The organism is Paraciimarium castrense LEGE 11436, assembly GCF_056633055.1.
In genome coordinates this window covers 55,480-109,966 of record NZ_JBSJOW010000002.1, presented here as the reverse complement: position 1 = coordinate 109,966, position 54,487 = coordinate 55,480, and the positions used below count along the sequence as shown (strand labels likewise).

The following is a 54,487-nucleotide window of genomic DNA, read 5'->3' as shown; positions in this document are numbered from 1 at the left end:
TCTCAGTGGGGGAGCGCGACGTGACGGGGCTGCGGCCGGCCCAGCGCGATGTGGCCATGGTGTTCCAGAGCTATGCCCTCTATCCCCATCTGACGGTGGCCGGGAACCTGAGCTTCGGGCTGCGGCGCAGCCGGCCCCGCACCGCCATCCAGCAGCTGCAGGACAGGCTGCACCTGGCCAGCCAGCATCTGCCCCGCCCCCTGCGCGTCCGCTCGCCCCGGGAGGAACGGATCGCCGCCCGGGTGCGCCAGGTGGCCGGCAGCCTCGAACTCGATCCGCTGCTGCAGCGCCTGCCCAAGGAACTCTCCGGGGGGCAGAAGCAACGGGTGGCCCTGGGCCGGGCGATCGCCCGCCAGCCGGCCGTGTTCCTGATGGATGAACCGCTCAGCAACCTCGATGCCAAGTTGCGCGCCGGCACCCGCGCCCAGATCGTGGAGCTGCAGCGCTCCCTGGGCACCACCACCCTCTACGTGACCCACGACCAGGTGGAGGCGATGACGATGGGCCACCGCATCGCCGTGCTCAATGGCGGCAGGCTGCAGCAGCTGGGCACGCCGCTGGAGCTCTACCAGTGGCCCGCCAACCTGTTCGTGGCCCAGTTCATCGGCAGCCCGCCGATGAATCTGCTGCCGGTCGCCGCCGTGGCGGCGGGGCAGCTGCAGCTGGGGGGCCGCAAGCTGCCGGTGGAGGGGCCCATGGCCGAGGTGCTGGCTGCCAAGGCTGGCCAGGAGCTCACCGCCGGGCTGCGGCCGGAGCACCTGCGGCTGGCCCCGGCCACGAACCGCAACCTGGCGGCGGAGGTGCAGCACGTGGAGGCCCTGGGCAATGAGCAACTGCTGAGCTGCCGGCTGGAGGCCGGCGACCATCTGGTGCAGGTGCGGGTGGCGCCGGAGGAGCGCCTGGCCGCGGGGCACACCATCCATCTCGATCCAGAGCCGGCAGGCTGGCGCCTGTTCGACGCCGCCGGCAACGCCCTGGCGCCGGAGAGCCAGCCGGCCCTGAGCCTGCCGGATCTCTAGCCCCGGCGGCTCTCTAGCGCAGATGGATCACGCTGCAGCCGGGGCCGCCATCACCCTGGGCCGCATCGTCCACCCGCTCCACGTAGGCCACGCCCCGCAGCCACTCGCGCAGGCCGCGCTTGAGTTTGCCGGTGCCGATGCCGTGGATCACCCACACCGGCCCGTTGGCCCGACGCAGCTGCTCCTCCACGGCGGCTTCCGCCTCATGCACCCGCAGCCCGCGCACGTCCACGGTGTTGCGCTCGGTGCGCACGTCGGCGCCCCGGCCGCCGAGGCCCGAGCGGGCCCGCACCTGCACCTCGGGGGGCGGCGGTGGCGAGGGCTTCTCGCCATTCAGGCCTTCGATGCCCTCCAGGGGCACGTTGAGGCGCATCACGCCACAGCGCACGCTGAGCTCGCGGCCAGCCTCGCTCAGGGCCAGCACCTCGCCGGCCTTGCCCAGCGAAAGCACCCGCACCCGCTCCCCCACCCCCGGCATCCAGCCGCCATGGTTGCGGCGCTCAGGCTCCGGCCGGTGCTCCAGCTCCAGCTGCCGCAGCCGCTGGCCGGCCTGGCGGGCCGTCTCTCCGAGCGGGCGGCTGGCCTCCCCCCCCTGGCGCAGCCGGCGGATGATGCGGCGCACTTCCTGCTGTCCCTGGCGAATCGAGCGCTCCAGGCCGCGGCGGCGCTGTTCCTGCAGCTCGGCGCTCTGCTGCTGCTGCTGCTGCCAGCGCAGCAGCAGTTCCTCGTGCAGCAGCTCGGTGCGGGCCAGCAGGGCGGCCGCCTCCTCAGCCGCCTCCTGCTGCCGCTGGCGCTGGCTCTCCAGGCCCACGATCACCTGGTTCACCTCCCCCTCGCCCAGGGAGCCGAGCTGGCTCTGGGCCTCCTCCAGCACGGCCTCGCTGAGGCCGAGGCGGCGGGCAATGGCGAGGGCATTGCTGCGGCCGGGAATGCCCCACTGCAGGCGGTAGGTGGGCGAGAGGGTCTCCACGTCGAAGGCCACCGAGGCGTTCTCGAAGCGGGCATCGGCGTACTTGAGCGCCTTGAGCTCACCGAAGTGGGTGGTGGCCAGGGTGAGCCGGGCCCGCTCGGCCAGGTGGCGCAGCAGGGCGGCGGCCAGGGCTGAGCCCTCCACCGGATCGGTGCCGGCGCCCACCTCGTCGAGCAGCACCAGGGAGGCGCCCGGGGCGGAGCTGCTGAGGGCGGTCAGGATCCTGGCGATGCGCCGGATGTGGCCGCTGAAGGTGGAGAGGTTCTGCTGCAGCGACTGCTCATCGCCGATGTCGGCCAGCACCTGGCCGCACCAGGGCAGCCGCGGCGTGCCAGAGCAGGGCAGGAACAGACCGGCGCGGGCCATCAGCACGGCCAGCCCCAGGCTCTTGAGGGTCACGGTCTTGCCGCCGGTGTTGGGGCCGGTGATCGCCACCACCCGCAGCTCCGGCGCCACGACGAGGGTCACGGGCACCACCGGGTGGCCTCCCTGGCGCCGCTGTTGCCAGAGCAGCAGCGGGTGGCGCAGGTCCACCAGGGAGAAGGGCGCCAGGGGGTCGGCCTCCAGTTCGGGCCGCACGGCCCCGAGCCAGGCGCCGTAACGGGCCCTGGCCAGGCCGGCATCGAGGCGGCGCAGCACCTGCTGCAGCTGTGCCAGCGCCTCGGCCTCCTGGCCCACCAGGCCACTGAGCTCCCTGAGCACGGCCTGCTCCAGCTCCCGCTCCTGCCCCTCCAGCTCCCTGAGCCTGTTGCCCAGACCAATCACCGCCTGGGGTTCCACAAACACCGTGCTGCCGGAGGCGGAGCTGTCGTGCACCAGCCCCGGCACCCGGGCCGCGGCCCCGGCCTTCACGGCCAGCACGGGCCGGCCGGCCCGCTCGGCCGCCACCGTGTCCTGCAGCAGGGGCGCGTAGCGGCGCAGCAGCTCAGAGAGGCGATCGCGGCGATCGCTGCGCACCGCCTGGAGCTGGCGGCGCAGCCCCGCCAGCTCGGGGCTGGCGCGATCGGCCACCCGGCCACCCTCATCGAGGCAGAACCTCAGCCGCTGCTCCAGCTCCGGCAGGGTGCGCAGCTCGGCCACCAGCGCCGCACACACCGGCCGCAGCTGGGGGTCATCGAGCTGGCGGCGCAGGCGACGGGCCGCCGCCAGGGTGCCCGCCAGCTGCAACAACGGCTCGCCCGCCGCGCAGCCGCCCTTGGCGCAGAGCAGCACCGGGGCGGCGATGTCGGCGACGCCCTCAAAGCTGAGGCCCCCCTCCAGCAGGCCGTCGAGGCCCAGCAACTCCGTGGTTTCGGCCAGCAGGGCGCGGCTTTCCGGCAGGCTGGCCGGCAGGGGCAACTCCAGGCAGTGGTTGCGGCCGGCCACGGTGCTGGCGAACCCCGCCAGCTGCTCGGCCAGCCGCGGCCACTCCAACAGCTCAAGCGCCTCCTGCTCAATGCCGCTCAGCAGCTCAGGCCCTCTGCCGTTCACGGCAACGGGGGCGGAATGGGCGCCTGGCCGGCCACATTGCTGGGGATGCCGCCGGGGGGTTCGTAGAGCATCTCGAGCCAGTTGCCCTCGGGATCGCGCAGGTAGAAGCTGGCCGTGCCGTCGCGGTGGTCATGCACCGGACCGCAGGCGTGGCCGGCGGCGCTGAGGGCGCCATGCAGGGCATCCACCTCAGCGCGATCGCGGAAGTGGAGCGCCATGTGGGGACCGGCAGCCGTGTAGGTGGGGCTGAGCAGGGCGATGCCCTCGCCGCTGCCGGGCCATTGCAGGTAGGCCCAGTCCTCGGCCTGCCAGGTGAGCCGCAGGCCGAGGCCCACATAGAAGGCCGTGGCCCGCTCCATGTCCTGCACCCTCAGGGCCACATGGCCGAGGCGGTGGGAAGCGGCAGCGCCGCCTGGATCCCTCCGGGCAGCCGTCGGGGAACGCTCGGAGGGGAGGGGCGCTCGATCGGAGCCGGCCATGGCAACACATTCCGTGGGATGCGGAGTGGGAACGGAGAACGTGGACGCCATTCTCTCGAGAGCGGATGGCCCGCCGTGGCGGCCTCAGGCCTGCCGCAGCCAGGCCGCGGCGTCGCAGGCGTGGTAGGTGAGGATCAGATCGGCTCCGGCCCGCTTGAAGCAGAGCAGGGTTTCGAGCACCACGGCCCGCTCGTCGATCCAGCCCCGCTCGGCGGCGGCCTTCACCATGGCGTATTCGCCGCTCACGTTGTAGGCGGCGATCGGCTGCTCACTCTCGGCGCGCAGCCGGTGGATGATGTCGAGATAGGCCAGCCCAGGCTTCACCATCAGGATGTCGGCCCCCTCACCCTCATCGAGCTGGGCCTCCAGGATCGCCTCGCGGCCATTGGCCGGATCCATCTGGTAGGTGCTCTTGTCCTTGGGAATCGGCTTGCCCGGGGCCGCCCTTGGAGCGGAATCGAGGGCTTCGCGGAAGGGGCCGTAGTAGGCGGAGGCGTACTTGGCCGTGTAGCTGATGATGCCCACATGCTCGAAGCCCTCCTCATCGAGGGCCTCGCGGATGGCGCCGACACGACCGTCCATCATGTCGCTGGGGCCGATCAGGTCGGCACCGGCGCGGGCCTGGGCCACGGCCTGGCGGCAGAGGATCTCCACGGTCTCGTCGTTGAGCACCACGCCCTCGGGGCTGACGATGCCGTCATGGCCGTCGCAGGAGTAGGGATCGAGGGCCACGTCGGTCATGATCGCCATCTCCGGGTGCACCTCCTTGAGACGGCGGATGGCGCGGGGGATGAGGCCGTGCTCGTTGAAGCACTCGGCGCCGTCTTCCGTCTTGAGGCCATCGGCCACCTTGGGGAAGAGCACCACGCAGCGGATGCCCAGCTGCCAGGCGCGGCCCACCTCCTCCACCAGCCCCTCCAGGCTCCAGCGCTGGCAGCCGGGCATGGCGCCGATCGGCTCGTTCGTGGCTCCCTCATGCACGAACAGCGGGTAGATGAAGTCAGCGGCGCTGAGCTGGTGCTCCCGCACCATCGCCCGCAGGGCCGGGGTGCGGCGCAGTCGGCGGGGGCGGTAGCTGAGCTCCATGGAACCAGATGTGCTGGGGCGGATCCTAGGGAGGGGCAGGCCGGCACCCAGGCGCCGGCAGGATGGAGGCCGACCTCAGAGCCTGGCCGCCTCCATCCAGCCGGCCCGGGGGTCGGCACTGCGGGCGCTGCGCAGCTGCTGCAGCAGCTGCCGCTCCTCCTCGCTGAGGGTCTCGGGCAGGCGCAGCACGGGGGTGAGCAACAGGTCGCCGCGGCCGTCCTTGAGGGGCCAGCCCTTGCCCTTGAGCCGCAGGCTGCGGCCGAGGGTCATGCCCGGCGGCACCTGCACGGAGGCCTCGCCATCGGGGGTGGCCACCCTCACCTCACCGCCGAGGGCCAGTTCATCGAGGCTGAGGGGCAGCTCGGAGCGCAACTGGTCGCCATCGAGCTTCCACACCGGGTGGCTCTGGATCTGGAGGTTGAGGTAGAGGTCGCCGCGACGGCCGGTGCCGGGCTGCAGGTTGCCCTTGCCCTTGAGCCGCAGGCGGCTGCCCTGGCGGACGCCGGCCGGGATGCGCACCTGCACCCGCTCATCGTTCACCGCCAGGGTGCGCTCACAGCCCCGGAAGGCATCAGACAAGCCCAGCGAGAGATTGGCCTCGGCATCGAGGTTCACCGCCGCAGCGCGGCCGCCGGGGCCGGCGAAGCCACCGGAACCGAAGCCACTGCCCCCGAAACCGGCTGGGAAACCACTGCCGAAACCAAAGCCCCCCGGGGCGCCGGCAGCCCCGCCGCTGGCCCCGAAGCGGCCGAGCAGGTCATTGATGAAATCGTCGAAGTTGCCGTAGCGGCCGAAGTCCACATCCATGCCACCCACGCCAGCCCCGGCGCCGGCCTGGCTCCAGTACTGGCCGAACTGCTCGTAGCGGCGACGCTTGTCCGGGTCAGAGAGCACCTCGTAGGCCTCGCTGATCTCCTTGAAACGCGCCTCGGCGCTCTTGTCGCCGGGATTCACGTCCGGGTGGTACTGGCGAGCCAGCTTGCGGAAGGAACGCTTGATCGCGTCGGCATCGGCGCCCCGCTCCACACCCAGCACCTTGAAGTAGTCGCGGTAGCCGTTGGCGGTCATCAACTGGGGCTCGAAGGCAGGCTGGAAGGCGGAGTGGATGGACGGAATCCGGGCCATCTGTGGCTTCAGTCTCTCAGCCGCAGCGGCGATTCGGCGCCAAAGACCTGGGCGGAAGCCCGAACGGGGCCGAGCCAGCAGCAGGGCAGCACACCTACGCTGCAGAGGCATTGGTTGCGCCCCAGGTGATCGCTCCCCCTCGACGCTCGGCCCTGCTCGCCAGCCTGGCCCTGGGATTGCTGGGGCTTGCGGGGACCGCCTGCGCCGATGCCCGTGGCAACTCGGTGGCGCGCTCAGAGTCCACCTCCCCCCACGTGGGCGAAGCTCTGAACAACTCCACGGCGGAGCAGCGTTCGCTGAGCACCCACCTGGCGGCCCAGGGAGCGATCTTCTACGGCGCCTGGTGGTGCCCGGCCTGCTTCCAGCAGAAAAATCTGTTCGGCAAGGAGGCCGGCAACAGCCTTCCTTACGTGGAGTGCGACAAGAGCGACGAGGGGCGCCAGCGCTGCCAGGCAGCAGAGGTGCGTGCCTTCCCCACCTGGGATCTGAAGGGCAAACCACGGCTGGAGGGGGTGCAGAGCCTCGATGCGCTCAAGGCCTGGAGCAACTACAGCGGTAGCAGTCGTACCGCTCAGCCCTGATCTGGTTCAGGATGGGGGAAGAGCACTGAGGCGCCCTGCCGTTCGGTGGCTGCGCCGGTTTCCTTCCAACTGATGGTCTTCTGTTCTCGTCATGTCTGGCCGCGTCTGCTGCTGACGGCGGCGTTGTGCGCTCCCACCGCAGCCCTCTCCCAGGGTCTCGCCGGCAGCGCCGGTGCCGCCGCGATCCAGGGCAGCCTCAACACCGTGCCAGTGCCAGGCGCCCAGACCACCGTCAATCGGGTGCAGCAAAACATGGCGGCATTCAATGCCCTGAATGGAGCCGCCTCCGGTGACATGGTGCCCCCGCCCGAGCCCGCGCCCGCGCCCGCACCAGCCGCCAATGCCCAGGCACCGGCTGCGGCGCCCGTCCCCAGTGGCGCTCGCATCAACGGCCGCCTGGTGCCCTACTGCTCCCATGGCGCGCTGTGCCATGGCGCCATGCTCAGGGCGCTGGGTCTGCGCTGAACTGCCAACCTGAACACTTCTCTCTGCAACGCCGAATTAGGATCGGGGTCCTGTACCAAGGCCCGATGATCGTCATCAAGGTGAGCAATCCTTCCGACGTCGTGGCTTCTCGGATCGGCCGATTTCTGGCTGATCTCACCCCCAGCGGATTCGACCAGAGCAAGGTGGAAATCGAGCTGATCAAACAACTCGCGGAACAGATGGCCGCCCAGGGCCTCCAGGGCGAGGTGGCCTCAGTGCGAGGGCTGGATCTCCACAACAAAAAACTCCAGGTGGGCACTGAACTCCAGGTGAGGCACCACAAGGTGATCTGAACCACCGGAGCGGGTGCGCTCCGCGCCGCGCCAACTCTGACCACATCACGCCAGATCACAGTGCTGACCAGCCCGTTGCCAATGCAGCGCCTGCGGTGCATGCTCTGAGGATCCCTGCCACCCCCCGATGCTTGGTTCTGGCCCCATGGGCAGGCTGAAGCGCCCCCTGGAGAGGCTGCTGGCCGCGGCAGCCGCACTCAGCTTGGTGGCCGTGCCCTCGGCCGTGCTGGCTGAAACCTCGATCGAACGGGCGGCCCGCACCGGTGAGCTTGCCCTAGGTGTGATCGGCAAGGCGCCCCCGTTCATGAGCAGCGGCGCCAATGGCCAGCTGGAGGGCTACGTGATCGACGTGGCGGGGCTGATCGCCGCCGAGGTGTCGAGCTATCTCGGCAAACCGGTGCTGGTGGTGAGTGAAACCAGTGCCGACCAGGCCGCCTTGTTCCGCCAGGTACACAACGGCGACATCGATCTGATGTGCGGCGCCCAGTTCACCTGGGAGCGGGAGATGTTCGTGGACTTCTCGATTCCCTTCGCCCTCTCGGGCATCCGCCTGCTCACCAAGGGCAGCGCCCTCGACGGCACGCCGGCCTCCCTGGCGGGCAAGCGGATCGGCGTGATCAGCGGCAGCCTGGGTGAGGCCACGATCAAGGCGATGCAGCCGGGTGCCCGGCTGGTGAGCCAGCCCGACCTCAGCGGCGCCGTGGCGGCCCTGGGCCGGGGCCAGCTCGATGCCGTTGCCGGCGACTCCCTGCTGCTGGCCGCAGCGGCAGGCTCTGACGGGGTCCCAGGGGTCGCCCTGGTGCCCACCCAGCCGCTGAACCGCTACGCGGTGGGTTGTGCCATGCCGGAGAACAACTCCACCCTGCGCAATCTGGTGAACCTGGCGATCGCCAAGATGCTGCAGGGCTATGTGAACGGAGATCAGGCCACCCGGGCGCGGGTGAACCGCTGGCTGGGGCCGGACAGTGACCTGGGCCTGCCGGAAGAGATGATCGCCCTCTATTTCGAGAGCGTGCTGCTCAACCACGAGCGCCTGGCCATCACGGCCCAGCCCTGAGCACTCCTGAGGGCGAGCCGCCTTCCACCGCCGTCGTCCCTGCAGCCCCCGTCCTTCCCCTCCTCACCATGCCCCGCTCCTCCCTGCTCCTGCTGCTGCTGGCCTTCGCGGCCCTGGCGCAACCGGCGATGGCCCGCAGCTCACGGCCCAGCAGCGCTGGGGTGGAGGTGGAAGCGAGGCTGGAGCGCATCAGCCTGGCGTTGATGGAGCGCTTCAGCCGCGGCAGCGCGCCGGAGCCTGATTCCAGGCTGGCCCGCGGCTTCGTGAACGGCGGACCAGGCCGGGGATTCGCCAATGGCGTCAACCGGGGCTTCGTCAACAACCATGGCTATTACGGCGGCAGCCGCAGTTTTGTGAATGGCGGCGGGGGTTACCGGGGCGGGGGCTTCGTGAATGCGGCCCGTCCTGGCGTGGGATTCGTGAACTGGTGAGCCCGTGCCCGTGACTCCGTTCGGGCCGATCCGGTTGCTGGTGATCCAGCCCACATCCCTCTGCAATCTCGACTGCTCCTATTGCTATCTGCCGGAGCGCCAGCGCCGGCTGCTGCTGGAGGAAGACCTGCTGCGGCCGATCCTGCAGCGGGTGCTGGAAAGTCCCTTTCTGGGCGAGGGCTTCACGCTGCTGTGGCATGCGGGCGAGCCACTGACGCGGCCGCCCTCCTTCTACGAACGAGCCAGTGAGGTTCTGGCCGAGATGCTGGCCCCCTACCCAGAGCTGGCGGTGGTGCAGGCCCTGCAGACCAATGGCACCCTGATCAACAGCGCCTGGTGCGACCTGTTTGATCGCCATGGCATCGAGGTGGGCGTGAGCCTGGATGGGCCGGCCTTCCTGCACGATCGTCACCGCCGCAACCGGCTGGGCCTTGGCAGCCATGCCGAGAGCCTGCGGGGCATTCGGGGCCTGCAGGAGGCCCGGATTCCCTTCTCGGTGATCAGTGTGCTCACCGAGGCCTCACTCCACCACGCCGATGCCCTGGTGGATTTCTATCTGGACCATGGCATCCAGGAGGTGGGCTTCAACATGGAGGAAACGGAGGGCGTGCATGAGCGCTCCAGCCTCAGCGGGGAGCCCTGTGAGCAGCTCTACCGCCGCTTTCTGGAACGGGTGTGGGAACGGGTGGCGGAGGCGAATGGGGCCTTGCGGATCCGTGAATTTGAAGAGCTCTATGCCTTCATTGCCAGCCGCTCGCGGGTGGATCACTCCGATCTCAACCGGCCGATGGCCATTGTGAGTGTGGATCACGCCGGCAACTTCTCCACCTTCGATCCAGAGCTGCTGTCCGTGGACACCAGCTACGGCCGCTTCAACCTCGGCAATGTGCGCACGGATTCCCTCGCTTCGGCCTGCAGCAATCCGCGCTTTGTGCAGATGTGGGACGACATGCAGGCGGGCCTTGAGGCCTGCCGCAGCAGCTGCGGTTACTTCGGCCTGTGCGGGGGCGGAGCCGGCAGCAACAAGTACTGGGAAACCGGCAGCTTCCGCGCCAGCGAAACCCAGGCCTGCCGCTACCGGATCAAGCACGTGGCCGATGTGGTGATGGCCAAGCTGGAGCAGGAGCTGCAGCTGAACTGAGCTCAGAAGAAGCTGGCCACCCCGGCCCCATTCACATCCAGGGTGCCGGTGCGCAGCGCGAAGGAGCGGCCGCGGGTGCCGCCGATGCGCTCGAAACGCTGGATGTTCATGGTGTCCCCGCCGCTGGTGATCGTGCCGGCCGCCCGGTCGATGCTGTAGGTGCCGGTGCCCAGCTCGATCTTGTCCTTGTTGCCGCCACCGCCATCAAAGTTGCCGGTGCCGAATCCCGTCAGGGTGTCCTTGCCCTTGCCCATCACGGTGGAGCCCGAACCACTGAAGCCACCGATCAGGCCGTTCACCCGGTCATTGCCCTTGCCGGTGTCGATCAAGCCGTTGTTGCGGATGCCGTGGTTGTCACTTCCGGGCCCAGTGGCCTGGCCTGTGATCCTATCGTTGCCGGCGCCGGTAATGATCCTCGCACCGGAATCGTTATCGATGCCCCTGGCAACTGCTGAGCCGCCAGCCATCGCCTGTCCGGTGACTCGATCATTGCCGTTGCCAGTATCGATGCGTGAGCCTACATCGTTTTGAATGCCAAAGGCAGTGCCCGATGACGTGCTGGTGGCGCTCCCGATGACACGATCATTGCCAGAACCTGTTGAAACTGTGGAAGCATCTTCCAGCTCTATTCCATTGCAGGTTGAGCTGCTTTGTGCCGTTCCAATAACTCGATCGTTACCGGAGCCTGTGCTGATGACGGATCCGTCATCACATTCAATCCCATCATTTCTGCCGCTACCGATGACGCGGTCATTACCTGAACCCGTTTCAATCGCAGATCCGTCATCAACGATGATGCCCTGATCACTTGTCGTGAAACCGCTCACTCGGTCGTTTCCAGCCCCCATAAGAATCCTGGAGCCGTCATCACAGAAGATGCCATCAGAGCCACCCGTACCGACGACGCGGTCATTGCCCGCGCCCAGGCTAATCACAGCGCCGTTGTCGTTGGAGATGCCATCTGCACTAGAAGTAGCAACACCCTCAATCCTGTCTTTTCCCTGGCTGGCAAGAATCCGCCCAAAGTTCTCAATGCCAATACCCGTGGCCGACGTTCCGCGAATGAGGTCGTTCCCCCGCTTCGCATTCGCTGTACGGAGGGCAGCCAGCGTCCAGCCGTCATTGGAGATGGCCAGATCTCTCCTGTTCGTAAAAGGAAAGCCGAAAAGATCAGCCATGGTCGCGATGGTAGCTATTGAGAGAGTCTAGCCATGGGCCCCTGATGGACAGGAAGCGGTTATTGTTTCGTGATCCATGAGCTCGGCTAGGCGGAACTATCGGGCCACGGCATCACACCTCCCGTAGCAATACCCCTGTACCAGGTCTTTCTTTCACGGCCATCCATCCCGTGCTCACGATGCATCCAGCGGCCCCCTGCAGGAAATCCCATCGCTCCAGACCATGAGCTGAGCAGCGGGGCCTCAGCCGGCTGGAGTTCCTGCTCCGAGCCCAGGCAGGGACATCGCCGGCCGTGAGTCGCCAAGCTGGTAACCCCTCCTGGAGGCTGCCCTGGCCACTCCTCTGCTGCGCTGGCTGGGCTGGGCTGGCTGGTTGGCCCTGGGCTACGGCGGGATCTGCCTGCTGATGGCCGTGGCTCAGCGCTCCTTCATCTACGTTCCCCGGCCCGCCGCCGACCCCACCGCTCAACTGGAGCTGCCGGTGCAGGGGAAACGGGTGCTGGTGGCCCATCGGCCCCACCCCGGCCCAGAGGCGCTGATCTACTTCGGCGGCAATGCCGAAGACGTGTCGCTCACCCGCGCCGAGCTGGCCGCCCTGCTGCCGGACACCGCGCTCTACCTGCTCCACTACCGCGGCTACGGCGGCAGTGAGGGCAGCCCCAGCGAAGCGGCCCTGCGCGCTGATGCCCAGGCTCTCTACGCCGAGGTGGCCCGGCGCCACAGCGCCGTGACCGTGGTGGGCCGGAGCCTGGGCACCGGACCCGCCGTGCACCTGGCCGCCACCCAGCCGGTGCAGCGGCTGGTGCTGCTGGTGCCGTTCGACAGCCTGCTGGCGGTGGCCCGCGGCGCCATGCCCTGGCTGCCGGTGGACCTGCTGCTGCGCGACCGCTGGGAGGCGGCGGCCGAAGCCCCCCTGGTGCAGGCCCCCACCACGATCGTGGCGGCCCAGTTCGATGCGGTGGTGCCGGTGACCCGGGCCCGGGCCCTGCACCGCGCCTTCCGGCCGGGCGTGGCGGAGCTGGTGGTGGTGGGCGACCTGAACCACAACACACCGATCCTCAATGCCGCCGCCTTCCGCACGGCGCTGATCGCGGGCCCCGCACCTAGCCTCCCCAGGTGACCCTGCGCTGGCGTTCAGGCCTGGAATGATGTCCGAGATCAATCTGCGGCAGGTCATCCTCGGCGTGCTCACCATCGCCATCTCGCTGGTGCTGATGGTGGTGGCGGTGAGCAAGCTGTACCCCACCCAGAACGCGGACGCCCCCCCTGCTGATGAGGCCAGCCAGCTGCTGGCCCTGGAGATGGGAGTGTCCTCTGAAGTGGATCCGTGAGGTGATCGACACCTTCACTGAGCTGGTGGGGCACACCCTGCGCCTCCAGCCCGACGCCTTCCGGCTACTCGGCGCTGGCGAGCTGTCGGCCTGGTGGGGGGTGCTGATCGCCCTGCTGGCCGGGTTGTCTCAGGCGATCGGCCACGGCTTCATCCTGTTTGTGAATCGGGTGTCGCCGCTGCGCTTCGGCCTCAGCCTGGTGGTGGAGGCGGTGCTGGTGGTGGTGGGCTTTCTGTTCTGGGCCCTGAGCACCTGGCTGGTGGCGCGCCTGGGCTTCGGCGTGGCGATCAGCCCCACCACGGTGGTGCTGGCGCTGGGGGTGGCCCATGCGCCGGAGCTGCTGGCCTTCCTCGGCGCCCTGCCCTATCTCGGCGTGCCCTGGCTCACGCTGCTCTCCCTCTGGACGGCGGTCGCCTTCGTGGTGGCGATGGTGGAGGTGGCCGGCCTGGGGGCCTGGCAGGCCTTCATCGCCCTGCTAGGCGGCTGGCTGGTGATGCTGCTGCTGCAGCGCCGCGCCGGTCAGCCGCTGATGCGTCTGGGGCGCGGCCTGCTGAACCGCACCGCCGGGGTGCAGCTGGTGCAGGACCGCCGCGCCCTGAGCGTGTTGCTGGATGCCGACCCCCGCGCCCGGCAGCGGCGATGAGGCTGTGGGTGCGTCGCCATCGCCGCTGGCTGCTGGGCGGCCTGCTGCTGGCCCTGGCCGTGCTGCTGCCGGGCGCGGGCCTGCTGCTGGCCCTGGCCCGCCACACCCTGGTGCGCAGCTTCGGGGTGGTGGTGGACCTGATCGGCATCGGCCTGGTGCTGTTTCTGGTGGCCGCTCTGCTGGCACCGCTCCAGGCTCTCGGCTGGTGGGCCGGCTGGTTCGGCGACACCGAGGAGGGCCCCTCCAGCCTGGGGCAGCTGGCGGTGCCCGTGGCGGAGGGCCGCAGCATGCGGCGCTGGGTGGTGTATCTCGACGGCATCGGCCAGGCCTCCCAGCAGGCCCTGCCGGAGGGGGAAGACTTCCTGCGCCGGCTGGCGGCCGCCCTGCCGGGCGACATCGCCATCCTGCGCGGGATCATGCCCTACTCGATCACCAACCAGCCGCTCACCGAGGGGCGCTGGCTGGCCCGGTTCTGGCGCTGGGTCGACGCCTGGCGGGTGCGCCGTCCCCTGGCCTGGCTGGGGCTGCTGGTGAACCTGCGCAACCTCACCGTGGTGGCGGTGTCGGCCGATGGCCGCTATGGCCCGCTCTACAACGCCGGCATGGCGGAACTGATCGTGGGCTCCCTGCTGGCCAACGGCTATGCCCCAGGCAGCGGCACGCCGGTGACGCTGCTGGGCTTCAGCGGCGGCGGCCAGATCTCCCTCGGCGCCCTGCCCCATGTGCGCCAGATGCTCGCCGCGCCGGTGCAGGTGATCTCCCTGGCCGGCGTGTTCGCGGGCAACAACCGGGTGCTGCAGGCCGAGCACCTCTTCCATCTGGTGGGCGCGCGCGACCGGGTGGCACCCCTGGGCTCGATCCTGTTTCCGCGTCGCTGGCCGATCTATCTGTTCTCCCCCTGGAACCGGGCCTTGCAACGCGGCCGGGTGAGCCTGGTGCCGCTGGGGCCGGTGGGCCATGAGCTGCCGGGCGGGGTGATGGAAACCCGGCTCACCCTCCCCGATGGACGCACGCCCATGCAACAGACCGTGGACCTGGTGAGCGCCATCCTCGCCACCCCGGACGGCGGCCCTTCGGCCCTGGCGGCGGCCGGCGGCAACTACAGCCGCTTCATCACCAACCCCTGGCACCGGCCTGATGCCCGCCGCGACCTGGCCCCCCTGCCGGATCCGCGTCTACAGAGGCGGCCCCACTGGATCGGCCGGCTGATCCTGCCGGAGGCGGCCAGGCGCGATGGCTCCGTGGGCTTCGAGGTGCTGCAGACGCCGCCGGGCTGGGGCCACTGCTGCGGCCGCATCGCCGCCCTGCGCTGGCGGGATCCAGCCATGGCCCAGGTGACCATGGACGTGTGCTTCAGCGATGAGGCCCGCGACAGCGCCCGCTCCGGCAACCTGCATCCGCTGCGGCTGGATGGCTGGGTCCAGGTGACGCCGCTGGAGTCGCTGGCCGGGGCCCATCCCCACGACGACATCCTGGTGCGGCTGCCTGAACCGGTGGCCGTGCTGCACGACAGGACGCCAGCGGCGGAGGGCGAGCCGCTACAGCTGGAGGTGAGCGCCGAACCGCTGCAGACCGCCGGCCTGGCCAGGGCCCTGGTGCGTTTCGTGAGACCCCTGGAGGGCGACGCCTGGGAGGCGCTGGTGTTCGATCCGGCCTGCGGCGCCTTCACGGGGCCGCCACTGCGGCTGAGGCTTCCCCAGCCGGTGGCCAATGCGGAGGGCATCCTGCCCGCCTGCGCCACTGGGCTGGCGGAGGGGGAGCTCAACCAGGAGGGCTGGGAGGTGAGCGGGGTGCCAGACGGCAGTGGCGCCTTTGTGGTGCAGGCGCTGCTGCCGCGACGGTTGCGGCGGCTGGCCCCCCAGCGGCTGATCCCCCAGCGCCGCGCTGCCTGGCGCTACCTGCGTCACCAGGCCTGGGGCGACACCACCGCCGGCGCCGCCAGCTCGGTGCTGATCGCGGGGCGCCGTGGGGAGACGACCGATGGACAGGCGCTGCTAGCCGAGTGGCAGGAGGGCGACCGGCTGCTGGTGCTGCACGTGTTCGGCGGTATCGGCGGCGAGCAACGGGAGCAGGCCCTGCGCGGCGGCCTCTGCACGGGCCACTTCGCCTACGGCTTCGGCAGGGTGCTGCGCAATCCCCTGGCCGGCGGCGAGCTCTCCGTGGCGGTGGACTACCGCCAGGTGTATGCCCACAACCCCGATGGCGTCGTGGCCGGCGCCCAGGACCGCTGGCGCTATCTCGGCGAGCGGCAGTGGGGCTGGCTGGGCTACCGGCCCGTGGCCGACATTCTGGTGCGCTTTCCGCCCTTCACGGGCAGCTACAGCCTCGGGCCAGCGGGCGCCGAGCGGCAGCGCTCTCCGCTGGAGGCCTTCGGCCGCCAGCTCACGGCGATGATGGCCCGCTACCGCATCGGCGACGGCAGCGGCGGCAGCTTCGTGGGGCCGGCCCACAACTGCGCCCAGGACTCCAACCTGGCCCTGTTCGCCGCCATCCGCGATCTGAACCGCGACATCCGCGGCGCTGAGCCGCAGCGCCTGCAGGATTGGGAGCAGCGCCATCCCGAGCAGGCCACACGCCTGGCCAGCCTGCTGGAGCTGGAGCGCATCCTGCGGGGCCGGCTGCTGCCGGTGCCGCCCATGCGCGGCGACTGGCAGCGGGGGTCGTTTCAGCTCGGCAGCAGCCTCGACGACCAGCCCCTGCACGATCTGCTCCAGGGCCTCGGCAGCTGGCGTTCGCTGCTGCCACGCCTGGCCTGCGAGTCGGTGCTGAAGGTGTTCCTCGATCAGGGGGCCACGGCCCTGGTGCTGCGGGCCAATCAAGTGGGCGGGCATAACCCTCGCATTGCTCCGGTGGCGCCGTTCAGCCCCGGGTGCTGACCGGCCAGTCCACCAGCCATCGGTAGCGAAAGGAACATTGCGTTAACGGGTCCGCATAAGCTGCCAGGGCAATAAAGCTTCTGCCTCAAAAGCCTGCTTTGGCAAGGAATCGACTTTGCCGGCAGAACATGGCGAGGAGCTTATGCTGGCAAGAGGGCTCACCTGCAGGTGGATAACGGACCCATCCATTGAGCGTTAGGCCTGCGCTGAACTCCCATTGGAAACCAGCTACTCTCATACGTGCGACAGCTTTCTCGGCATGGTCATCAATAGGTCTTTGCGGTTGCGAATGAAAGTGCTCTTTGCAGCCCTATTGCTGGCGGTGTTATCGGCATGCTCCAGCCAAGATTCTTCATACACAATGGTCGGCGCCCCGGAGGATTCCAGCATTCCTGCTGCCAAGCGGGTATCTGCGAAGATTGTTATTCCAGAAGGCCGAGCTCGAAAGGAAGTAATCGCAACGCTAGAGAGAGCGGCCCGCGAGGTTTCAGATAAGACAAATGCCAACGCAACAATGATCTTCGCATACAGGCCTGGCGACCCAACGGAAGGAATGTTCACTGTTGGCAGGGCTGTGTATGCACCTGGGGGTAAATGGGAAAGCGCCACCAGCAACGAGAGCAAGTCGATAACAACTGAGCTAGGGGAGCTTTACTTTTCTCCCAAGAAGCAACAGCCAGCCAACTCAGAGATCGTAACCCTGAAGAATGCTTACTCAGATTACGTCGCAGTCTCAAATGAATATGGAAGCTGGAATGATGGCAATATTATCGCAAGAGTGAATAACGGGACAAAGGCTGAAGTACTTGAGATCCGAAAGCAGCCCATAGGGAACCAAGAGTTTGTACGTTTTCGGGTTCGGGTTCAATCAAGCACGCCTACAGAAGGATGGGTGCACTCCTTCGACGCTGGCTATAAGTAGCCCAGAACTCACTAAGCACAAGCCAGACGCGAGGCCTAACATCACCATGCACCTGGGCCGCCACCGCAAGAAAGTGCCTGTTGGTCGATACTATTTGCGGCCAGGTGATGGTGAGCGTTAGGCGTTCGGAGTATGAACATGCGTAGACCTTATCGAGAACTCGGCAAGCCGTTTGCAGTTCGGACTCTGGAACTGATCCAGGGCTTGCAACTAATAGCTGACTCAATTCAGAGACTTCAAGAAGGAGAAGCACGTTACCTTGCGGTTCTTTCCGGACAATTAAGAGCCCTCGTCGCGGAACGTCGTAGGGGTGAGGTTCCTCTCCTAATTGATGTAGCAGAGAAACTAGGCAAGACACTCTCGATTCATTGCATGCCCGGTGTTGATGATCCTGCGTTCCCAGAGGCTCTCCGCAAGGATCTTGAACTTCATGTCGCCGGGTTTCCTGTAACACTGGAACGTCAGTTCCCAGCACAGCGAGAGATGCCCCTGCCCGAGTTTCTTGATGAGTCTCTCATCCTCTTTCGAAATACTAAATACTCTTCGCGAAAGGTCATTGAGTGGTACGCAAATAAGGCCGGCGGGGCTCACTACTCTAGTGCCATTCCAGAAGACTTTGCTGCTTTGATGACTCTGAATTTAATGAGTATGCGTCCACTCGCCACCTTGTTGGTGCAGATTGGGGAAGCCACTCTTGCTGCTGGTCGTCAGTTACTGAAGTCAGTTGTGGACTTTGAAATCTATGCGTTGATAGTAATTCCTGCTCAAGAGCCCGGATCTATTCGGGACGTTAACTACCTGTTTGACTCTCAGTACGCGGGAAGTGACATGCGAATCAGCTTGGCGTTAAACTCTCGATTGATGCCCAGCTTTTTTGTGTGCGGCCTACAGGGCGCATGGGCGCGTGTTGATTGCGATCGACTGATTGATTGGTCTGAGGCCAGGCTTCTACATGCCACACTTTTCATTGAAGATGATCTGACTACGACCATGGAACTCGCTGTCGATGGCGTTCGGGTTGGTCGTTGCAATGCGAAATTCCCTCTGTTTGTACTCGCTGATCCGATGGAATATGATTCGTATCACAACAGGGCCTTCGATGGTCAGCCGCAGAGATTCTCTTTTGCAGTCAGCCAGGTGTTAATGATCGGGCGTGAACTAGGACCAGAGGACAGCGCCAACATGCTGCTTTACATGAGTCGCAAGCGATTAGAGCCGGACCTAAGGGTATGCTGCTATGGACCTGAGGCTTTTGCTCGTGCCGAACGGGGGACAAAGAACCTCAAAATGACCGGACACGTGACGCATGTATTAGCTGGTGATCTTCCGAAGGTCTAGCCTACCAAGGAATCTAAAATGGTATTTGCGTATTGCGCCGACCCCTAACACAGCCATTCACTAGAGCCGCCACCCAAAGGTTAATTCAAGTGGCGTGATCACTTTGCGGCCTAGTGATGGCCAGCGTTATGCCCACGGAAACCCTTGCCGCAAATTCAAAAGTAGAAATCCTAATCCTTATTCTCAGACACTTCGATTCTGAACAGCCTTTCTATTAGGTCTCCACGTCTAAATGTAGCAGAAAGCTGCTGGAGAGACACTTCTTGGCCACCATATAGATCAGACAACGCTTGCTGGATATCGCCAAGGGAGGATGAATAGTACCTATCGCCATTGGCCAAAATAAGATCATTGGCATCCTTGAAGTTGAGGTGACTGATGCCGTTCACGTCCATAAGACCTAAATCGTAGATAAGACGACGGCCCATTTGCATGGCAATAAAACACGATGCGTAACGCACAACAACTGGATCTGCATCTTCTGGTCGTTTGCGTCTGTTCTCGGCAATACGGTACAATTGAACAGCAAGAATGACCTGAGAGCCATTCAAGGAAGCCGAAAAGATCTCGCCATAGAGTCTGCCAAAGTGCTCACGTGTAAAGAATTTGGCTTGGTGTGGACGGTGTCGCCAAACCGACAAGATCGCCTCCGCAGCGACACCTGAAGTGATGTCTAAAGGCCTTAGTCCAGAATCAGACCTCTTCCGTCGATAGCTAAATCCGAGTTGTGAGATATCCATTTCCAGTCTTTTCTGAACCTCATCATTTGCACGAAGATCCCTAAGATCGACTGGATTCTGACTATTGGTGGCGAAAGTGATTTTTCGCACTAAGTCATCATTGTCAGATGGGAGTTGATAAAGCCTTAGCAAGACATATGCTTCATTCGGCTCGGGGAAAAGGGTTGCCTGCCTCATTGTCTGAAAGATAGTCATGCAAGTCTGCCCACCATTGATAATCTGAAGGTTCTCAACCTTGACCTGATAGTCACCTTCTTGTAATGCATTATAAGAGAACTTGTCGCAGGTCAGCGTGATGCCATTATTGTAAAAATAAAAATTGCTTCTTTCGGGGGTTTCCAGTGTTAGACGTATTGCTTCATTGACCCTATTTCCCTGCATGCCAAGATATCTACGAATGTTCCGCTCTAGCAGCCGATCGCCATGGCGAGAAATCAGCCCTGCAATCTCCGTGACCGAGATACGTCCAACTAATACTCGGCTAAAGTCCATGTCTTCGACAATCGCCTTGCCGTTTAGACGTAGTGAGTCCGTGACAGGCTTTGAGGCCTGTAGGATTCTCACTAGAGAAGTGTGGTTAACGTGCTCCCAAGTGACTTGATCACCAAAAGAAGCGCATTTAATAACCTCATCGGTCGCAGAGTTCCATGTGAGTCCATTATTGCAGGCGATGGATCTGACCTGCGGGATAAACCCATCCCGGATTAAGCTTCTCGCTTCTTCGACTTTGGCTAAGAGGCGTGGGTTGATATGCTGAAGCTCGGCAGCAGGATTGAACAAAAGGCGTATGGCTCGGACCAGGCTATTGATTCCTGACTCAGGAAAGTTAGAGTTGCCAGAGAAGTCGGTGTGCTTGTATTTCGCTTGAAAAAGGCTGACCGTGAATTCTCCGTCATACTCTTCAGAGATGTGTATTGCGTCGACGCCAAAGTCGCCACCTCCCTCTGTCAAGCAGTCAAATGTCTCGTCACCATCTAAATCCAGAACAGTCTTAACACAGAGATAAACAAATGCAAGTGATTTTAACTTTGTGGGATCTGATATCTTTAGCTGCTCAGCTGCGGGCTGTCTTATGTCATCGATGATGGCGGTCAGACGCTGATCTACAATGGATGCTTCAATGTTCATTGGCCCGAGAAAGAGAAGCCCTGGTTTGTAGATCTTAGCATTGCGCGATCATTATCGCCTCTTTATGGCTTGATGAGATAAGCAGCCATCACCTTTGTCTACGGGCCTAACACACCCCTCGAGTGGACGGGCCACCATTTGCTCTCTGCTACTCCAACTAAAGCCCCCTGCCTGCCACTCAGTGGCAGCGTTGGCCGGTCCCAATGATGGGCCGCATGCACGGGGAAGTTTTGAGCTAGCGTGAAGCCAGACAGGTGGGTTTCATGGGAAGACAGTTCGATGTCTTGGTCGAGAAAGATTCAGAGGGCTTTTTCGTAGCGACCGTGCCTTCTTTATCTGGTTGTCACACACAGGCCCGTTCTCTTGATGAGCTGATGGCCCGAATCAAGGAAGCTATTGAGTTGTGCCTAGAAGTTCAAGAGGATGATGTAGAGCAACTTGATTTTGTGGGTGTTCAGCGAGTAACGGTTTAGAGGTGTCAAAGTACTCGGCCGTTACTGGTAAAGCACTAATTGATGCTCTCAAGAAAATCGGCTTCTTTGTTCAGAGAGTGAAGGGGAGCCATCATTTTCTCCGGCATGCTGATGGGCGGACAACTGTTGTCCCAGTTCATTCGGGTGAATCACTGGGGCCTGGGTTGCTGGCCAAGATTCTGCGTGATGTCGAGCAGACAAGAGATGAACTTGAAGAGTTGCTTTCTTAAGCGAAGAGGGCCGGCCAACAAGCCCCTCGAGTGGACAGGCCACCTCCATTCATCTGCTGCGCCACCTCTGGCTCTCTGCCTGCCACTCAGGGTCAGCGTTAAAACAGGAAAATCATGAAGAAATTTCACATCGCCATTTCTACAAACAGAATAGAAGAAACAATTGCTGACTATTCTTCTCGCCTGGGGATTCAGCCATGCTCAACCATTCCTGGCGAATACGCACTGTGGCGAACGGAATCTTTAAACATTTCTGTACGAAAAGACCCTGATCACGAGGCAGGAACTTTAAGGCATTTGGGCTGGGAAGACTCTACGGCACTCGAATTCTCGAAGGATACCGACGTGAACGGTATTACCTGGGAACGCTTTAGTGCACAAGATCAGGCCCATGAAATCAATGATCTATGGCCAGGTGCAAACTATCAGCCCTGAACTCTACACCAACAGATCCACAGCACCTGATTGCTTTGCTGTTCCAAAGCTCAATAACGGCATGTGAACCGGCCCGGGCGTCAGAAAGACTCTTCAGGTGATCAACGATGGCATGGTCAGCAATGCTGTTCTGCACATCCTTTTACCAGCGCCACAAGCGATGGGAACGTGTGGCAAAATGTAGGAAGTCAAAGGCGCCCACTCTCCTCGATCCCCTTGAATGCTGCCCTGGTGGTGATGAAGGCGGCAAGACGGGGAAGGCCTGATGCCACCCAGTCCCACCGCTCAGGAGCCTTCTGCCGTGCTGTTCCACGCGAGCAGCCTGTGGGCAGCTGGCACATAAAACAGTGCCAACACGGTGGCGCCCACCAGGCCGCCCGACACCGCGATCGCCAGCGGCGGCCAGAAGCCGGTGGGATCAAGCATCAGCGGCAGAAAACCGATGACGGTGGTGAGGGTGGTGGCGACCACGTGGCGGGTGGCATGCAGCACCACGGCGGTGGTGGCGTCGGGGTCACCGCTGGCGGCGAGCGGATCGGTACGGATGGCGTTGAGCACCACGATCGAATCGTTGATCGCCAGGCCGATCAGGGCGAGGGTGCCCAGGATGGCGGTGAATCCGAACAGGGAGCCGCTGAGCTTCAGGGCCAGGGCCGCCAGTCCCACCGAGAGCAGTGCCACCGAGCCGATCAGAGCCGCCAGCCGGAAGGAGCGGAATGACAGCACCAGAGTGGCGGTGATCAGGATCAACAGCACCCCCACGGCGGAGAGCAGGTTGGTGATCGCATCGCCGCGGGCGTCGGCTTCACCGCCGTAGGCCAGGCTCATCCCGGCCGGCAGCTGCCAGCCCTCCTGTTCCAGCTGCCTGCGGAACCCGCCCAGCGTCGCTTCGGGCAGGGAACCGGCGGACAGGTAGGCCTGCACCGTGTTGATGCGCTGTCCGTCACGCCGATCGATGGCCGCCAGCTCGGGCTCCAGCCGCAGGCGGGCCAGGGCCGAAAGCGGCACGGTGTCGCCGCTGCTGGGCGACACCACATCGAGGGAGGCCACCTGCTGGAGATTCCCCCGCTGGGCCTCGGCCACCTGCACCCTCACCGGCAGGCTGGTGACGCCTTCCAGAATCGAACCGCCCACGGCGCCATCGAGGCCGGCCTGCAGCTGCCGGGCGATGGCCAAGTTGTCGAGGCCGCTGCGCTGGGCCTGCTGTTCATCCACTGCCACAGCAAGCCGGGGCAGGGCTTCGCTGAGGCTGGCGCTGGTGTGGGTCACGGCCGGCAGCTGCGCCAGGCGGCGCCGCAGGTCGTCGCCGATCTGCCGCAGCTGGGTGAGGTCTGGGCCCTGCAGGCGCAGCTCGATCGGCGCCTCAAACGGTGGACCCTGCTCCAGCTGCTTCACCAGCAGCTGCGCTTCCGGGAAGGCCCCATCCAGGCTCTCCTGCATGGAGCGGATCGTGTCGCGCAGGCGCTCGGTGCCGCGCAGCTGCACCAGCCCCTGGGCGTAATGGGGGGCGTTCTCCTGGGAGGCCACCACGTTGTAGAAGAACGCCGGCGCGCTCTCACCCAGGAACCAGTGCACATCAGCAACGCCGGGATGCTCGCGCAGGCGCTGGCGGGCGGCCAGGGCCAGAGTTTCGCTGCGCTCCAGGGAGCTCTGCCTCGGCAGGCGCATCTCGATCTGAAACTGGTCGCGGTTGGTCGGCGGAAAGAACTGCTGCTCGAGGCTGCCGAAGACCACAAAGCCGATCACCGGCAACACCAGTGACAACGCCACCCCCTGCCAGGGACGCCGCAGCACCTGCTGCAGGGTGTGGCTGTAGCGCTGCGTCAGCCCCGGCAGCGACACCCCCTGCTCCCACCAGCGCGCCTCGATCCCCAACGGCCGCCAATGCTGCAGCCGGGCGCAGAAGGCGGGGATCACCGTGAGCGACAGGGCCAGGGAACTGGCCAGCGCCAGGATCACCACCAGGCCGATCGCACCGATGAATTCGCCCGTGGCTCCCGGCGCCGAGGCGATCGGCACGAAGGCCAGCACCGTGGTGAGCGTGGCGGCCAGCATCGGCACCAGCAGGTAGCCCACCGACTGCCGCACCGCCGCGCCGCTGGAGGCGCCGCCGCGCAGACGTTGCTGCACCTCATCGACCACCACGATGGCGTTGTCGATCAGCAGCCCCAGGGCGATCACCAGGCCAGTGGCCGACATCTGGTGCAGGGGAATCGCCAGCACCCGCATCCAGCCGAACACCATCAGGGCGCTGAGGGGCAGGGCCGCTCCCACCACCAGCGCCGCCCGGCCGCCGAGCATCAGCACCGACACCGCCACCACCAGCAGCGCGGCGGTGATCAGGTTGCCGATCACGCCGTCGAGGCGTTCCTCCACATACCGGCTCTGATCCAGCAACGGGTGCAGGCCGAGGCCGGCGGGCAGGGTGGCGTTCACATCAGCCAGCTGCTGCCGCGCCAGCTGCGCCCAGCGGTCGACCCGCTCACCGGAGGCCACTGTGGCTGACACCACCACCGCCGAATGGCCATGCACCAGCGCCAGCCGGCTGGCCGGGTCGCGCACACCGCGGCTCACCGCCGCCACCTGCCCGAGGCGGGCGCTGGCACCATCGGCGCCGGTCTGCAGGGGGATGGCGCGGATGCGCTCCAGGGAGTCGAGGGCGCCATCCAGCTGAAGCGGCAGCGCGCTGCGTCCACCTTGCACCTGCCCGGCGGCCTGCTTGGCGTCGCTGGCGGCGACCAGTTCGGAGAGGCCTTGAGCCGTGAGCCCGAGCCGGGCCAGCTCCCGGGCGCCGATCTCCACCCGGATCTCCTCTGTGGGCTCGCCGCTGAGCTCCACCTTGTCGGTGCCGGGCAGGGCGCGCAGGCGGGTTTGCAGATCCTCCGCCAGCCGGGCCAGCAGCCCCAGGTTGGCGGGCCCGGGCAGCTCCCAGGTGAGGCCCACGATCAGGGCGCTGGCGCCGATGTTGCCGTCGCGGAAGTCGGGCCTGGAGGCTTCCGGCGGCAGCAGCGGGGTGGCATCGTCGAGCTTGCCGCGCACCTGGCTCCACACCGGCGCCACCTCGCGGATCGAATCCTTCAGGGCCACGGCGATCACCGAGGTGCCGGAAGAGGAGGTGGAGTCGAGATGGTCCACCGCCTCCAGCTCCAGCAGGGCCTCCTCCAGCGGTTCCGTGAGCAGCGATTCGACCCGCTCCGGCGTGGCGCCCGGCAGTGCGGTGATCACCAGAGCATTGCGCTGGGTGAGCAGCGGATCCTCCAGCCGCGGCAGCGTCAGCAGCGACGACACCCCCCAGACCACCACCAGCAGCAGGGTGAGCAGCAGCAGCTGGCGGTTGCGATGAAAGAGATCGAGCCTCACAGCGCCGCCTGCACCCATTGGCCCGGCACCACGCGGTGGGTGCCGCTGGCGATCACCTGCTCACCGGGGCGCAGGGTGCCGCGCACCAGCGAGCGTTCGCCCTCGGTGTGGACCATCTCCACCACACGGCGAGCCACCTGCCGTGCCTGCGGTGGCGTGTTGGCGTCCGGCGGCGGTGCGGGCGAGAGCACATAGACCGACCACAGGCCCCGCTCCGCCGCCACCAGCGCATCGGTGGGAAGCCAGAAGCCCTCCCCCGCTTCGCTGCGCTCCAGGCTGAGGCGCGCCGTCGCACCCACCGGCAGATCCTCGGCCGGCAACCGCAGCACCACCGTGACCGTGCGGCTGGCGGCATCGAGCTCGGGCAGCACGGCGCTGATCGTGGCGCTGAGGCGGCGATCGCCCACGCTCACGGGGTGGGTTTCACCCAGCCGCAGGCCCTGCGCAACGGCGGGCGGCACCCCCACCCGCACCTCGCGGGGGGCGGCTTCCACCAGGTTGAGCAGGGCCTGGCCGCTGCTCACCACCATCCCCTCATCCAGCAGCCGCCGGCTCACCGTGGCGGCGAAGGGGGCCACCAGCTCGCTGCGGGCCAGGTCGACATCGATCTGACGCAGGCGGGCGCCGAACTCATCGACCTGGCTGTCGGCCTGGGCCAGGCGGCTCACCAGCGCCCCGGCGCCATAGATCTGCTGGTCGAGGTCCTCGCGGGAGATCGCTCCCTGGGCATGGAGCCTGCGGCGCCGTTCCCGCTGCAGCTCCGCCAGGGTGAGCTCCTGGCGCACTTCCTGCACGGCGGCGCGGGCGGTGCGCTGCTGGGCCTGCAGCTGCTGGCGCTGGGCCTGCAGGCGGCGGCGATCGAGGCGGGCCAGGGGCTGGCCGGCCACCACCGGATCCCCCTCCTCCACCAGCACCTGCTCCAGGGTGCCGGCGAGCTCAAAGCCGAGGCTGCTGCTGCGGCCAGCCACCACCTCGCCGGTGTACTCCCGGCTGGTGAGATAGCGGCTCACCGGCTGCGCCATAACCACAGCCACGGGCAGGGCCTTGGGCAGAGGCGGGCGGGGACGGGGAGCGAGGGCCAGGGCCAGACCAACGGCGGTGGCGGTGGCGGCGGCGGTGAGGGGAAGCTGCCAGCGGCGCAGGCCGAAGCCAAGGCGCCTCAGGCCCTGCGTCGGCGCGGGGGACCCGGGGGGAGGCAGGGCGCCGGGTGCAGTGGCCATGGAAGTGCGGCAGGGAGAGGACCAACCCGTTGCTAATCAACAAGTTGGGCATTCGTGAAAGTGTATGCCCAATAAGTTGACTAGGTCAACAGTGCCTTCCTGGGCCACCCCCACCCCCGAGCCTGGCCCAGGGACAATTCGAAGCAAGATCAGAGGGCCCAGCACCGCTGCCGCTCGTACCCCCATGGCTCTGGCCCATACGATCCTCACCGTGCTCTGCGAGCAGCCCGCCAGCGGCTACGCCATCAGCAAGCAGTTTGAGGAAACCATCGCCTGCTACTGGAAAGCCAGCCAGCAGCAGATCTACCGGGAACTGGCCGCGATGGAAGCCAAGGGTTGGCTGAGTCATCAACTGGTGCCCCAGGCCGGTAAGCCAGACAAGAAGGTGTACGCCCTCACCGCCAGCGGCCGCGAGGAACTCGACCGCTGGAACCGATCACCCACTGAACCCACCCCGATCCGGGAGGACCTGGGGGTGCGGGTGCTCGGTGGCGCCAACATGCCCCGGTCGGTGCTGATCAAGGAACTGGAGCGGCGCCGGGGCATCCATCAACAGAACCTGGACACCTACCTGCAGCGGGAGAGGGAATTCCAGGCCCTGGACGCCCCGAGCCCCGCTTGCCAGTTCCGCTACCTCACCCTGCGCCGCGGCATCCTCTATGAGCAGGAATGGGTCCACTGGTGCGATGAGGTAATCGCCTTTCTGAAGCCGCAATCGGCCGGGGCTCTGATCACTCCTGCCCCCCCTGCGTCAGAAAAGAAGTCCCCAGAGTCAACAGTCCAGCTGTGAGTCTGTGACCATCCCAACAGCGCCATGTCCTGTAGGCGGGCTGCCCTGGCAAGCCCTGGGGGCATGGCATGATGCCTGTCATGCGCTATGCCGAAGGCCACAAGCAAGCGGTGCGTGAGCGCATCCTTGATGCGGCGGCAAAAGAGTTGCGACGCCATGGGCTCTCGGGAATCGGCATCCCGGCACTGATGAAAGGTGCTGGCCTCACCCATGGCGCCTTTTATTCCCATTTCGCCAACCGCGACGACCTGGTGGCCGAGGCCATCCGTACGGCAGCTGCCGCCAGTGCCGACGAGGCCCTAGGGGAGGCGTTCTCACTGGAGCAGAGCCTGGCCCAATACCTCTCGCCTGAGCATCTCAACCACCCCGAGCTGGGCTGCGTGATTGCGGCCCTGGGAAGCGAGGGGGCTCGTCAGTCGCCTGCTGTTCGTTCTGCTTTCGCGGTGGCCGCCCGGGGTTTGCTGGCGGCGATCGAGCGCAAGCTGAAGCCACGCCAACCGTCCCCGGCGCCGAGCGATGCGGCGCTGCAGCTCGCAGCGGCGATGGTGGGATCGGTGGTTCTCGCTCGCCTGGTGGATGACCCAGCCCTGGCCCAGCGCCTGCTCACCGCCGCACGGGCCCTTGGCCCAGCTGCTGAAGGGGCCTGAGGAGGAGGCTCCTGGGGGACTCAAACCCCTTTTTTGGTCTATTGCATGATGATCATCATGGCTTACATTGCAAGCCGCCATCCCTCCCACCCGCGCGCTCTCGCCGATGACACCCGCCCACTCACGGCGCCAGCAGCGTTTTCTCACCCGCTACGGCCCCTGGGCCGTCGTCACCGGAGCCTCTTCCGGCATCGGCCGCGGCCTGGCCTGCCGCCTGGCGGAAGCGGGGCTGAACCTGGTGCTGGTGGCCCGTCGTCGGGCGCCACTTGATGCCTTTGCGACTTATCTGAGCGCCCACCACGGCGTCCAGCTGCGCGTGATCGACCTGGATCTGGCGCGGGAGGACCATCTGGGCGTGCTCGCGGGCGCCACCGAGGCGCTGGAGGTGGGCCTGCTGGTGGCCGCCGCCGGTTTCGGCAGCTCCGGCGCTTTCCTCGATGCCGACATCACCGAAGAAACCGAGATGCTGATGGTGAACAGCCGGGCGGTGCTGCAGATGTGCCACCACTACGGGGGCCGCTTCCGGGCGCAGGGCCGTGGCGGCCTGGTGCTGCTCAGCTCGATCGTGGGATTTCAGGGCATGCCCTACGCCGCCCATTACGCGGCCACCAAGGCCTATGTGCAGGGCCTGGCCGAGGCCCTGCAAGTGGAGCTCAGCCGCTGCGGCGTGGATGTCCTGGCTGCCGCGCCGGGACCCACCCACAGTGCCTTTGCGTCACGGGCCGGGATGCGGATGGGGAAGGCCCTGGATCCCGATGCCATTGCCCAGCCGATCCTCGATGCCCTTGGCCGCCAGACCACCGTGCTGCCGGGCACGCTCTCGAAGCTGTTGGTCTACGGCCTGGTTCCCCTGCCGCGCTGGGCACGGGTGCGGATCATGGGGCAGGTGATGCGTGGCATGAGCACCCACGTCTGAGCCTCCACAAGCAGCACATCGCTTCGGAGGAGGCCGGCCGGAGCATCACCTTGGCATGAATCCAGGCCTCATGGTGGCCAGTGGATACGCGAGCCTGCCGCCCTTCTTGCTGGCCTTAGGGTAGTTGGGCTCGATCAATCTAATGAGGGAATCCTTGAGCACAACGGCCTCCATCTCAGCTAGGAACTTCTCACAATTGGTCTGCTTCTTGGCGTTCGTCTGGTCCTAGTGAGAAAAGCCGAGCTGCTTGCCACCCATCAATCCAATCATGGCCTGCGATCAGAGAACCATTGCCCCGCAGACAGGCCAGGTTTTCCTGGATCTCCCCAGGCCATGCGCTGAAGTTGTCGCCCATGGCCTGGGATGCAACACAGACTGGACGCAAGCTCTTTATAGATCAGACTCCGGGGAGTTCCCCGATTTTCTATAACACACCTATCACCGTTTCTCCTGCTGCGGATTCCAATTAGTTCCTGGCTGTTTCTCGAGTGCCGTGGCAAGAGTGCCGGGTAGACCATTCCATCGCTCAGGGCTAAGGTTCGCCATGAACGATTTTCGATCCCATGCGCTCCTCCCTCCTTGCTGCGGCCTGCCTGCTTGCCCTTGCCACCACCGCATGCCAACAGCAGGACATGGCCGCCCGCAAGGAGAAGACCGAAGCCAAGATCTGCGCTCAGCTCACTGAGGTCAGCCAAGCCCTCAGCACCGTGGCCCAGCTGACCCCCGCCTCCACGGTGGGAGAGGCCAAGGAGGCTGAAATGGCCCTGGGCGCAGCCATCACCAACCTTGAAGCCTCGGAGCAGAAGCTTGAGGAGCTGCGCACCAAAGCCTTTCAAGAGCAGCTGAAAACCTTCCGCTCCGAGGTGGCCCAGCTGGCCAGCAGCAAGGACACCAGCCTCGAGGAGGCGGCCGCCGAGCTCAAGGTCAAGGTCCAGCCGGTGATGGAGGCGCGGGCTGAACTCTCCCGCGCCGTGGAATGCGAGGAACCCGCCCAACCCTGAAGGGACGGCATTCTCTGGGATGAAACGCTCCAGCCAGGGGCAGGACAGCTATCACTGGATCCTGGTAAAATTGGCTCCTGGCATTCCTGCCTCCTTGTCCACGAAAGAACCAGTCAGCATGAAACGGATCTCGATCGGCGCCTTCATGACCGCCAGCATCAGCACCGCTGCCGCCCTGATGCTGGCGCTACCCGCCCAGGCTGATCAGCCCAACATGAGGGCGGCACTGGCCAGCCTGAACGAGGCCAAGCAGAGTCTGGAGAAGGCCAGCTCTGGTAAAGACGGCCACCGCAAGAAGGCCATGGGGTTGATCGACGAGGCGATCGCAGAAGTGAAAAAAGGCATCAAAGCCGGCCGCGAGTAAACCTCTCCAGCTTGTTGAGGTTTAGCCCTCAATGAAAAGGGGGGCTTTCCCTGCTTGAAACTCCATGATCTGTTCGGAACACAGCGTCCGAACTGATCATGGATCTTCCGCAGAAACTTTCCTGCTGAGCGCTGTGCCATGACCATCATGAACCAGCGGCTCGTCTGTCCCAGGGAGCAAAGTGAAGCCCATGAACAGCTCACCCCGCCCAAACCCCCGCGAGAGCACCGAGGTGATGGTGCGTCACATCAAGCGAGAGCTGGACCCCTGATGGTGGTCACGTCAGGGGCCCAGCCGGGGCGATCATCCGGGTTGGGGACGATCGCCGCGCTTCAGCCGCGCCAGGTTGGCAGTCCGCCACGTACCAGGGTGCCGCGGTTGCGCCAGAGAGCTTCTGGGGTCACGGCAACGCCGCGTTCGGCGGCCAGTTGCGCCGCCGCCTCGGTGGAGTCGGTGGCGCCGAGGGCCTTGGCAAAGGCGGGGTCGTGTTGCAGCAGATCCCTTAGCTGGTGCAGGGCCTCCGCAGAGGGCACCGCCGCAGAAGGGCTCAGGACATCGCAGGTGGCCATGGGGCCTCCTTCTCAGAGTGATACCAGCCTAGACACGGTGAGCCATGGTGGTCACCGTCGCTGAGTGACGGGGGAGAGTCCTGGAGCTGCGGGCCGTTTCAGTTGTATTCGCCGGGGATGTCCTGCTTGGTCACCGTCACCCGGCCCACCTTCTGGCCGGAGATGCGCAACAACTCATCACCGGAGAATTCGTAGCCCAGGGCGGCGGCGATCTGGGCCACGTCGTCGGCGGTGGACGCCGCCATCACGCTCTGGCGCAGGGAAGCGTCATCCTGCACCCTGCCTAGAAAGGCCTTCAGCTGATCAAGGGACATGGTTCGCGATCCAGGCTGCCCTGGCGCAGGACAGTCCCATCCTGGTCCACCTGAGGCAGCCGCTCGCCTGGATGCCCAAGGGCCTCGCCGCCCTGGCCATGCTGCTGGAGTCCTGGCTGGTTTGGCGCGCGACCCGGCAGGCCGTCGGTGTGGCCATCGAGCAGGCCGGTCTGGATTCGACCGCCAGTCACGTCCTGCTGATGATCCTGAAAGATGTGATTCCTTCGATCGGGGGGCTCACCGCTCTCGGCCGGATGGGCGTGAACATCACCTCGATTCTCACCAGCCTCGGAGTTGTCGGACTCAGCTTTGGCATTGCGGCCAAAGATGCGCTCTCCAACATGATTTCACGACCATCCATCTTCCGGGATCGCCCCTTTGTTCTCGGTGACCTGATCGCGGTGGGAAGGTATTATGGCCGGGTGGATCGATCACCATGCGCTCCACCTGGGTGGTGATCACAGCCTTGAATGATGACAACATCCCCATGAAAACCATCGGCCTTGCCCTGGGCAGCGGCGGAGCCAGGGGCTGGGCCCACATCGGCGTGCTGCGGGCCCTGGAGGAGGAGGGGATCAAGATCGATGTGATCGCCGGCGCCAGCATCGGTGCTCTTGTCGGGGCGATCCACTGCGCCGGCGAACTGGATGACCTGGAGGACTTCATCCGGGAGCTGAGCTGGAAAGACATGCTCGCCTACTTCGACATGGTGATTCCCACCTCTGGGCTGCTCGATGGCAACAAGGTTGTTGATTTGCTCTCGGAACACCTGCAGGAAATGAGGATCGAAGACTCAGCCATTCCCTTCTGCTGTGTGGCCACCGATCTGCTCAAGGGAGAAGAAGTGCAGCTCCGCACTGGCCTGATGGTGGATGCGGTGCGGGCCAGCATTTCGGTGCCCGGCATCTTCACCCCGTTCTGCGCCGGCGACCGGGTGCTCGCCGATGGGGGTCTGGTCAACCCGGTTCCGGTGGATGTGGCCAGGAACCTGGGGGCCGAGGTGGTGATCGCGGTGAATCTCAATCACCGAGACCCCAGCGCTGACGCGCAATTCAGCGGTGGTGGCCAGGACGAAAAGGACACCCAGGCAGAGGAGTCAGAAACCGAGCTTGGCCCCTCCCCGAGAACCAGCAGCGAGGCCTCAAAGCGACGCAAGGCGTCGTTCCTGAACAGCCTGCGCGACCGTTACGACAACATGCAGGAGTCGTTGCAGGGCAAGGTGGACCGGTGGTTCCCCGATCAGGACCCCTGCCCGAACATCTTTGAAGTGATCGGACTGTCGCTCAACGTGATGGAGCAGCAGGTCACCCGCAGCCGCATGGAGGAGCACGCTCCTGAACTACTGGTGGAGCCCAGCATGGGTGCCTTCGCCATCTTCGACTTTCACAAGGCCGATGCGATCATCCGCCAGGGCTATACCGCAATGAAGCGGCAGTTGCCTTCCCTCAGAGAGCTGCTCTGATGGAGCTACCGCTGCTCGGCAGCCTGCGGGCCGGTATGGATTCGTGCCGGCGCCGATAACCACGTTGCTAGCCTGAATTACCGCAGCGCAGGCACAGGGTTCTGGTGGCACTGTTTCGGAACTGCTCTGGAGGCCGCGCCTAGGCGGCCGCCATTGTGGCTGACGCAGCCTTCTCCGCAGGAGTTGAGCAAGCGCCGCACCCACAGTCCCGAGTTTGAGGCCAGGATTGCCATGCAGGCGATCAGTGGCCGCTGGTGTCACCCTGGGGGTCAGGTTCGAAGAAGCACCACTCGGGTGCCATCATCGATTTGGCAGAGATCTCAAGGTTTGGGCGGTGCCAAAGTTGTCGGGGGCGTATGGGGCACCTGGTGGCACCAGCGCAGGCCAGCTTGGCCCCGGTTTGCTACGAAGGGGGTTCCCCACGTCCGATCCCATGTCCGTAGCCTCGCTCAAGGCCTTCTGCGCCAGCATCGCCGCCGATGACGATCTGCGCAGCCAGGTGCATGCCGCCGCCGGCGTGGATGACATCGTGACGATCGCCGCGGCCCATGGCCATGCCGTGGACAAGACGGTGCTGCTGCGGGAGCACGCCCGCGCCATCACGGCAGCGCCGGATCATGCCCTGGCTGGGATCAACAGCTGGGCCGATGCCCTGATCCATTGCTTCGGCGCCGAGGCGGCTGAAACCGAGACGTGACCCAGGGGAGATGATGAATCGCGGCGCTCACGGTTGTCATCCAGATCCAGCTCCAATCACTGCTTCGCAGAAACCTTCGGCTGCATGGTGGAGAATCAGAGGAGGCGCAGGAGACAGCGGTGGTACCGAAGAGGGGACGGTAAGGGGCAGCCAGTCCCCACTCTGAAGCTGAATCTGCCTGGGCCGATCCGCCCCACCAGAGTGGTGACTGGTTGTGCCCGCCGCCGCAGGGCCCCGAGATGGACTCCGACACTGTTCGCTTTCTCCTGCGGCCCTGCTGGCTGGGCTGGATCCTGCTGGCTGCCACGCCGCGGGGCGTTCTGGCCATCGCCCTGGGCGATGGCCCCGAGCTGCTCGCCCAGGACCTGCTGCAGCACCATCCCGGAGCCGAAGCAGTCACCGACGATCCCCTGCTTGAGGCCTGGCTGGCCGGGGTGCTTGCCACCACCGAGGCCCAGGCGGCAGAGGCCGTCCCAGCGCTCCCACCGCTCGATCTGCGCGGCACGCCTTTCCGCCGGCGCGTCTGGCAGGAGCTGGGCCTGATCCCCACCGGCAGCACCGTGAGCTACGCCGAGCTCGCCCGCCGGCTGGGCGCCCCCCAGGCGGTGCGGGCCGTGGCCCAGGCCTGCGGCGCCAACCCGATCGCCCTGGCCATCCCCTGCCACCGCGTGATCGGCAGTGACGGCTCCCTGCGCGGCTACCGCTGGGGCCTCGCCCGTAAACGGGCGCTGCTGGCGTGCGAAACCGTACGAAACGACCCGGAACAACCTGGTGGCACGACACACCTGAGCAAAGCAGCCTGGCCTGCTGATCGGGCCTAGGCCACAGTCGTTGATCAGGCGATGTCCCAGGTCTCGGCCATGGTCAGGTTCGGGCACCAATCCAATGAGCCAGCCAGGAGCCCAGCCCCAGACGCGTAAAAGGGGCCCTTCCAGGCCCCATGGGTCATTTGGGTGATAAGGCTGACCTCACCCCATCTCCCTTAGAGATGTCAGGCGGCCACAGGGGCGGGCTGACGGGAGAAACGAACGATGTTGTTCGCTGTTACGGGTTTGCTCTTACCGAGCAGGCTTCAGTCACCCTCCTTATACCCCGTCGAAACCATTGCAGCCCCCTGATGGATCCGCCCCAGGGACGGAACCCTGAACGGGAATGGAGCTGAGCGGAATCGAACCGCTGTCCGAAGCACTGGTGTGAGCCACCTAGTCCGGCCGAAACCGGACTCAGCCATTGTGGCAGCACCCAAGCGCCGGTGCAGAGGTGGGCATCACCGAACCAGGGGGCGACAGCATCGAGGGCATCGCAGTGGTGCCCCCCGGCCTGGAGGCCCCGGCCGCGGAGGAGCTGATCGCCCTCGGCTGCCGGGCCGTGGCGCCCCTGCGGCGGGCCGTGCGCTTCCGCAGTGACCTGGCCGGCTACTACCGCCTGCACCTGCAGGCCCGGCTGCCCTTCCGGCTGCTGCGCCAGCTGGCCAGCTTTCCCTGCCACGGCCGTGACGACCTCTACGACGGGGTGCAGCGCGCCGTGGACTGGGCCACCTGGCTCCCCCCCAGCGCCAGCTTCCGCGTGGACGTGAGCGGCACCGCCCCGGGCCTGAACCACAGCCACTACAGCGCCCTGCAGGTGAAGAACGCCCTCGTGGACCTGCAGCGCCAGCAGTGGGGCCAGCGCTCCTCGATCGATCTCGAGGCCCCGGACCTCAGCCTGCACCTGCACCTCGGCGGCGGCCTGGCCAGCCTCAGCGTGGATGGCAGCGGCAGCAGCCTGCACCGCCGCGGTTACCGCGCCGCCGTGGGCCTGGCGCCCCTGAAGGAAAACCTGGCCGCCGGCCTGATCGCCCTCACCGGCTGGGATGGCCGCCGCCCCCTGGCCGATCCGCTCTGTGGCAGCGGCACCCTCCTGATCGAAGCGGTGCGGATGGCCCTGGGCCGGGCGCCGGGCCTCGGCCCCAAGGGGGCCCGCTCCTTCGCTCTGGAGCGCTGGCCCGATGCCCAGGGCGCCCTGTGGCAACAGGAGGTGCGGGCCGCCAGCGCCCTGGCCCGCTCCTGCCTGGCGGATCAGCAGCCCCTGGCCCCGGTGCTCGGCCTGGAGCAGGATCCCGCCGTGCTGGCCCAGGCCCAAGACAATGCCGAGGCCGCGGGGGTGGCGCCCTGGATCCGCCTCAGCGGCGGCGACTGCCGCGACTTCATCCCCCCCGAGCAGCCCGGCGTGCTGGTGTGCAACCCCCCCTACGGCGAGCGTCTCGGCCACACCGATGCATTGGAAGGCCTTTACGGCGATCTCGGCCGCATGCTCAAGGAGCGTTGCAGCGGCTGGGATCTGTGGCTGCTGAGCGGCAATCCCGAACTCACCGGGGCCCTGAAGATGAAGGCGAGTCGCCGCATCCCGATCAGCAATGGCGGCATCGACTGCCGCTGGCTGCACTACGCGATCCGCTAGCGGCCCAGCAGGGCCCGGGTGGTCTTGGTGAGGCCGGCGGTGGTCTGGGGCAGGTAGGGGCCCTTGAGCAGACCGCCGCCGATGCGCAGGAACACCCCCGCCAGCACCACATTCAGGCCCGCCATGGCCAGGGCGCTGTGGATCCAGCTGAGCCGCAGCCCTTCGTGCAGCCACAGCAGCAGCGCCAGCTCCGCCCCGATCAGCGACAGCAGCATCAAGGTGAGCCCGCCGCTGAGCAGCAGGGCCCCGGTGATCAGGCGCCGCTTCTCGCTGTCGGCCTCCTGCAGCGCGATGCGCACGTGCAGGTCCATCACCGAGGTCATCAGCGAGCCGATGCGGCCCATGGCCACGCGGGCTCCGCCGTTGCGCCGCTCGCGCTCGCCGAACTGTTCCTCCGTCATGCCGAACGCCGTCCGGAGGAGAGCAGCAGACCCACCAGCACCCCCACCCCGGCGGCGATGCCGACCGCCAGCAGCGGGCGCTCCCGCACCGGCTTCTCCAGCCTTGGCCGCAGGGTGTCGTTGAGGTCGTCAAGCAGGCCTTCGAGCTGCTTCTCCAGGGGCGCCAGGTTGTCGGCCAGACGGCCGGTCTGGGTGCCGGCCACATCCAGCAGCTCCAGCAACTGGCGCCGCACCACGGTGGCGGTACGGCCGGTCTGGGAGGAGATCACCTCAGCCACCTCGTCAAAGCTGCCGCGGGTGGCCTCCAGGGTCTGGCGGGCCACCTGGGGCCACTCCCGCTGAATCGTGGGCATCAGCGCCTCGAAGCGCTCGCGGAAGGTCTCCTGGTGGGCGTCGGACTGGCCTGCCGCCTCGGGCTGCTGCTGGAGAATGGGCTCAGGGGTCTGGGACTCGGAGAGCTGATCCAGCGGTGGGGTGCCGGTCATGGGCGCAGCGGGCCAGTGTTGCCTTCAAGCTAAGGACGGGCTTGTGAAACCGGAACCCTCCGCTACATTTCCCGTGCTCGGCGCACGGGCCTGTTGGTTCACATCAATCAGGTCGAGCTCACCCAGTTCAAGTCGTTCGGCGGATCGATGGCGATCCCGCTCGAAGAGGGCTTCACGGTGGTCACCGGCCCCAACGGCTCCGGCAAGAGCAACATCCTCGATGCGGTGCTGTTCTGCCTCGGCCTGGCCAACAGCCGCGGCATGCGGGCCGAGCGACTGCCCGACCTGATCAACAGCGCCATGCTCAAGGCGGGTCGGGCCGCCGAAACCTCGGTGAGCGTGCGCTTCGACCTGGGCGACTGGCAGCCCGATGGTGCCGAAGACGGCCTCGAGGCCCCCGCCGAGGGCCCCTGGATCCACACCGGCCAGACCAGCTGGACCGTGAGCCGCCGCCTGCGGGTGGCCCCCGGGGGCACCTACGCCAGCAGCTTCAGCGCCGATGGCGTGCCCTGCAACCTGCAGCAGCTGCAGACCCAGCTGCGGCGCCTGCGGGTGGACCCCGAGGGCAGCAACGTGGTGATGCAGGGCGATGTGACCCGCATCGTGTCGATGAGCGCCCGCGACCGGCGCGGCATCATCGACGAGCTGGCCGGCGTGGCGCTATTCGACAGCCGCATCGAGCAGAGCCGCACCAAGCTCGACGACGTGCAGGAGCGCCAGGAGCGCTGCGGCATCGTGCAACAGGAGCTGCTCAGCAGCCGCCAGAAGCTGGAGCGCGACTGCACCCGGGCCCGCACCTATCAGGCCCTGCGCCAGCGGCTGCAGGAGGGGCGGCTGCAGGAGCAGGTGCTGGCGGTGGAGGCCGCCCGCACGGCCCTGCGGCAGCTGGTGAGCCGCCAGCAGGCCCTCACGACCCAGCAGGCCGCCGACCGCCTCGCCATCGCCGAGGCGGAAACCGTGCTGCAGGCGGCGGCCGCCGCCCTGGAGACGCTGCAGGCTGAGGTGAAGGCCCTCGGGGAAGACCAGCTGCTGGCCGTGCAGGCGGAGCTGGCGGGCCTGGAGGCCGGCAGCCGCGAGCTGGCCCGCCAGGCGGACCAGCACCAGCAGCAGGCCGAGGCCCTGCAGCGCCAGCGCCAGGAGCTCAGCCAGCGCCAGGGGGAGCTGCGCCAGCAGCAGCTGCAGCTCGACAGCGCCGCCGACCAGGCCGAGCTGGAGGCCGCCGAGGCCGGCTGCCGCGCCGCCGAAGCCGCCGTGGAGCTCTCGCGCCGCCGCCTCGGCGAGGTGGCCGGCCGCTCCGGCAGCTGGATGGAGGAGCAGAAGCAGCGCAGCCTGCGGCGCCAGGAGCTGGGCGCGGCCAGCAGCCCCCTGGAGGCCGAGCAGCAGCAGCTCAGTGAGCGCCTGCGCCAGAGCCAGGAGCGGCTGGCGGAGCTGGAGGCCCAGCGCCAGCAGGAGGGCAGCACCCAGGTGAGCGCCGAGCAGCAGCTGGACCAGGCCGAAAAGGAGTGGCAGGGGCTCAGCGGCTCGGTGGCCAGCGGCCAGCAACAGCTGCAGGAGCTCGCCGAGGCCTTCGCCCTGCAGCAGCGCACGCGCAGCCGGCTGGAGCAGGAACAGGGCCAGCTGGAGCGGGAGATCGCCCGCCTCGACAGCCGCCGCGACACCCTGCAGGAGAGCCGCGGCACCGGCGCCCTGCGGGTGCTGCTGGAGGCCGGACTGGAGGGTATCCATGGCCCCGTGGCCCAGCTGGGGGAGGTGGAGGAACGCCACCGCACCGCCCTGGAGGTGGCGGCCGGAGGCCGCCTGGCCCAGGTGGTGGTGGACGACGACCGCATCGCCGCCCGGGCGATCGAGCTGCTCAAGCAGCGCCGCGCCGGCCGCCTCACCTTCCTGCCCCTCAACAGGATCCGCGCTGGCGGCAGCCAGGGCAGGGGGGGCAGCGGCTCGGCGGCCCTGCAGCGGGGCGCCACTGCCGGGCCGGGGGGCCTGGTGGGCCGGGCTGTCGACCTGGTGCAGCACGAGCCCGTCTACGCCGAGGTGTTCCGCTACGTGTTCGGCGACACGCTGGTGTTCGCCGACCTGGCCAGCGCCCGCCAGGAACTGGGGCGCTGCCGGGCCGTGACCCTGGAGGGGGAGCTGCTGGAGAAGAGCGGCGCCATGACCGGCGGCAGCCTGCAGCAGCGGGGCAACCAGCTCAGCTTTGGCCGCTCCCAGGAGGGGGACGAGGCCGAGCCCCTGCGCCGGCGGCTGTTGGAGCTGGGCGAAACCCTGCTGGCCTGCCGCCGCCGCGAAGCCGACCTGGCCCGCCAGCTGGAGGAGCAACGCCCCCAGCTGCAGCAGCTGCAACAGCGCCAGGCGGCCCTGGAGGCCGAGCGGCGCAGCACCCGCCAGGCCCTGGCCCCCCAGCTGCAGCGCCAGCAGCAGCTGGAAGAACGGCTCGCTCAACTGCGCCTCAGCCTTGCCGGCGACCAGGGCCGGCTGCAGGAGATCGCCCTGCAGCTGGCGCCCCTGCAGCAGGCCCTTGCATCACTGCAGCAGGAGGAGGCCGGCGCCGTGGCCTCGGGCGATGCCGCCCGCTGGCAGGGGCTGCAGGGGGAGCTCGAGGCCGCCGACCAGGCCCTGGCCGCGGCGCGGCTGCAGCGCGATGGCCTGCTCGCCGCCCGCCGCGAACGGGCCCTGGCCGCCGAGCGCTTGCGCAACCAGCTCGAGGCCCTGGGCAGCGACGAGCAGCGGCTGATCGCCGCGGTCAACGCCCTGGTGGCGGAGAGGGCCGAGTGGAAGGGGCGTCAGCAGGCCGACCAGGAGCGCCGCTCAGCCCTGGAGGTGCGGCAGGCCGAACTGCAGACCCGCTTCGGGGAGCGCCGCCGCGCCCGCGATGCCGCCGAGGCTGAGCTGGCCCGCCAGCGCCAGGCCCTGCAGCAACGCCAGTGGGAGCTGCAGCGGCTGGGCGAGGAGCTCGAGGCCCTGGCCGAGCAGCAGCGCGGCGATGAGCTGCGGCTGCAGCAGCTGGAGCGCCAGCTGCCCGACCCCCTGCCAGAAATCCCCGCTGAGCTGCGGGAGGCCGGCCTGGAGGCCCTGGCCAGGGAGCTGGCCAGCCTGCAGGCGCGCATGGAGGCGCTCGAACCGGTGAACATGCTGGCGATCGAAGAGCTCGAAGCCCTCGAAACCCGCCTGGCCGAGTTGCAGGAGCGGCTGGACGTGCTCAGCAAGGAGCGCGAGGAGCTGCTGCTGCGCATCGAAACCGTGGGCACCCTGCGCCAGGAGGCCTTCCTGGAGGCCTTCACGGCAGTGGATGGCCACTTCCGCGAGATCTTCGCGGAGCTCTCCGATGGCGAGGGCCACCTGCAGCTCGAGAACCCGGAAGCGCCGCTGGAGGGGGGCCTCACCCTGGTGGCCCATCCCAAGGGCAAGGCGGTGCGGCGCCTGGCGGCCATGAGTGGTGGCGAGAAGTCGCTCACCGCCCTGAGCTTCCTGTTCGCCCTGCAGCGCTTCCGGCCCTCGCCCTTCTACGCCCTCGATGAGGTGGACAGCTTCCTCGACGGCGTGAACGTGGAGCGGCTGGCCGGATTGATCGCCCGCCAGGCCGATCAGGCCCAGTTCATGGTGGTGAGCCACCGGCGCCCGATGATCGCCGCGGCCACCCGCACGATCGGCGTCACCCAGGCCCGCGGCGCCCACACCCAGGTGGTGGGCCTGCCCCCCGCCGCCTGAGCATCTGTCAGCGCAGCCTGTGCTGGGTGAGAATGCGCCGATGACGACGACCCCGCCGCCCGGCAGCGACCCCGCCGCCGCCCCCAGCGATCGCCTCTGGCTGCGCTCAGAGCTGATGGGCACCCAGGTGATCACCCGGGACACCGGCCGCCGGCTGGGCGTGGTGGGTGAGGTGGTGGTGGACATCGACCGCCGAGAGGTGATCGCCCTCGGGCTGCGGGACAACCCCTTCACCCGCTTTCTGCCCGGCCTGCCCCGCTGGATGCCCCTGGACCGGATCCGCCAGGTGGGCGACGTGATCCTGGTGGATTCGGCCGATTCCCTGGCCGAGAGCTTCAGCGCCGATCGCTTCAGCAAGGTGATCAACTGCGACGTGGTGACCGAGGCCGGCCAGCAGCTGGGCAAGGTGCTGGGCTTCAGTTTCGACATCGAAACCGGCGAACTCACCACCCTGGTGCTGGGCGCCCTGGGCGTGCCCCTGCTGGGCGAAGGGGTGCTCAGCACCTGGGAACTGCCGGTGGTGGAGGTGGTCAGCAGCGGTCCAGACCGCATCGTGGTCTACGAGGGCGCCGAGGAGAAGCTCAAGCAGCTCGGCACCGGCCTGCTGGAAAAACTGGGCATCGGCGGCAACAGCTGGGAGCAGGAGGAGCGTGATCGCTTCCGCGGCACCATGGTGCCCGTGGAGAACCAGCTGGCCCCCGGCGTGCCCGCCGCCCAGGAGCAGCGCCGCATCCAGCCCGCCGCCAGCCAGGCCTTCGTGCCCGAAGAGGAGCTGGACTACGTGGAAGTGGAGCAGCGCCGGGAGCGAGCCCCCCTGCGCCAGCGCCGCTATCTCGACGAAGACCTGCTCGATTCCGAACCGGAGCGGCGGCCGCCCAGCAGGAGAGAGATCGACCAACCGCTGGATCGCGAGCCCGAACGGCCCCAGGCCCCCTATGAGCGCGATGAGCGCCGCGACCGCACGAATGGAAGCCCCCGGCGCCGGCCGGCCCCGCCCACCAGATCCGAAGTGCTCGACGTGGATGCAGAAGACTTCGACGACCCCTGGTAACCACCCCTGGTAACGCCCCCGTCGAGGGGCCGCCGACCGCTGCGGCCCCTCGACGGGGGCGTCAGTCCTGCTGCAGTCAGTCCGCCTTGAACTCGAGCGAGGCCGAGTTGACGCAGTAGCGCTGGCCCGTGGGGGCAGGCCCGTCATCGAACACGTGCCCCAGGTGGGCATCGCAGTTGGCGCAGCGGATCTCGGCGCGCACCATGCCGTGGCTGCGGTCGATCAGGGTGGTGATCGCGCCGGGCTTCACCCCATCCCAGAAGCTGGGCCAGCCGGTGCCGGAATCGAACTTGCTGGCGCTGCTGAACAGTTCGGCGTCGCAGCAGACGCAGTGGTACGTCCCCTGGCCCTTGTGGTTCCAGTAGGCACCGCTGAAGGGCCGTTCGGTGCCGCCCTGGCGCGCCACCCGGAACTGCTCGGGGGTGAGGCTCTGGCGCCACACCTCCTCACTGGTGGTGCGGGCCAGGCCACTCTCCACGCCGCAGGCGGAGGACTGGGGATCAGGGATGGCCGCCATGGGAACCACGCAAGGGGAGCCCAACCCTAGGAATCGGGCCGGGAGCCCGGCAGCCCCGGCGGCAACAGCTCCAGCACCAGGTCGGCCAGGGAGGCCACGGCCCCGGGGCGACCGCGCAGGCTGATCAGGTCGTCCCGCATCGCCGCCAGCCGCGCCGGGGAGGCCAGCCAGTCGGCGGCCTCGGCGGCGATCTGCGCCGGCGTGATCGGCCCCACCCGTTCAGGCACCACCTGGCGCCCGGCAGCGATGTTCGGGGCGGCCAGGAAGCCGCGCTGACGCAGGCGCCAGAGGCTGAGCAGCATTCCCAGCAGCGGGCGCAGCAACGGCAGCCGTGCCAGCAGCCCCGCCAGCCCATCCCAGGCCTGCATCACACCGAGGTGCTGGGTGGGCACCAGCACCAGCATCGGCACCCCGAGGGCAGCCAGTTCCGCCGTGTTGGCCCCCACCGTGGTGAGCGCCAGGCAGCACTGGCTGAGGCTGGTGTGGGCCGGACTCTGGCGCTCCAGGCGGATGCGGGTGCCGGCGGCCGTGATCAGGGCATCGCCCTCCTGGCTGAGGGCAGGCAGGCCGGCGCGGTAGGCCGCCGCGATCGGATTGGCCTGGCTGGCATGGCGGAGCAGCCCCTCCACGCCGATGGTGGGGGCCATGGGCAGTAGAAAGCGGCAGTCGGGCTGCAGGGCCGCCAGACGATCGGCCGTGTCCAGCAGAAAGGGCACCCCCACCTGCAACTTGGCGGGTTTGGAACCGGGCAGCAGGGCTACCCAGCGGCCCGGCGGCAGGAGGGCGTCGCTGCGGGCACTCTCGGAGAGGTCCGCCATCAGGTCCCCCACCACGGTGCAGCGGGAGCGCCAGCGGCTCGGCAGCCGGGCCGCGGCCCGGGGACCCATGGCGGCGATGCGGTCGTTCCAGCGGGGCCAACGGGCCACCCACTCCGCATAGGTGAGATGGCGGTAGCCCAGGCGGGCCGAGAGCAGCACGCTCCAGAACTGATCCCCCCCCAGAAACACCACCACTCCCTGACGGGGCCAGGGGCCGAAGCGCCGGGGCCGCAGCAGCAGGCTCCAGAAGCGGCGTGCCGGCAGCGTGCGCTCGAACAGTCCCCAGCTGGCCGCGGCCCGGTGCTCCGTGCCGGTGCCATTGGGACAGGGCACCAGCACCAGGTGCAGCGCGCAGGCAGGCTGCGAGCCAGCGGCCCCCAGGCCCAGGCGTCGGTGCAGGTGCTGGGCCAGGGGCCTCACCCAGGTGCTCAGCTCACCGGGGCCGTTGCTGACCAGCACGATGGCAGCGGCAGCGGCCCCGGGGAACGTGAAGGTCGCCGCAGTGGCCCTGGCCACAGGCAGGAGAAGAACAATGCGGATGGCGAGACTTGAACTCGCAAGGCCGAAGCCACACGCCCCTCAAACGTGCGTGTCTACCAATTCCACCACATCCGCTTGATGCATCGGTTGGGCGAGGCCCATCCCGGTGCTGCGACGAGCCGGACCGGCCCATCGGCCCAGCACAATACCTAACGCTCTGCCCCCTTCCCGCCAGGGACGCAGCAGTGAGCGCTGATACAGTCCGCCCTGGCCTGTACCAGCTGAGCTGCGGCGGATGTCCATCGGCAAAGTGCTGATCGCGAACCGCGGCGAGATCGCCCTCCGCATCCTGCGCAGCTGTCGGGAACTCGGCATTGCCACCGTGGCGGTGTACAGCACCGTGGACCGCAATGCCCTGCACGTTCAGCTGGCCGATGAGGCCGTGTGCGTGGGCGAGGCGCCGAGTTCGAAGAGCTACCTGAACATTCCGAACATCCTGGCGGCCGCCACCTCCCGCGGCGCCGATGCCATCCATCCCGGCTACGGCTTCCTGGCCGAGAACGACCGCTTCGCCGAGATCTGCGCCGACCACGGGCTCACCTTTGTGGGCCCCTCTCCTGAGGCGATCCGCTCGATGGGCGACAAGTCCACCGCCAAGATCACCATGCAGGGGGTGGGGGTGCCCACCATCCCCGGCAGTGAGGGGCTGCTTGAGCACCCCCGCCAGGCGGCCGAGCTGGCCGAGGCCATGGGCTATCCGGTGATGATCAAGGCCACCGCCGGTGGCGGCGGCCGCGGCATGCGCCTGGTGCCGAGCGCCGACCAGCTCGAGAGCCTGTTCAAGGCCGCCCAGGGGGAAGCGGAGGCCGCCTTCGGCAATCCGGGCCTCTACATGGAGAAATTCATCGACCGCCCCCGCCACGTGGAGGTGCAGGTGCTGGCCGATCGCCACGGCAACGTGGTGCACCTGGGGGAGCGGGACTGCTCGATCCAGCGGCGCCACCAGAAACTGCTGGAGGAGTCGCCCAGTGTGGCGATCGATGCCGAGCTGCGCCGTGAGATGGGGGAGGCGGCTGTGAACGCAGCTCGCAGCATCGGCTACGAGGGGGCCGGCACGGTGGAGTTCCTGGTGGATCGCTCCGGGCGGTTCTATTTCATGGAGATGAACACCCGCATCCAGGTGGAACACCCCGTCACCGAGGTGGTGACCGGCGTGGATCTGATCGCCGAGCAGCTGCGCATCGCCGGCGGCGAACCGATCTCCGTGAGACAGGAGGAGATCTGTCTGCGGGGTCACGCCATCGAGGTGCGCATCAACGCCGAGGACCCCCGCCAGAACTTCCGCCCCGCCCCTGGGCGGATCACCGGCTGGCTACCCCCCGGGGGCCCCGGCGTGCGGGTCGACAGCCACGTGTACACCGGCTACGAGATCCCCCCCTTCTACGACTCCCTGATCGGCAAGCTGATCGTGTGGGGAGTGGACCGCGACCATGCCCTGAGGCGCCTCCACCGGGCCCTTTCAGAGTGCGCCGTCACCGGCATCCCCACCACGATCGAGTTTCACCTGCAGCTGCTGGAGCGCCCCGAGTTCCAGAGCGGCGACGTCCACACCAAGTTCGTGGAGCAGGAAATGCTGCCCATGGTCTGAGACCCGCTCAGGCCACGGCACTGGCATGGCGCATCACCTGGGTCAGCACCCCCTGCTGGCCGACCAGCAGCTCCCGCACCAGGCTGATCAGGCCCACCCACACCACCGGCGTCACGTCCACACCGCCGATCGGCTGGATCAGACGCCTGGTGGCCGCCAGCAGCGGTTCGGTGGGGGCCCCGATCAGCCGCATCGCCCCCTGGCTGAGGTCCACCTGCGGATACCAGGTGAGCACGATGCGGAACAGGAACAGCAGCGTCCAGAGCGCCAGCAACAGGCCCAGCAGCAGGTGGGCCCAGGCCAGGGGGGAAGCGGGGAAGGCCGTCACAAAGCTCTAAGCCGTGGTGGGTTGAGCGTAGGAACTTGCGGTCACTGCTTAGGATTCCGCCACGCCCGAAGCCATTGCCCGGCCCCGCCCCATGACCCCTTCCCTCGCCAACTTCCTGAGCAGCCTCGCCTGGGGCGCGGTGATCGTGGTGGTGCCCATCTCGATCGCCCTGGTGCTGATCAGCCAGACCGACCAGGTGGATCGTCGCTCCTGAACCCCGCCCGGTCCAACAGGATGCCCCAGTGGAGGGCCTGATCCTGGCCAACTGCCTAGAGTGATGCGCAGCACCAGGGTGAGACTTCGTGGTCAATGCCAGCCTGAACTGGGCCAGCATCGTCGGCATCGTGCTGGCGGTGGGTGGTGCGCTGCTCTATTTCATGCGCAGCTTCAAGCCTGCCCTCGCTCGCGACTACGACGTGTTCTTCGCGGCCGTGGGCCTGCTCTGCGGCGGCATCCTCTTCTTCCAGGGCTGGCGGCTGGATCCGATCCTGCAGTTCGGCCAGTTCCTGCTGGCCGGCACCACGGTGTTCTTCGCCTACGAAAGCGTGCGGCTCCGGGGCGTGACCACCGAACAGGCCCGCCGCTCCTCCTACTTCGACGAGGACGAGCCGCCGGTGCCGGCCGGGCCCTTCCGTCCCCGCATGGGAGGTCGTCCCTGGGACGACGCTGACACCGACCGCTTCGATGAACCGGAACCGGTGCGCCGCCGCATCCCCAACCGGGACGCTGACGACGACCTCTACAAAATGCGCCGCTCCAGCCGGGCGGCCATCCCCGAACGGGCTGCCAGCCGCCGCGGTGACAGCCCCCGTTCCGAGGGGCCCCGCTCCGAAGGCCCCCGCTCCGAAGGCCCCCGCTCCGAGGGGCCCCGCTCAGAAGCCGAGGCCTGGGACACCCGAGAGCCCGCTGGCGAGCGCAGCCGCTACAGCGCCGGCGGCGGCAGACCTGCCGCCGATTTCGGTGCCCGCCGCCGCGATCGCGACGCCATGAGTGAGCCCCGGCGCGGCTCCCGGCCCGTGCCCACCACCGACCCCTCCCTGCGCTCCAGCCGTCGGCCCGCCGCCGGGGGGCCCAGCCCCGTCGCAACGGCCGCGCCGGAGAGACCGGGCATGCCGCAGGGATCGCCGATCCGCTCCACCGGCACCGCCGCCGGGCCGGCCTCCAGTGACATCAGCGACGCTGACTTCAGCCCGATGCGTTCCCGTCAGGCCCCGCCGGCGGGGCCCAGGCCAGGCGCGCCCCAGGACTCCAGACCGCGGGACAACGTCTCCCGGTTTGACGACTGACTCCCTCCCGAAACCATCCTTGAATCCGTGCGCCACCTCTGGGTCGGGGCCCTGGTGGTGCTGCTCAACCTTGGGCTGGGCGGCTGCAGCAGTGGCTGGTTCGGCCGCCGGCCGGCCTCTCCCACCGGCTTCGGGGCCCAGGGCAACCGCCTGGATCCGGCCCTCAGCGGCAACGGCCGCTACCTGGCCTCGGTGCTGGAGCACCAGGGTCGCGCCAGGGTGGTGCTCCAGGAGCAACCCGGCGGCCGGGTGATCCCGCTGCGCCATCTGCGGGGCCGCGAACCCCACAGCTCCCCTTCCCTGAGCTGGAACGGCCGTTATATCGCCGTCCTGGTGCAGCAGGGGCCCAGGAGAGTTCCGCTGCTGGAAGACCGCCTCACGGGCCGCCTGGTGCGGCTGCCGCTGCCGGGCAACGCCGCCCCGGTGCGGCTCAGCCTGGCCCCCGATGCCAGCCGCCTGGCCCTGCAGCTGGTGCGGCAGGGCCGCTGGCAAGTGGACGTGCTGGAGCTGGGCGGTGTGATTGAACCCGACCTCCCCGGCGGCAGCCAGGCCATCGGCGGTGGGGCAGGTTCAGGAAACAGCGGCGGAGGCAGCTGAGCCCATGCCGCGCCGGCTCCTGTTGACACTGCTGGCGGTGCTGCTGGCGGGTTGTCTGGGCCCCCAGCCCCGGCCAGACAGCACGTTGAATCGCCAACTTGAGCAGCTCGGCAACAGCCGCGATCCCTCCTTGAGCGGCCCCTGGCTGGCCCTGATCAACGGCGATGGGGGCAGGGAACGGGTCAGCCTGATCGACCTGCGCAACCGGCGCCCGGTGCCCCTGCCAGGGCTGAACCGGCCTGACACCCAGCCGATCAGCGTGTCGGTGGATGCCAGGGGCGAACAGCTGGCCCTGGTGCGTCAGCTGGAGGGCCGCACCGAGCTGGTGCTCTACCGCCGCTCCAGCCAGAGCCTGCGGCCGATCGGCATGGCCCCGGCCGGGGTGCCCCGCCAGGTGCAGATCCGGGCCGATGGCCGAGAGCTGGCCGTGCAGGTGAGCCGCAGCGGGCTCTGGCAGGTGGACCTGATCCAGCTGCCCTGAAGCGCCCATGGCCGCAGCGGCTGGATCTTCAGGGCACCAGGCCGGTCCAGTGCAGGAAGGTGTCGTGGCTGATGGCCTCGATCACCAGCACCGCCAGGAAACCAAGCATGGCGAAGCGGCCGTTGACCCGCTCGGCGTAGGCACTCCAGCCGAAGGCGGGCACATCGGAAGTGGTGGCACTGGTGGCGCTGGGCGCTGGGCTGGCTGCACTGACGCCGCTGGCGGGGCTGCCGCTGGGACTGTCTGTTGAGGTGTTCATCCTTCTGAGGTGCTCATCGATGCGGGACCGTCATCAGGCTCCGCTGGCAGGTTGGCCCACGTCATAGCCGGCCGCCGGCAACAGCCGCCAGCTGCCCTGGCCATCGAGCTCCAGCACCGTGTCGTGGAAGGCCGTGAGTGTGGGGCGGTGTCCGACGCTCACGAAGGCCATCTCCCGCTCCAGCAGCAGGTCGTAGAGGTGTCGCTCGGTGGCCACGTCCAGGGCGCTGGTGGCCTCATCCAGCACCACGAAGCGCGGACTGTTCAGCAGCAGGCGGGCGAAGCCCAGCCGCTGCTGCTCACCGAGAGACAGCAGCCGCGGCCAGTCCTGCTTGATGTCGAGATCGGGATAGCGGTGCACCAGCTCCGGCAACCGCACCTCATCGAGCACATGCCGCAACTGCTCGTCGCTGAAGCGATTCGGAGGCAAGGGGTAGCAGAGCTGCTCCCGCAGGCTGCCCAGCAGCATGTAGGGCTTCTGGGGGATGAACAGGAGCTCCCCTTCCTTGGGGCGCTGCACCGTGCCGGCTCCCGGCGGCCACAGGCCACTCACCAGGCGCAGGAAGGAGGTCTTGCCGCAGCCGGATGGGCCCACCACCAGCAGGCGCTGGTGGCGATCCACCTCCAGGCTCAGATCGTGGATCAGGGTGCGGCCCGTGCCAGGAGGCACCAGGTCCACATGGCTCACCAGGATGGAGTCGCCAGGAACGCCCTGCCCGGTCAGGAACTCCCCGGTGAAGGTGGACGCCATGGCACCACTGATCTCCTCCACCTTGCCCTGGAACCCTTCGAGACGGCTGATCGAAGCGGAGAAAGAGGCGAGCCTGTCGATGTTGTTGACGATGTAGCTCACCGAGAACAGCACCTGGGAGAAGGCGATGCTGGCCTGGCCAAAAACGCCGAAATCCACCTCGCGGGCGAAGTAGATCGGAGCGATCACCAGCCAGGGCAGGAAGCGTGAGAAATAATCGTAGGAACGCTGAATCACGCTGATCAGCGCTTCCCAGATGATCAGGCGGTTGTAGTTGCGAATGGCGCCGCCCAGCCGCCGCTCGGCTTCCCTCGATTCCTGCTGCTCTCCGCGATAGAACGCGATCGATTCGGCATTGTCTCGGATGTGAACGAGGCCATAGCGGAAGTCGGCCTCCAGTTTCAACTGCTGAAAGTTCAACGCCACCAGCTTGCGGCTGGCAAACACGATCACCGCCGTGCCGCCCACCGAGTAGATCAACAGCCACAGCGCCAGCTGGGAACTGATGCTCCACAGCACCACGATGAAGCTGAAGAAGGTGAGCAGAGCTGACATCACTTCCACCGTCACACTCAAGCTGGTGGTGGTGAAGCTGGCGGTGTCCTGGGAAATTCGCTGGTCAGGATTATCAATATCTTCAGCAGACTCATCATTGGGATTGAGCAGGTAATAGGCCCGATTGGAGAGATAGCGATTCAACAGCCGACCACTCAGCCATTCCCTCCACAGCAGCCCAAGCCTGGGGATGAGATAGCTCTGCATCGCCCTGATCGGCAAAGCCAGCACCAGGCAGAAGGCATAGATACCAACAATCTTCCAGAAGTTTTCCTGGTCATAGCCCACCAGGGCATTGTCCACATTGCGGGCAATGAAGCTGATGCCAACGTTGATGCCATTGATCACAAGGATCAACAGGATGATGATGCCCAGCAGCAGCCAGGGCAGCCAGCGCCCCTGGCGCAGCTTGCTGCGGAAGGCACCGAAACAGGCCAGACCAGCGGCCATGACCACCATCACCACCGCGCCGAAGGGACTGCGCCACAGCGCGGCCACCTGCTCGGGTACGCCCGGCAGGAAGCGGCTGCGCAGTTCCGGGATCAGGGCTCCCGTGAGGGCCACGGTGCCAGTGAGCAGCAGCAGGGTGAGGCCCACGACCACGGCCACCAGGGCCACCACCAACAGCAGGAACTGCCAGCTGCGCGTTTCCTCCACCGGCAGGAAGTAGGGCTGGGCCAGCCGTTGCAGCCGGCCCAGCTGGAGGCGAAGAGCCTGGAAGGGTTTCATGGAGGTGCACAGACCCCCGAATTGTGCCTGGTGCCCGGGCTCAGCCGGGAGGCCAGCTGAGCGGCCGCCCGCCGATCACGTGCAGATGCAGATGAAACACGGTCTGGCCGGCCTCTGGTCCGCTGTTGATCACGGTGCGAAACCCCGTGAGGCCCTGCTCCCGCGCCACCCTGGCCGCCACCAGCAACAGATGCCCCAGCAGCGGGGCGTCCTCGGCCTCAGCCGAGGCCAGCGAGACGATCGGCTGGCGGGGGATCACCAGCAGGTGCACGGGCGCCTGGGGGGACACGTCGCGAAAGGCCAGGCACTGGTCGTCGTCGTAGACCGCGTCACAGGGAATCTCGCCCCGCAGGATGCGGCCGAAGATCGTGTCGGCCCCGGGCTCGGCCGAACTGGCGCTCTGGGAGGGCGGATGGGACACCGGTGGCACTGCCGTTCAGTTGATCCAAGGCGATGTTGGCACGCTGCAGCAGCGCGGCGCTGCGGGGCCTGGAAGCCCGGCAGGTGACCGTGGAGGTGGACATCGGGCCCGGCCTGCCCTCGCTCCAGATGGTGGGCCTGGCCGACGCCGCCGTGCAGGAATCGCGCGAAAGGGTGCGCTCGGCCCTGCGCCACAGCGGCTTTCGGGTGCCCCTGAGCCGGGTCGTGGTGAATCTGGCGCCGGCGGATCTGCCGAAGCAGGGGCCGGGGCTGGACCTGCCCATCGCCCTCGGCCTGCTGCTGGCCAGCGGCCAGCTGGAGGCCCGGCTGCTCGAGGGACTGTGGAGCGTGGGAGAACTGGGCCTCGACGGCGGCCTGCGGCCGCTGCGGGGACTGCTCTGCGTGGCCCTGGAGGCCCGGCGGGCAGGGGCCCGGGGGCTGCTGGTGCCGGCCGCCAACGCCGGCGAGGCCGCCCTGGTGAGCGGGCTGCCGGTGTGGGGAGTCGCCGATCTGCGCAGCGCCGTGGCCCTGGTGCAGGGGGGCGAGGCCCCCCCGGCCGTGGCGCCCCGGGCCGGCCCGGCCCCTCGCCTCGGCGATGGCACCGACCTGGCGCAGGTGCGGGGCCAGCCCCATGGCCGCCGGGCCCTGGAGATCGCCGCCGCCGGCGGGCACCATCTGTTGCTGGTGGGCCCGCCCGGCAGTGGCAAGACCATGCTGGCCCGCTGCCTGCCAGGCCTGCTGCCACCGCTGCATCGCTCGGAGGCCCTGGAACTCACCCGCATCCACTCGGTGGCGGGGCTGCTGGGGGAAGGGGAAGGGCTGGTGCGGCAGCGGCCGTTTCGCAGCCCGCACCACAGCTGTTCAGGCGCGGCCCTGGTGGGTGGCGGCAGCGTGCCCCGCCCCGGCGAACTGGCCCTGGCCCACCACGGGGTGCTGTTTCTCGATGAGCTCACCGAGTTCAGGCGCTCGGTGCTCGACCTGCTGCGCCAGCCCCTGGAGGAGGGCGAGATCTGGATCCACCGGCTGCGCCAGCGCACCCGCTTCCCCTGCGCCATCAGCCTGGTGGCCGCCACCAATCCCTGCTGCTGCGGCTGGTTCGGCGACCCCGACCGGGAGTGCAGTTGCGGTGAAGCGGCCCGGCTGCGCTACTGGCAGCGCCTCTCAGGTCCACTGCTGGATCGCATCGACCTCCAGGTGGTGATGCGCCGCCCGGATGCCACCAGCCTGGGGGTGCCCTACCGCACCCCAGCCCCGGCAGGGCAGCCCCAGGCCAGTGGCCAGGTGGCTGAACGGGTGGAGGCGGCGCGCCAGCGCATGACCCTGCGCAACCCAGGGGGCCTGAGCAACGGCCGGCTTCCTGCCCACCAGCTCCCCCAGGTGATCCAGTTGGAAGGCGCCGCTCTCGACCTCTGGGAGGCCGCCCTGGCCCACAGGCGGCTCACCGCCCGAGGCGGGGAGCGGGTACTGCGGGTGGCTCAGACGATCTGCGATCTGGAGGCCCGCCAGCGAATTTCAGCAGCAGCCGTGGCCGAGGCCCTCACTTTCCGCAGCTTTGAAGGGCTGGGAGAGGCCTGAGACCGCTGTCAGGGCTTGCTCAAGGGGTCAGCGAGCGGCGCGGTAGGGGCGATCGCCATAGGGCTGAACGCCCACCAGAGGGGGCTGGAAGCGGCGTTCCTCCTCAGGGTTGCCGAGGGCATGGCCCAGGCCGTCTCCGAACCAGAGGGCGAAGGCACGCATCCGAACCAGGAATGAAGCAGCCATGGCCGACACCTCAGAAGAGATGAACCCAGCCTGAATGGTCCGCAGCATTGGCGAAACCAGTGTTTCTACCCGTTCTGGACCGGGGGCCCCGATCAGCGGCGACGGCGGCGTTGCTGGGCCTTGCGCTTGTACTTCTCGGTGGGGGTCTCGTGGTGGCGGAGCCGCTTGAGGTCGGCAAAGATGCCCGCCTTGGACACCTGGCGCTTGAAGCGGCGCAGCGCCGATTCGATTCCTTCGTTTTCACCGACGGTGACCTGGGTCATGAAGCGGGGGCGCTGGCACAGAGCTTCTGAGCTTAGCAACCGCCCCCCAGCCTCAACCCTCTGCCGGTGGCAGCTCCTCCAGGGGAGCCGCGGGAGGGGCGCTGAGCTGGTCAGCCACCTCGCCCGGCCAGCTGTCGCGGTAGACGTAGAGATGGCCGAGCCGGCGGCCCTGGAAGGCGCGGCGCTTCAGCCCCCAGCCTGGCTCGAACACCAGTTGCAGAAAGCCGCTGCCCGGGCCCTGGGTGCGGGCCACCACCATTTCTGGCCCCGCCCCCGCCTTGGTCGGCACGGCGAGGAGCAGGTTGTCGCCATTGCTGCGAATCACGCTGAGGCGGTAGCCGGAGCCGAGATCGGAGCCACCCACCCGCAGGGAGTAGCCATTGGCATCGAGGAAGCGGCCGCAGATGCCGGTGAAGTCGAACGTCGACAGCAGGGGGTCCACCAGAGCTGGCTGGGAGCCGTTCACGGCGAAGCAGGGGCGGGTGTCGCGGATCTGCTCGTAGATGTTGAGCTGGGCCCGCTCACCATTGCCGATCGGCGCGGCCACCAGCACGAAACTCTGCTGGTTGACCTCGGTGGCCTCGAACAGGGACGCCGCCGCTGCCGGTGAGGCACCTGGGCCGAGGGCCGCGGCACCGACCAGGGCCAGGGCGGTGCTCGCCAGGCGTGCCGGGAAGGGGGGCAGTGCGGACAACTCCATCACAGCTCGGGCCAGAACGATGGTCATGGTATGCAGCCAGGCCCCGGGTCACCAGGGGCGGGGGCCAGAGCGAAGGCTGTTCGCCACGGGCCAGGCTGGGTGGCCAGCCCCGGCGGCCCAGGCTGGGCGGTAAGCCCAGGTTCAGGGCGCCGGGCGGTTGATGCGGATCGCCACCAGCAGCGAAGCCAGAGTGCCAGGAGCGCTCAACCCCAGAATCCAGCGGGTGGGGGTGATCCCGAGATCGGGGTCGCCGTACGCCAGCTCGAACACGGAGCCTGTGGCGGCGATGCCCAGCAGGCAGGCCAGGGCCAGAAAGATCCCGGCCAGGGGCTTCATCGGCATGGGCGGTCAGCGGATCGGGTGAACGGCTTGGCGGTCGAAGCCCTTCTGCTGGAGCTCCTCGGTGAGGCTGATCTCGTCGGTGACGCGATCCACGAACAGCACCCCATTGAGATGGTCCATCTCGTGCTGGATGCAGCGTGACAGCAGCCCATCGGTGCTGAGCTTCTGGGGGCGCCCCATCTCATCGCGGAAGCTCACCTCCGCCGTGGCCGGGCGCACCACATTGAGGTAAACCCCGGGAATGCTCAGGCAACCCTCTTCGTAGGTGTCGATGGCGCCGCCGAAGGAGCGGATCTCAGGATTGATCAGCACCAGCGGAGGCGTGGCGGGGTTCTCGGGATCGAGATCGATCACCAGCAGCTGCTTGTGCACCCCCACCTGGGGTGCCGCCAGGCCGATGCCCTTGGCGCTGTACATGCTGCGCAGCATGTTGCGGGCCAGCTCTCTCACCGACTCATCCACCTTGCTGATCCGCTTGGCCGGGGTGCGCAGCACGGCATCGCCCAGGGTGTGAATCTGCAGCGGAGGCTGATCCAGAGCCTCCTTGGGCACCTGGACCGTACGGCTGTTGAGTTCCGCCGAGCGCGCCATCTGGGCGAAGCTGCGAGCCAAGGACCCTTCCTATGGAGTTGATGTCAGTTTAGGGCGACAGGCCCTGCGTTCTGGAGCGAGCCCCTTGACCCCCCGCCAGGTCCCCCAGCCCCTGCCGGCGGCGACCGCGGTCGGCCGCACCGCCAGCTTTCTGGAGCCCCGCCTCTGGGGCCAGCATCGGCTCTGGCTGGAGCAGCGGCCCCAGGAGCAGGGCCGCACCACCCTGTTGCTGCGCCGCGGCCAAGACGGCCAAGTGATCGAGCTCACGCCGGCGCCCTGGAACCTGCGCAGCCGCCTGCATGGCTACGGCGGCGGGGCCTATGCGATCGGGCCTGGCGAGCTGGTGTTCGTGCACGACGGGGATCGTTGCCTCTGGCACCTGCGCCTCGACCCCGCCTCGGGACGCCCCCTGGCGGAACCGCGGCGCCTCACGCCGCCCGCTCCCGGCGATGACTCCAACCCGAATGGCCCCGGTCCGAATGGCCCCGTTCTCGCCGACGGGCTGATCGACCCGGGGCGCCAGCGCTGGATCGGTGTGCTGGAGCAGGGCGGCCGCGACCAGCTGGTGAGCTTGCCCCTGGCGGGAAACCAGGCGCCCCAGCAGCTCCACCAAGCCGAGGACTTCTGCGCCTACCCCTGCCTGAGTCCCGATGGCAGCCAGCTCGCCTGGGTGGAGTGGCAGCAGCCGTTCATGCCCTGGCAGCGCAGCCAGCTCTGGCTGGCGGAACTGGATGGGCAGGGAACCCTGCTGCAGCCGCGCGTCGTGGCGGGTTCGGGGCCTGGCGATCCCCGAGGGATCTCGGTGTTCCAGCCCCTCTGGATCGGCCCCCACGCGCTTGTGGTGGCCTCGGATGAGAGCGGCTGGTGGAACCTGCAGCGGCTTGACACCGCCCAGCCGGGCCCGCCTCGCTGGCAGCCACTGCTGCCGCTGCAGGCCGAGTTCGCCCTGCCGCAATGGGTGAGCGGCCTGCGCACCAGCGCCTGGGATGGCTCCGTGCTGGTGGCGGCGGCCTGCCGGGGCGGCTGCTGGGAGCTGGGCCAGGTGGCCCTCGATGGCCCCACGGCCGGCTGCGCCGCGGCCTGGCAGCCCCTGGCCGTGCCCTTTGACG

At 67.4% G+C, this 54,487-nt stretch carries 58 protein-coding genes, 1 tRNA gene and 1 pseudogene (2 of these 60 running past the window's edge); 35 read left to right on the top strand and 25 right to left on the bottom strand.

Features of this window, described 5'->3' with window-relative positions; all coding sequences use genetic code 11:
* Positions 1–1,019 carry the 3' portion of an ABC transporter ATP-binding protein gene (locus tag ACWJIO_RS04385; RefSeq protein WP_186700126.1) on the top strand. The gene continues 196 nt to the left of window position 1, outside the view, so the window shows 1,019 of its 1,215 coding nt (coding positions 197–1,215); the start codon falls outside the window, past its left edge; it ends in the stop codon at positions 1,017–1,019.
* Positions 1,020–1,032: 13 nt separating this feature from the next.
* Here ACWJIO_RS04385 and ACWJIO_RS04380 read toward each other — a convergent pair whose 3' ends face one another.
* From ACWJIO_RS04380 to ACWJIO_RS04365, 4 genes are all read right to left on the bottom strand, one after another.
* A complete protein-coding gene (locus ACWJIO_RS04380) occupies positions 1,033–3,435 on the bottom strand; it encodes an endonuclease MutS2 (protein ID WP_480311953.1) in 2,403 nt (800 codons plus the stop codon).
* 20 nt (positions 3,436–3,455) lie between these two features.
* Positions 3,456–3,938: a VOC family protein gene (locus ACWJIO_RS04375; RefSeq protein WP_480311669.1), complete on the bottom strand. Its 483-nt coding sequence runs from the start codon at positions 3,936–3,938 to the stop codon at positions 3,456–3,458.
* A gap of 84 nt (positions 3,939–4,022) precedes the next feature.
* Positions 4,023–5,024: a porphobilinogen synthase gene (hemB, locus tag ACWJIO_RS04370; protein ID WP_480311668.1), complete on the bottom strand. Its 1,002-nt coding sequence runs from the start codon at positions 5,022–5,024 to the stop codon at positions 4,023–4,025.
* A 75-nt stretch (positions 5,025–5,099) separates the two neighbouring features.
* Positions 5,100–6,092, bottom strand: a complete 993-nt coding sequence (locus ACWJIO_RS04365; RefSeq protein ID WP_480311952.1) for a DnaJ C-terminal domain-containing protein — start codon at positions 6,090–6,092, stop codon at positions 5,100–5,102.
* A gap of 182 nt (positions 6,093–6,274) precedes the next feature.
* Between ACWJIO_RS04365 and ACWJIO_RS04360 the strand changes: the two genes are divergently transcribed.
* From ACWJIO_RS04360 to grrM, 6 genes are all read left to right on the top strand, one after another.
* Positions 6,275–6,730 carry a YbbN family protein gene (locus ACWJIO_RS04360; protein WP_480311667.1) on the top strand — a complete coding sequence of 152 codons (456 nt, stop codon included), beginning with the start codon at positions 6,275–6,277 and terminating at the stop codon, positions 6,728–6,730.
* A 72-nt stretch (positions 6,731–6,802) separates the two neighbouring features.
* Positions 6,803–7,195, top strand: a complete 393-nt coding sequence (locus tag ACWJIO_RS04355; RefSeq protein ID WP_480311666.1) for a hypothetical protein — start codon at positions 6,803–6,805, stop codon at positions 7,193–7,195.
* 65 nt (positions 7,196–7,260) lie between these two features.
* The gene (locus ACWJIO_RS04350) at positions 7,261–7,509 is read left to right on the top strand and encodes a hypothetical protein (RefSeq protein WP_480311665.1); all 249 of its coding nucleotides are present in this window, start codon (positions 7,261–7,263) and stop codon (positions 7,507–7,509) included.
* Between the two features lie 145 nt (positions 7,510–7,654).
* The gene (grrP, locus tag ACWJIO_RS04345) at positions 7,655–8,566 is read left to right on the top strand and encodes an extracellular substrate binding-like orphan protein GrrP (RefSeq protein ID WP_480311663.1); all 912 of its coding nucleotides are present in this window, start codon (positions 7,655–7,657) and stop codon (positions 8,564–8,566) included.
* A gap of 68 nt (positions 8,567–8,634) precedes the next feature.
* Complete coding sequence (gene grrA, locus ACWJIO_RS04340; RefSeq protein ID WP_480311662.1) at positions 8,635–8,997, top strand: GrrA/OscA1 family cyclophane-containing rSAM-modified RiPP; 363 nt, start codon at positions 8,635–8,637, stop codon at positions 8,995–8,997.
* A 4-nt stretch (positions 8,998–9,001) separates the two neighbouring features.
* Positions 9,002–10,138: a cyclophane-forming radical SAM/SPASM peptide maturase GrrM/OscB gene (gene grrM / locus ACWJIO_RS04335; RefSeq protein ID WP_480311658.1), complete on the top strand. Its 1,137-nt coding sequence runs from the start codon at positions 9,002–9,004 to the stop codon at positions 10,136–10,138.
* Between the two features lie 2 nt (positions 10,139–10,140).
* Here the strand turns inward: grrM and ACWJIO_RS04330 are convergent, their stop codons facing one another.
* Positions 10,141–11,316 carry an autotransporter outer membrane beta-barrel domain-containing protein gene (locus ACWJIO_RS04330; RefSeq protein ID WP_480311656.1) on the bottom strand — a complete coding sequence of 392 codons (1,176 nt, stop codon included), beginning with the start codon at positions 11,314–11,316 and terminating at the stop codon, positions 10,141–10,143.
* Between the two features lie 373 nt (positions 11,317–11,689).
* On the opposite strand from ACWJIO_RS04330, the gene ACWJIO_RS04325 reads away from it, so the two are divergent.
* The 6 genes from ACWJIO_RS04325 to ACWJIO_RS04300 all read left to right on the top strand — a co-directional run bounded on the left by ACWJIO_RS04325 (position 11,690) and on the right by ACWJIO_RS04300 (position 18,426).
* Positions 11,690–12,436, top strand: coding sequence for an alpha/beta hydrolase (locus tag ACWJIO_RS04325; protein WP_480311654.1), 747 nt, complete (start codon positions 11,690–11,692; stop codon positions 12,434–12,436).
* A 28-nt stretch (positions 12,437–12,464) separates the two neighbouring features.
* Complete coding sequence (locus tag ACWJIO_RS04320; protein ID WP_480311652.1) at positions 12,465–12,647, top strand: hypothetical protein; 183 nt, start codon at positions 12,465–12,467, stop codon at positions 12,645–12,647.
* 1 nt (position 12,648) lies between these two features.
* A complete protein-coding gene (locus ACWJIO_RS04315; protein WP_480311651.1) occupies positions 12,649–13,290 on the top strand; it encodes a hypothetical protein in 642 nt (213 codons plus the stop codon).
* Positions 13,287–16,166 (top strand): hypothetical protein, encoded by a 2,880-nt coding sequence (locus ACWJIO_RS04310; RefSeq protein ID WP_480311649.1) that lies wholly within the window; start codon positions 13,287–13,289, stop codon positions 16,164–16,166. Before ACWJIO_RS04315 ends, ACWJIO_RS04310 begins: the two co-directional genes overlap by 4 nt.
* A 361-nt stretch (positions 16,167–16,527) precedes the next feature.
* Positions 16,528–17,088, top strand: coding sequence for a hypothetical protein (locus ACWJIO_RS04305; protein ID WP_480311647.1), 561 nt, complete (start codon positions 16,528–16,530; stop codon positions 17,086–17,088).
* A gap of 132 nt (positions 17,089–17,220) precedes the next feature.
* The gene (locus ACWJIO_RS04300; protein WP_480311646.1) at positions 17,221–18,426 is read left to right on the top strand and encodes a hypothetical protein; all 1,206 of its coding nucleotides are present in this window, start codon (positions 17,221–17,223) and stop codon (positions 18,424–18,426) included.
* A 170-nt stretch (positions 18,427–18,596) separates the two neighbouring features.
* Here the strand turns inward: ACWJIO_RS04300 and ACWJIO_RS04295 are convergent, their stop codons facing one another.
* Positions 18,597–20,294, bottom strand: a complete 1,698-nt coding sequence (locus ACWJIO_RS04295) for an AIPR family protein (protein ID WP_480311645.1) — start codon at positions 20,292–20,294, stop codon at positions 18,597–18,599.
* 263 nt (positions 20,295–20,557) lie between these two features.
* On the opposite strand from ACWJIO_RS04295, the gene ACWJIO_RS04290 reads away from it, so the two are divergent.
* The 3 genes from ACWJIO_RS04290 (at position 20,558) to ACWJIO_RS04280 (ending at position 21,432) form a co-directional block, all read left to right on the top strand.
* Positions 20,558–20,767 carry a type II toxin-antitoxin system HicB family antitoxin gene (locus ACWJIO_RS04290; RefSeq protein ID WP_480311644.1) on the top strand — a complete coding sequence of 70 codons (210 nt, stop codon included), beginning with the start codon at positions 20,558–20,560 and terminating at the stop codon, positions 20,765–20,767.
* Between the two features lie 2 nt (positions 20,768–20,769).
* On the top strand, positions 20,770–20,997 hold the full coding sequence (locus ACWJIO_RS04285; protein WP_480311643.1) for a type II toxin-antitoxin system HicA family toxin: 228 nt from the start codon (positions 20,770–20,772) through the stop codon (positions 20,995–20,997).
* A 114-nt stretch (positions 20,998–21,111) separates the two neighbouring features.
* A complete protein-coding gene (locus ACWJIO_RS04280; protein WP_480311642.1) occupies positions 21,112–21,432 on the top strand; it encodes a VOC family protein in 321 nt (106 codons plus the stop codon).
* 285 nt (positions 21,433–21,717) lie between these two features.
* Here ACWJIO_RS04280 and ACWJIO_RS04275 read toward each other — a convergent pair whose 3' ends face one another.
* Both ACWJIO_RS04275 and ACWJIO_RS04270 read right to left on the bottom strand, forming a co-directional pair.
* Positions 21,718–24,792, bottom strand: coding sequence for an efflux RND transporter permease subunit (locus ACWJIO_RS04275; protein WP_480311641.1), 3,075 nt, complete (start codon positions 24,790–24,792; stop codon positions 21,718–21,720).
* On the bottom strand, positions 24,789–26,012 hold the full coding sequence (locus tag ACWJIO_RS04270) for an efflux RND transporter periplasmic adaptor subunit (protein WP_480311640.1): 1,224 nt from the start codon (positions 26,010–26,012) through the stop codon (positions 24,789–24,791). Before ACWJIO_RS04270 ends, ACWJIO_RS04275 begins: the two co-directional genes overlap by 4 nt.
* 184 nt (positions 26,013–26,196) lie before the next feature.
* Here ACWJIO_RS04270 and ACWJIO_RS04265 point away from each other — a divergent pair, with 184 nt between their 5' ends.
* The 3 genes from ACWJIO_RS04265 (at position 26,197) to ACWJIO_RS04255 (ending at position 28,365) form a co-directional block, all read left to right on the top strand.
* Positions 26,197–26,802, top strand: a complete 606-nt coding sequence (locus ACWJIO_RS04265; protein WP_480311639.1) for a PadR family transcriptional regulator — start codon at positions 26,197–26,199, stop codon at positions 26,800–26,802.
* A 71-nt stretch (positions 26,803–26,873) separates the two neighbouring features.
* Positions 26,874–27,449, top strand: coding sequence for a TetR/AcrR family transcriptional regulator (locus tag ACWJIO_RS04260; protein ID WP_480311638.1), 576 nt, complete (start codon positions 26,874–26,876; stop codon positions 27,447–27,449).
* 106 nt (positions 27,450–27,555) lie between these two features.
* Positions 27,556–28,365 carry an SDR family NAD(P)-dependent oxidoreductase gene (locus ACWJIO_RS04255; RefSeq protein WP_480311637.1) on the top strand — a complete coding sequence of 270 codons (810 nt, stop codon included), beginning with the start codon at positions 27,556–27,558 and terminating at the stop codon, positions 28,363–28,365.
* Positions 28,366–28,434: 69 nt separating this feature from the next.
* Here ACWJIO_RS04255 and ACWJIO_RS04250 read toward each other — a convergent pair.
* Positions 28,435–28,623 (bottom strand): annotated as a pseudogene (locus ACWJIO_RS04250) (IS5/IS1182 family transposase); the annotation flags it as partial.
* Between the two features lie 305 nt (positions 28,624–28,928).
* Between ACWJIO_RS04250 and ACWJIO_RS04245 the strand changes: the two are divergent.
* Both ACWJIO_RS04245 and ACWJIO_RS04240 read left to right on the top strand, forming a co-directional pair.
* Entirely contained in the window at positions 28,929–29,366 is a 438-nt protein-coding gene (locus tag ACWJIO_RS04245) for a hypothetical protein (protein ID WP_480311636.1), read from the top strand.
* Between the two features lie 19 nt (positions 29,367–29,385).
* On the top strand, positions 29,386–29,730 hold the full coding sequence (locus ACWJIO_RS04240; protein ID WP_480311635.1) for a hypothetical protein: 345 nt from the start codon (positions 29,386–29,388) through the stop codon (positions 29,728–29,730).
* A gap of 332 nt (positions 29,731–30,062) precedes the next feature.
* Here the strand turns inward: ACWJIO_RS04240 and ACWJIO_RS04235 are convergent, their stop codons facing one another.
* The gene (locus ACWJIO_RS04235; RefSeq protein ID WP_480311634.1) at positions 30,063–30,299 is read right to left on the bottom strand and encodes a Nif11-like leader peptide family natural product precursor; all 237 of its coding nucleotides are present in this window, start codon (positions 30,297–30,299) and stop codon (positions 30,063–30,065) included.
* 98 nt (positions 30,300–30,397) lie between these two features.
* Positions 30,398–30,613: a Nif11-like leader peptide family natural product precursor gene (locus tag ACWJIO_RS04230; protein WP_480311633.1), complete on the bottom strand. Its 216-nt coding sequence runs from the start codon at positions 30,611–30,613 to the stop codon at positions 30,398–30,400.
* Between the two features lie 71 nt (positions 30,614–30,684).
* On the opposite strand from ACWJIO_RS04230, the gene ACWJIO_RS04225 reads away from it, so the two are divergent.
* From ACWJIO_RS04225 to ACWJIO_RS04205, 5 genes are all read left to right on the top strand, one after another.
* Entirely contained in the window at positions 30,685–31,071 is a 387-nt protein-coding gene (locus ACWJIO_RS04225; protein WP_480311632.1) for a hypothetical protein, read from the top strand.
* The gene (locus tag ACWJIO_RS04220) at positions 31,050–32,075 is read left to right on the top strand and encodes a patatin family protein (protein ID WP_480311631.1); all 1,026 of its coding nucleotides are present in this window, start codon (positions 31,050–31,052) and stop codon (positions 32,073–32,075) included. The genes ACWJIO_RS04225 and ACWJIO_RS04220 overlap by 22 nt, the downstream gene beginning before the upstream one ends.
* 433 nt (positions 32,076–32,508) lie before the next feature.
* Positions 32,509–32,772 carry a Nif11-like leader peptide family natural product precursor gene (locus ACWJIO_RS04215; protein ID WP_186698608.1) on the top strand — a complete coding sequence of 88 codons (264 nt, stop codon included), beginning with the start codon at positions 32,509–32,511 and terminating at the stop codon, positions 32,770–32,772.
* A gap of 239 nt (positions 32,773–33,011) precedes the next feature.
* The gene (locus tag ACWJIO_RS04210; protein ID WP_480311628.1) at positions 33,012–33,593 is read left to right on the top strand and encodes a methylated-DNA--[protein]-cysteine S-methyltransferase; all 582 of its coding nucleotides are present in this window, start codon (positions 33,012–33,014) and stop codon (positions 33,591–33,593) included.
* 439 nt (positions 33,594–34,032) lie between these two features.
* A complete protein-coding gene (locus ACWJIO_RS04205; protein ID WP_480311626.1) occupies positions 34,033–35,211 on the top strand; it encodes a THUMP domain-containing class I SAM-dependent RNA methyltransferase in 1,179 nt (392 codons plus the stop codon).
* Here the strand turns inward: ACWJIO_RS04205 and ACWJIO_RS04200 are convergent.
* Both ACWJIO_RS04200 and ACWJIO_RS04195 read right to left on the bottom strand, forming a co-directional pair.
* A complete protein-coding gene (locus ACWJIO_RS04200) occupies positions 35,208–35,612 on the bottom strand; it encodes a phage holin family protein (protein ID WP_193914308.1) in 405 nt (134 codons plus the stop codon). The genes ACWJIO_RS04205 and ACWJIO_RS04200 overlap by 4 nt on opposite strands.
* Positions 35,609–36,097 (bottom strand): glycine zipper domain-containing protein, encoded by a 489-nt coding sequence (locus ACWJIO_RS04195; RefSeq protein ID WP_480311624.1) that lies wholly within the window; start codon positions 36,095–36,097, stop codon positions 35,609–35,611. Before ACWJIO_RS04195 ends, ACWJIO_RS04200 begins: the two co-directional genes overlap by 4 nt.
* A 93-nt stretch (positions 36,098–36,190) precedes the next feature.
* Between ACWJIO_RS04195 and smc the strand changes: the two genes are divergently transcribed.
* Both smc and ACWJIO_RS04185 read left to right on the top strand, forming a co-directional pair.
* Positions 36,191–39,802: a chromosome segregation protein SMC gene (gene smc, locus ACWJIO_RS04190; RefSeq protein ID WP_480311623.1), complete on the top strand. Its 3,612-nt coding sequence runs from the start codon at positions 36,191–36,193 to the stop codon at positions 39,800–39,802.
* Positions 39,803–39,842: 40 nt separating this feature from the next.
* Positions 39,843–40,853, top strand: coding sequence for a PRC-barrel domain-containing protein (locus ACWJIO_RS04185; RefSeq protein ID WP_480311621.1), 1,011 nt, complete (start codon positions 39,843–39,845; stop codon positions 40,851–40,853).
* 76 nt (positions 40,854–40,929) lie between these two features.
* Here the strand turns inward: ACWJIO_RS04185 and msrB are convergent, their stop codons facing one another.
* The 3 genes from msrB to ACWJIO_RS04170 all read right to left on the bottom strand — a co-directional run bounded on the left by msrB (position 40,930) and on the right by ACWJIO_RS04170 (position 42,803).
* Positions 40,930–41,370 (bottom strand): peptide-methionine (R)-S-oxide reductase MsrB, encoded by a 441-nt coding sequence (msrB, locus tag ACWJIO_RS04180; protein ID WP_480311620.1) that lies wholly within the window; start codon positions 41,368–41,370, stop codon positions 40,930–40,932.
* 26 nt (positions 41,371–41,396) lie between these two features.
* The gene (locus tag ACWJIO_RS04175) at positions 41,397–42,704 is read right to left on the bottom strand and encodes a glycosyltransferase family protein (RefSeq protein ID WP_480311619.1); all 1,308 of its coding nucleotides are present in this window, start codon (positions 42,702–42,704) and stop codon (positions 41,397–41,399) included.
* Positions 42,705–42,721: 17 nt separating this feature from the next.
* A tRNA-Leu gene (locus ACWJIO_RS04170) sits at positions 42,722–42,803 on the bottom strand.
* A gap of 160 nt (positions 42,804–42,963) precedes the next feature.
* On the opposite strand from ACWJIO_RS04170, the gene accC reads away from it, so the two are divergent.
* On the top strand, positions 42,964–44,316 hold the full coding sequence (gene accC, locus ACWJIO_RS04165) for an acetyl-CoA carboxylase biotin carboxylase subunit (RefSeq protein ID WP_480311618.1): 1,353 nt from the start codon (positions 42,964–42,966) through the stop codon (positions 44,314–44,316).
* Between the two features lie 7 nt (positions 44,317–44,323).
* Here accC and ACWJIO_RS04160 read toward each other — a convergent pair whose 3' ends face one another.
* Positions 44,324–44,644 carry a YggT family protein gene (locus ACWJIO_RS04160; protein ID WP_480311617.1) on the bottom strand — a complete coding sequence of 107 codons (321 nt, stop codon included), beginning with the start codon at positions 44,642–44,644 and terminating at the stop codon, positions 44,324–44,326.
* 91 nt (positions 44,645–44,735) lie between these two features.
* Between ACWJIO_RS04160 and psbX the strand changes: the two genes are divergently transcribed.
* The 4 genes from psbX (at position 44,736) to ACWJIO_RS04140 (ending at position 47,008) form a co-directional block, all read left to right on the top strand.
* Positions 44,736–44,858 (top strand): photosystem II reaction center X protein, encoded by a 123-nt coding sequence (gene psbX, locus ACWJIO_RS04155; RefSeq protein WP_186698588.1) that lies wholly within the window; start codon positions 44,736–44,738, stop codon positions 44,856–44,858.
* An 88-nt stretch (positions 44,859–44,946) separates the two neighbouring features.
* Positions 44,947–45,930 carry a Ycf66 family protein gene (locus ACWJIO_RS04150; protein WP_480311615.1) on the top strand — a complete coding sequence of 328 codons (984 nt, stop codon included), beginning with the start codon at positions 44,947–44,949 and terminating at the stop codon, positions 45,928–45,930.
* 27 nt (positions 45,931–45,957) lie between these two features.
* Entirely contained in the window at positions 45,958–46,527 is a 570-nt protein-coding gene (locus ACWJIO_RS04145) for a TolB-like translocation protein (RefSeq protein WP_480311614.1), read from the top strand.
* Between the two features lie 4 nt (positions 46,528–46,531).
* Positions 46,532–47,008, top strand: a complete 477-nt coding sequence (locus ACWJIO_RS04140) for a hypothetical protein (RefSeq protein WP_480311613.1) — start codon at positions 46,532–46,534, stop codon at positions 47,006–47,008.
* A gap of 28 nt (positions 47,009–47,036) precedes the next feature.
* On the opposite strand, the gene ACWJIO_RS04135 is transcribed toward ACWJIO_RS04140, so the two are convergent.
* Genes ACWJIO_RS04135 through ACWJIO_RS04125 form a run of 3 tightly spaced genes read right to left on the bottom strand, consistent with a single transcriptional unit; the run spans position 47,037 to position 49,722 of the window.
* On the bottom strand, positions 47,037–47,267 hold the full coding sequence (locus ACWJIO_RS04135; protein WP_480311611.1) for a chlorophyll a/b-binding protein: 231 nt from the start codon (positions 47,265–47,267) through the stop codon (positions 47,037–47,039).
* Between the two features lie 33 nt (positions 47,268–47,300).
* The gene (locus ACWJIO_RS04130) at positions 47,301–49,301 is read right to left on the bottom strand and encodes an ABC transporter ATP-binding protein/permease (RefSeq protein WP_480311610.1); all 2,001 of its coding nucleotides are present in this window, start codon (positions 49,299–49,301) and stop codon (positions 47,301–47,303) included.
* A gap of 40 nt (positions 49,302–49,341) precedes the next feature.
* Positions 49,342–49,722, bottom strand: a complete 381-nt coding sequence (locus ACWJIO_RS04125; RefSeq protein ID WP_480311609.1) for a histidine triad nucleotide-binding protein — start codon at positions 49,720–49,722, stop codon at positions 49,342–49,344.
* Positions 49,723–49,754: 32 nt separating this feature from the next.
* On the opposite strand from ACWJIO_RS04125, the gene ACWJIO_RS04120 reads away from it, so the two are divergent.
* Positions 49,755–51,296 (top strand): YifB family Mg chelatase-like AAA ATPase, encoded by a 1,542-nt coding sequence (locus ACWJIO_RS04120; protein WP_480311608.1) that lies wholly within the window; start codon positions 49,755–49,757, stop codon positions 51,294–51,296.
* A 27-nt stretch (positions 51,297–51,323) separates the two neighbouring features.
* Here the strand turns inward: ACWJIO_RS04120 and ACWJIO_RS04115 are convergent, their stop codons facing one another.
* The 5 genes from ACWJIO_RS04115 to def form a co-directional block, all read right to left on the bottom strand.
* On the bottom strand, positions 51,324–51,482 hold the full coding sequence (locus tag ACWJIO_RS04115; RefSeq protein WP_480311607.1) for a hypothetical protein: 159 nt from the start codon (positions 51,480–51,482) through the stop codon (positions 51,324–51,326).
* Positions 51,483–51,574: 92 nt separating this feature from the next.
* Positions 51,575–51,745, bottom strand: coding sequence for a 30S ribosomal protein S21 (rpsU, locus tag ACWJIO_RS04110; protein WP_006172073.1), 171 nt, complete (start codon positions 51,743–51,745; stop codon positions 51,575–51,577).
* 52 nt (positions 51,746–51,797) lie between these two features.
* Positions 51,798–52,445: a DUF3747 domain-containing protein gene (locus ACWJIO_RS04105; protein ID WP_480311606.1), complete on the bottom strand. Its 648-nt coding sequence runs from the start codon at positions 52,443–52,445 to the stop codon at positions 51,798–51,800.
* A gap of 141 nt (positions 52,446–52,586) precedes the next feature.
* A complete protein-coding gene (locus ACWJIO_RS04100) occupies positions 52,587–52,787 on the bottom strand; it encodes a hypothetical protein (protein WP_480311605.1) in 201 nt (66 codons plus the stop codon).
* A gap of 6 nt (positions 52,788–52,793) precedes the next feature.
* Positions 52,794–53,399: a peptide deformylase gene (def, locus tag ACWJIO_RS04095; protein ID WP_480311604.1), complete on the bottom strand. Its 606-nt coding sequence runs from the start codon at positions 53,397–53,399 to the stop codon at positions 52,794–52,796.
* A 64-nt stretch (positions 53,400–53,463) separates the two neighbouring features.
* Here def and ACWJIO_RS04090 point away from each other — a divergent pair, with 64 nt between their 5' ends.
* Positions 53,464–54,487, top strand: the 5' portion of a protein-coding gene (locus ACWJIO_RS04090) for a S9 family peptidase (protein ID WP_480311603.1). The gene runs 917 nt beyond the window's last position; only the first 1,024 of its 1,941 coding nucleotides appear in the window; its start codon is at positions 53,464–53,466; its stop codon lies beyond the right edge, outside the window.

Coding starts and splice junctions, on each gene's coding strand:
- ACWJIO_RS04375 (WP_480311669.1), bottom strand. CDS start 3,938: ATGGCCGGCTCCGATCGAGCGCCCCTCCCCTCCGAGCGTTCCCCGACG.
- hemB (WP_480311668.1), bottom strand. CDS start 5,024: ATGGAGCTCAGCTACCGCCCCCGCCGACTGCGCCGCACCCCGGCCCTG.
- ACWJIO_RS04365 (WP_480311952.1), bottom strand. CDS start 6,092: ATGACCGCCAACGGCTACCGCGACTACTTCAAGGTGCTGGGTGTGGAG.
- ACWJIO_RS04355 (WP_480311666.1), top strand. CDS start 6,803: ATGGTCTTCTGTTCTCGTCATGTCTGGCCGCGTCTGCTGCTGACGGCG.
- ACWJIO_RS04350 (WP_480311665.1), top strand. CDS start 7,261: ATGATCGTCATCAAGGTGAGCAATCCTTCCGACGTCGTGGCTTCTCGG.
- grrP (WP_480311663.1), top strand. CDS start 7,655: ATGGGCAGGCTGAAGCGCCCCCTGGAGAGGCTGCTGGCCGCGGCAGCC.
- grrA (WP_480311662.1), top strand. CDS start 8,635: ATGCCCCGCTCCTCCCTGCTCCTGCTGCTGCTGGCCTTCGCGGCCCTG.
- ACWJIO_RS04330 (WP_480311656.1), bottom strand. CDS start 11,316: ATGGCTGATCTTTTCGGCTTTCCTTTTACGAACAGGAGAGATCTGGCC.
- ACWJIO_RS04320 (WP_480311652.1), top strand. CDS start 12,465: ATGTCCGAGATCAATCTGCGGCAGGTCATCCTCGGCGTGCTCACCATC.
- ACWJIO_RS04310 (WP_480311649.1), top strand. CDS start 13,287: ATGAGGCTGTGGGTGCGTCGCCATCGCCGCTGGCTGCTGGGCGGCCTG.
- ACWJIO_RS04305 (WP_480311647.1), top strand. CDS start 16,528: ATGGTCGGCGCCCCGGAGGATTCCAGCATTCCTGCTGCCAAGCGGGTA.
- ACWJIO_RS04300 (WP_480311646.1), top strand. CDS start 17,221: ATGAACATGCGTAGACCTTATCGAGAACTCGGCAAGCCGTTTGCAGTT.
- ACWJIO_RS04295 (WP_480311645.1), bottom strand. CDS start 20,294: ATGAACATTGAAGCATCCATTGTAGATCAGCGTCTGACCGCCATCATC.
- ACWJIO_RS04290 (WP_480311644.1), top strand. CDS start 20,558: ATGGGAAGACAGTTCGATGTCTTGGTCGAGAAAGATTCAGAGGGCTTT.
- ACWJIO_RS04280 (WP_480311642.1), top strand. CDS start 21,112: ATGAAGAAATTTCACATCGCCATTTCTACAAACAGAATAGAAGAAACA.
- ACWJIO_RS04270 (WP_480311640.1), bottom strand. CDS start 26,012: ATGGCCACTGCACCCGGCGCCCTGCCTCCCCCCGGGTCCCCCGCGCCG.
- ACWJIO_RS04265 (WP_480311639.1), top strand. CDS start 26,197: ATGGCTCTGGCCCATACGATCCTCACCGTGCTCTGCGAGCAGCCCGCC.
- ACWJIO_RS04260 (WP_480311638.1), top strand. CDS start 26,874: ATGCCTGTCATGCGCTATGCCGAAGGCCACAAGCAAGCGGTGCGTGAG.
- ACWJIO_RS04255 (WP_480311637.1), top strand. CDS start 27,556: ATGACACCCGCCCACTCACGGCGCCAGCAGCGTTTTCTCACCCGCTAC.
- ACWJIO_RS04245 (WP_480311636.1), top strand. CDS start 28,929: ATGCGCTCCTCCCTCCTTGCTGCGGCCTGCCTGCTTGCCCTTGCCACC.
- ACWJIO_RS04240 (WP_480311635.1), top strand. CDS start 29,386: ATGAAACGCTCCAGCCAGGGGCAGGACAGCTATCACTGGATCCTGGTA.
- ACWJIO_RS04235 (WP_480311634.1), bottom strand. CDS start 30,299: ATGGCCACCTGCGATGTCCTGAGCCCTTCTGCGGCGGTGCCCTCTGCG.
- ACWJIO_RS04230 (WP_480311633.1), bottom strand. CDS start 30,613: ATGTCCCTTGATCAGCTGAAGGCCTTTCTAGGCAGGGTGCAGGATGAC.
- ACWJIO_RS04225 (WP_480311632.1), top strand. CDS start 30,685: ATGCCCAAGGGCCTCGCCGCCCTGGCCATGCTGCTGGAGTCCTGGCTG.
- ACWJIO_RS04220 (WP_480311631.1), top strand. CDS start 31,050: ATGCGCTCCACCTGGGTGGTGATCACAGCCTTGAATGATGACAACATC.
- ACWJIO_RS04215 (WP_186698608.1), top strand. CDS start 32,509: ATGTCCGTAGCCTCGCTCAAGGCCTTCTGCGCCAGCATCGCCGCCGAT.
- ACWJIO_RS04210 (WP_480311628.1), top strand. CDS start 33,012: ATGGACTCCGACACTGTTCGCTTTCTCCTGCGGCCCTGCTGGCTGGGC.
- ACWJIO_RS04200 (WP_193914308.1), bottom strand. CDS start 35,612: ATGACGGAGGAACAGTTCGGCGAGCGCGAGCGGCGCAACGGCGGAGCC.
- ACWJIO_RS04195 (WP_480311624.1), bottom strand. CDS start 36,097: ATGACCGGCACCCCACCGCTGGATCAGCTCTCCGAGTCCCAGACCCCT.
- ACWJIO_RS04185 (WP_480311621.1), top strand. CDS start 39,843: ATGACGACGACCCCGCCGCCCGGCAGCGACCCCGCCGCCGCCCCCAGC.
- msrB (WP_480311620.1), bottom strand. CDS start 41,370: ATGGCGGCCATCCCTGATCCCCAGTCCTCCGCCTGCGGCGTGGAGAGT.
- accC (WP_480311618.1), top strand. CDS start 42,964: ATGTCCATCGGCAAAGTGCTGATCGCGAACCGCGGCGAGATCGCCCTC.
- psbX (WP_186698588.1), top strand. CDS start 44,736: ATGACCCCTTCCCTCGCCAACTTCCTGAGCAGCCTCGCCTGGGGCGCG.
- ACWJIO_RS04140 (WP_480311613.1), top strand. CDS start 46,532: ATGCCGCGCCGGCTCCTGTTGACACTGCTGGCGGTGCTGCTGGCGGGT.
- ACWJIO_RS04135 (WP_480311611.1), bottom strand. CDS start 47,267: ATGAACACCTCAACAGACAGTCCCAGCGGCAGCCCCGCCAGCGGCGTC.
- ACWJIO_RS04130 (WP_480311610.1), bottom strand. CDS start 49,301: ATGAAACCCTTCCAGGCTCTTCGCCTCCAGCTGGGCCGGCTGCAACGG.
- ACWJIO_RS04120 (WP_480311608.1), top strand. CDS start 49,755: ATGTTGGCACGCTGCAGCAGCGCGGCGCTGCGGGGCCTGGAAGCCCGG.
- ACWJIO_RS04115 (WP_480311607.1), bottom strand. CDS start 51,482: ATGGCTGCTTCATTCCTGGTTCGGATGCGTGCCTTCGCCCTCTGGTTC.
- rpsU (WP_006172073.1), bottom strand. CDS start 51,745: ATGACCCAGGTCACCGTCGGTGAAAACGAAGGAATCGAATCGGCGCTG.
- ACWJIO_RS04105 (WP_480311606.1), bottom strand. CDS start 52,445: ATGGAGTTGTCCGCACTGCCCCCCTTCCCGGCACGCCTGGCGAGCACC.
- ACWJIO_RS04100 (WP_480311605.1), bottom strand. CDS start 52,787: ATGCCGATGAAGCCCCTGGCCGGGATCTTTCTGGCCCTGGCCTGCCTG.